This is a genomic window from Aeromonas sp. 61P, assembly GCF_051919545.1.
GTDB classification, from domain to species: domain Bacteria; phylum Pseudomonadota; class Gammaproteobacteria; order Enterobacterales; family Aeromonadaceae; genus Aeromonas; species Aeromonas veronii.
The window spans coordinates 1,574,964-1,631,563 of sequence record NZ_JBQBEL010000001.1 but is presented as its reverse complement, the minus strand read 5'-3'; the positions used below and the strand labels follow the sequence as shown (position 1 = coordinate 1,631,563).

Genomic DNA, 56,600 nt, shown 5'->3' with positions numbered 1-56,600 from the left:
ATCGGCCTGATTGTTTCAGAGGCCGTCATCATCCGCCCCGACGCGCAGGGCTACCCCAATACCCCAGGCCTCTTCACCCAGGCGCAGATCGATGGCTGGAAGAGAGTGACCAGCGCCGTGCACGCCAAGGGCGGCAAGATCTTCGCCCAGCTGTGGCACGTCGGCCGCCTCTCCCACCCCTTCTTCCATCAGGCTGAAGTGTTGGCCCCCTCTGCCGTGGCGCACGAGGGCACAGTGCCCCGCATGCGCGCGCTGACCTATCAGGTGCCGCGCGCCCTGACCGAGGCGGAAATCGCCCAGCTGGTACAGGATTACGCCCAGGCCGCTGCCAACGCCATCGAGGCGGGCTTTGACGGGGTAGAGATCCACGGTGCCAACGGCTACCTGATCGACCAGTTCCTGCACCACTCCACCAACCTGCGCACTGACAACTACGGTGGCTGCCCGGAAAATATGAGCCGCTTCGCGCTGGAAGTGGTCGATGCCATCAGCGCCCACATCGGTGGTGATCGGGTAGGTATTCGCCTCTCCCCGGGTGCCTATGTCCATCTGGCGGGCAGCCCGGAAGATCGCGCCGTGTTCGACTACCTGCTGGGCAAGCTCAACGACCGCCCGCTGGCCTATATCCACCTCGGCATCTTCGATGACAACCTCACCTTCGATTATCTGGGTGGCCGTGCCTCCGACTATCTGCGCGCCCACTACAAGGGCAATCTGGTCGGGGTGGGCAACTACGACGCCGAGCGCGCCGCTGCGGCCATCGAGGCCAACCGCTTCGATCTGGTGGCTATCGGTCGTCCACTTATCGCCAACCCGGACTACCTCACCAAGGTGAAGAAGGGCGAAGCGCTGGTGCCCTACGCCGACACCATGCTGGCCGAGCTGGTATAACCGCGAAGCCATCACCAGACGACAGGCAATAAAAAACGAGGGGAGCTGTTGCTCCCCTCGTGCTATCTGGCTGATGCGCTGATCAGTTGGTGCGGGCTTAATTGGTGCAGATGCTTAATTGGTACGAAATAGCGCCTCGATGGAGAGCCCCTGGCTCAGCAGGATCTCCCGCAGACGGCGCAGCCCCTCCACCTGGATCTGGCGCACCCGCTCGCGGGTCAGGCCAATCTCGGCCCCCACATCCTCGAGGGTAGCCGGCTCATAACCCAGCAGACCAAAACGACGGGCCAGCACTTCCCGCTGCTTGGGGTTGAGCTCCTCCAGCCAGTGGACAATGCTGCTGCGCATATCATCTTCCTGTGACTCCAGCTCAGGCCCCATGCCTCGCTCGTCGGAGAGCACATCCAGCAACGCCTTGTCGCGATCGCCGCCTATGGGAGTGTCCACCGAGGTGATCTTCTCGTTGAGCTTGAGCATGCGGTTCACGTCATCCACCGAACGATCCAGCGCGAAGGCGATATCCTCGGCGGTCGGTTCATGATCGAGACGGTGAGAGAGTTCGCGCGCGGTGCGCAGGTAAACGTTTAACTCTTTGACCACATGAATGGGCAGACGGATGGTGCGGGTCTGGTTCATGATGGCCCGCTCGATGGTCTGGCGGATCCACCAGGTGGCATAGGTAGAGAAACGGAAGCCGCGCTCGGGGTCAAACTTCTCGACCGCGCGGATAAGACCGAGGTTGCCCTCTTCGATAAGATCCAGCAGCACCAGGCCGCGGTTGTTGTAACGACGGGCGATTTTCACCACCAGTCGCAGGTTGGACTCGATCATGCGCTTGCGGGCGGCTTTGTCACCGCGCAAGGCACGACGGGCGTAGTAGACTTCCTCTTCGGCAGTGAGAAGCGGGGAGAAACCTATCTCCCCCAGATAGAGTTGCGTGGCATCCATCACCTTGTTCAGCTCAGGTGCCAGCAACTCATCGGAGATAATATCTTCCGCCTCGGCGGCTACCTCCTGCAACTCTTCTACTTCATGAGATTCGGGTTCAGCGTCAAACTCTAACTCTGCATCCTGCATTACCAGTTGTTCTTGGCTCATGGTGTGTCTCCCTGACGTTACCAGAGTAAGACGGTCTCTCTGGGGTTAACGCTTTGGCAAATAGCTCATCGGATTGATCGACTTGCCTCTGTACCGGATCTCGAAATGCAATCGCACATCCGGCGCGTCCGTGCTACCCATGTTGGCAATGACCGAGCCCCCCTTGACGCTGTCCCCTTCCTTCACCCGCAACTCGTCGTTGTGTGCGTAAGCGGAGAGATAGTCATCATCATGCTTGAGGATAATCAGCTTGCCGTACCCCCTTAAAGCACTGCCAGCGTATACCACTTTACCGCTGCTGGCGGCGTAGACGGGTTGCCCCTTCTGGCCGGCTATGTCGATCCCCTTGTTACCCTGTTCTGCAACAGAGAACCCCTCGACAATCCGGCCTTTTGCGGGCCAGTGCCAAGCAAGTCTCGACTGGGAGTTGTTTGTTTTTTGTTCTTTGACCTGAGCGTATTCCTTCGGTGCTGCCGGAGCAACGGATTTCTGAGAGATGAACGGCGTGGTCGGACCAGATCCACTCGGCTCGGCCAACGGACGCGGACCGCTGCTGGGACGGCTCACGGCCACCGGCGTCACGGTTGCCGGACGAGTCGCAGCCACCATCTGGGTCGAACCGCCGCCTGCGGTCTGGACATTGAGCACCTGACCCGGTTGCAGCGCATAGGGGGCGCTCAGGTTGTTGCTCTGGGCCAGCGCCTGCGGCGTCATGCCGAACTGGCGGCCAATGCTGCTCAGGGTATCGCCGCGGCGCACCTCATAGGTACCGGCACTGCGGCTGCTGCCAACACTGGCGCTGGAACCATCGAGCCGCAGTCGCTGCCCCGGATAGATGTTGTAGGGCGGGCTGATGTTGTTGAGGCTGGCCAGCGACGGCACGTCGTTGCCGGAGTTGAAGGCGATGGAGTAGAGGGTATCGCCCCGCTTCACCACATAGCTGCCGCCCTGAATGGGGGCGCTGACCTGGGCACCGCTTTGGCGAGCCGGAATGGTCGAGACAAACTGCCCCTCATCAACACCATCTACCGGAGCTGCATTTTTACTGGAGGAGCAGGCAAGCAGCAGCCATGACAACACCACGACACTGCTTCCTTGCCAAATACGCGAACGCATAATGGATCCTTAACGACTAAACCAGAAATAGGCCACCACGGCCAGACCAATACAGAGCCAACCGAGCACATCTACGTAGTGCATCAGTTTGCGTTCCATCTTCTCGCCACCCCAGCGCATCAGGCCCGCAACCAGGAAAAAGCGCATGCCACGACCGATGAGGGAGGTGATGATGAAGGGCAGCAGAGCCATTTGCAACAACCCTGCCGTCACGGTAAACACCTTGTAGGGGATAGGGGTGAAGCTGGCAATGAAAATGACCCAGATCCCCCACTGCTCAAACCAGTTGCGAGCAATCTCGATCTTGTCCTGATAGCCCACAGACTCCACCAGTGGCAGCACGACCGGATCCCACAGGGCATAGCCAAGGGCATAGCCAAACAGGGCGCCCAACACAGAGAAGAGGGTAGCCAGCGTGGCGTAGTGCCACGCCTTGTGGGGCTTGGCGAGCGCCATCGGCGCCAGCATCACATCCACCGGGATCGGCCAGAACACCGACTCGATGAAAGCGGTGATGGAGAGATACCAGGGGGCATGCTTGTGGCGAGCCCACTGCATCACCAGTACGTACAAACGGGAAAACAACTTCACTCAACATCTCCGTCAATCAGGGGAACAAAACGTACCGGCTCCAGAATACGGCTGGTCAGCTGGGATCCGGATCGTTCGATCAGCTGCAGGGTCTGCTGGCTGTCACCCACGGGCAACACCAGTCGACCCCCTTCGGCCAGCTGATCGGTCAGTGCCGTCGGGATCTCGCTCGCCGCGGCCGTCACCAGAATGGCGTCATAAGGCCCCTTGTTGGGCCACCCCAGCCAGCCGTTGCCGTGCTTGGCCGAGACATTGTGCAGATCGAGCTGGCGCAGTCGGCGTCTGGCCTGGAACTGCAGCGACTTGATCCGCTCCACGGTATACACATGCTCCACCAGATGGGCGAGGATCGCCGTCTGGTAGCCCGAGCCAGTGCCAATCTCCAACACATGGGCCGGATTGTTTTGCATCAGCAACTCGGTCATTCGCGCCACCATATAGGGCTGCGAAATGGTCTGGCCGTGGCCAATGGGCAGGGCGGTGTTGTCCCACGCCTTGTGCGCCATGGCCTCGTCCACGAACAACTGGCGCGGCACTTTCGCGATGGTCGCCAGCACGCGAAAATCGCGAATATCCTGCGCAATGAGCTGATTTAACAGGCGCTGTACTATCACACCACCCTCATCCCTGCAGATCTAACCAGGCCCCCAGACCGGCGAGACTGTCATAGGCAGTCATATCGATGGTCAGGGGGGTAATCGAGACATAGCCCTGCTCGATGGCAGCAAAATCGGTGCCTTCACCGGCATCCTGCTGGCTACCGGGGGGGCCGATCCAGTAGATGGGCTGGCCACGGGGATCCTCGGTGCAGATCACCGACTCCGCCCGGTGGCGGTTGCCAAGGCGGGTGGTCTTGATCCCCTTGATCTGCTGGAGGGGCAAGTCCGGCACGTTGACGTTGAGGATCTGATCGGCAGGCAGGGGGTGTTTCATCAGCCCCTTCACCAGCAGGGCCGCATAGTGGGCCGCCGTGGCGAAGTGGGTCTTGCCTACCAGCGAGATGGCGATGGAGGGGTAGCCAAGATGGCGCCCCTCGGTGGCCGCGGCGACCGTGCCCGAGTAGATGACATCATCTCCCAGGTTGGCACCGTGGTTGATGCCGGCCACCACCATGTCGGGTTCAGGACGCACCAGCTCGTTGACCGCCAGATGCACGCAGTCGGTCGGCGTGCCCTTCACCGCATAGCTCTCGCCCCCATTAAAGCCGTTTTCTGCAATGCGGGTAACCCGCAGCGGTACTTCCAGCGTCAGGGAGTGACTCGCGCCGCTGCGGTTGCGATCCGGTGCCACCACAATGACCTCGCCGCAGGCACGCAGCGCCTCGCTGAGGGCACGAATGCCCTCGGCATGCACACCATCATCATTACTGACCAGAATTCGCATCGGTCTGATTCCTGAAACCGTGATCGGCCTCTTCGGCCTGCATTAACTCGCGCACCACGCTGGTGGCAAACGCGCCCGCCGGCAGGAAGAAGGAGAGGGTCAGCGCCTCGCCGTCCAGCTGCCAGCTCATCTGCTCCGGCTTGAGCAGCAGGGGGCGCCTGTCCTGATCCAGCCCGGCTTTCTCCAGCCCGTCACACCAATCGCTGTAAGGAGCCAGCACAGCCTGTTCGAACTCGGCAGCGGCGCCCTGACTGGCCAGGCGGCCACGGCCCCACTGGGGCGCGGTCAGCTGCACGTCGCCGGAGGCAAGACGCGCTTCCAGCTCGGGGGTCACGCTCTCTTCGCTGAAGATGGAGTGGCTACCCTTGAGCATCACGCAATCACCGGCCAGCAGCTGATGAGCTAGCCCCTGCTCGATACGGGCACTGACGATGGCGTTGAACAGCATGCTGCGGGCGGCAGAGAGGTAGAGGGAGCGCTTGTTGCGATCCTTGATCCGCTTGCCGGCAAACATCGTCTTGGCCGCTTCCAGGTTGTTGCCATCGCGGCCAAAACGCTGCTCACCATAGTAATTGGGCACGCCCTGAGTGGCGATGGCCTGCAGGCGCGCCTCCAGCCCGTCGGCTTGTTCCAGAGCGGTGAGACGCAGGGTGAAATGGTTGCCCTTGAGGTAACCGACCCGCAATTTGCGGTTGTGACGCCTGGCTTGCAGGATCTGGATGCTGTCGCTCTCGATAACCGACAAGTCCGGCTCGGCCTTGCCTGGCAGGTGAATGCCGAACCACTGCTCGGTCACCGCGTGGCGATCCTTCAGGCCCGCCCAGGTCACCGCATTGCGGTTGACCCCGGCCGCATCGGCCAGCAGACCCGCCACCCAGGCGGTGTTCTCGCCGGTTTTGCGCACCCGGACGAAGACATGCTCCCCCTCGCCACAGGGCTCGAAGCCGAGATCTTCATTCACCACGAAATCGGCGGCCTCGGCCTTGAGGATACCGCGGGCGGTGGGCGCCCCGTGCAGATAGGCAAGTTGTTCCAGCATTATTGTTTCACCAGTAGGACGACGGCTTCGGTGGCGATCCCTTCCTTGCGCCCCGTAAACCCAAGCTGTTCGGTGGTGGTCGCCTTGACGTTCACCCGGTTCAAATCACATTGCAGATCGGCGGCCAGCACGGCGCACATGGCGTCGATATGGGGCGCCATTTTGGGGGCCTGGGCGATGATGGTCACATCCAGATTGCCGATGGCATACCCCGCCTTCTGTACCCGGGCAAAGACATCCCGCAGCAGAATGCGACTGTCGATCCCCTTGAACTCGGCAGCGGTATCGGGGAAGTGGCGACCGATGTCACCGGCACCGATAGCCCCCAGCAGGGCATCGCTTACCGCGTGCAGCACCACATCGCCATCGGAGTGGGCAACCAGCCCCTGCTCGTAGGGAACCGGCACGCCACCCAGCATGCAGGGACCAACACCACCAAATTTATGAACATCAAAACCATGACCAATGCGCATCATCAGCGGCAACCTCCCAACATGCTGAAACCAACCCCATCAATTTTGTGTACGTCCACACCATGTCCAATCAGGATCATGCTAACTCCTTGTTCGGGCCTGTTTGTTCGAGACGCTCTGCTCTGAACGGTCTGTTCTGACTGAGGGGCTTATGCCTGCTGGCTTAAAAACAGCCCCGCCAGCGACAAGTCTTCCGGCCGGGTCACTTTGATATTGTCGGCGCGCCCCTCCACCATCCGCACCGTGAATCCGGCCCGCTCCATGGCGGAGGCCTCGTCGGTGATGGTGGCGCCCAGCAGCAACCCCTCTTCCAACGCCCGTTTCAGGGCACGGGTCGGGAACATCTGCGGCGTCAGGGCATGCCAGAGCTGCTCGCGCTCGACGGTAGCGATGATATTGCCCTCCCCATCGGAGCGTTTCATGGTATCGCGCACCCGACTGCCGAGAATGGCGCCGCCACAGCTCATGGCCGCGACAATCAGCGCATCGAGATCGCCGTGAGTCAGACAGGGACGGGCCGCATCGTGCACCAGCACCCACTCCCCTTGCGCCACATGGAGGCCATTGAGGACGGAAAAGGCGCGCTCGGCGCCTCCCTCTACCCGCACAATGCGCGGGTCGGCCGCCACGGACAGGGCCTCGAACCAGCGGTCATGGGGCGCCAGCGCCACGATCACCTGGGCGATGGCCGGGTGGGAGAGCAGCCGCTCCAGGGTATGTTCGAGAATGGTTTTACCCGCCAGTTGCAGGTACTGCTTGGGGCAATCGGCCCCCATCCGGCTGCCGATACCGGCGGCAGGGACGATCGCCGTCAGGCCGGATACCCGGCTGGCATCAGTCATCGTAGGGCTCATCGTCCGGCGCTGTCTCTTTGTCTTTCTCTTTGGGGATGATCCGGTAGAAGGTCTCCCCCTGCTTGATGTAACCCAGATCGTTGCGCGACAACTCCTCGATGGCCTCGAGGCCAGAGGTGAGATCATCTATCTCGCGGTAAATGAGGTCGTTACGATCCTTGAGAGTCTGGTTGTCCCGCTGTTGCTGCGAGATGGCCTCCGACAGGTTCTGATAATCGGATAGCCCGTTCTTCCCCAGCCAGAGGTCATATTGCAGTCCCCCCAGCAGGAGGATCAGGATCAGGGTGAATAGCCGCATGCACTAGGTCTCCTTCAGGCGGCCTAGTGTCCCATATTCGGTGCCAAGACAAAAGAAAGCGAGCACTCGGGAGCCACCGGCCGAACATAAAAAAGTGCCCAAGAGTGAATCAGATAGCACAAAGCCCCGCCAAACCGGTGCAAGGATGGCCAACCAGGGCGCTCCTTGTCCGGGGGCGGGGCTCTCAAGCAGAAAGCGGTAAGGGGGATCAGTTCACCGCGACCGGCTCTCCCGCGCTCTCGGCCGGAGTGTTGTACTCCTCCTCGGCATCGCGGAAACGCTCCAGCATCGCTTTTGAGGGCGCTTCGCCAAGCAGACTACCCACCACAATGGCCAGCAGTGCGAACAGGAAGCCCGGGATGATCTCATACAGCCCCAGCCAGCCGAACTGCTTCCAGACGATGACGGTGATGGCACCGACCAGCATGCCGGCCAGCGCGCCGTTGCGGGTCATTCGCGGCCAGAGCACCGAGAGCAGCACCACGGGACCAAAGGCAGCACCGAAACCGGCCCAGGCGTAGCTCACCAGCCCCAGCACCCGGTTTTCCGGATTCATGGCGACGGCGATGGCAATCACCGCGATCAGCAGCACCATCAGGCGACCCACCCACACCAGCTCACGCTGGGAGGCGTTCTTGCGCAGGAAGGGCTTGTAGAGATCCTCGGTGATGGCGCTGGAGCAGACCAGTAATTGACAACTTAGAGTGCTCATCACCGCCGCCAGAATAGCGGAGAGCAGCACACCGGCGATCCAGGGGTTGAACAGGATTTTGGAAAGCTCGATAAAGACCCGTTCCGGGTTGCCGGTCACCCCAGCCGCCACTTCCGGGAAGCGGGCGAAGTAGGCCAGACCGAAGAAGCCGATGGCCACCGCACCAGCGAGGCAGAACACCATCCAGGTCATGCTGATACGGCGGGCATTGGCCATGGAGTGGTGGGAATCCGCCGCCATAAAGCGGGCCAGAATGTGGGGCTGACCGAAGTAACCAAGGCCCCAGGCCATCAACGAGACAATGGCGATCACATCCAGATTCTTGAACATGTCGAGGTTGGTAGCGCTCTTGGCGGCCACCTCGATCATGGCGCTGTCTATCCCGCCGACGGCGATGATGACGAAGACCGGGGTCAGGATCAGGGCGAAGATCATCAGGGTCGCCTGCACCGTATCGGTCCAGCTCACCGCGAGGAAGCCGCCGAAGAAGGTGTAGGTAATGGTGGCGGCGGCACCGACCCAGAGGGCGGTGTTGTAATCCATGCCGAAGGTGCTCTCGAACAGACGGGCACCGGCCACCACGCCGGAGGCGCAATAGATGGTGAAGAAGAGCAGGATCACCAGCGCAGAGAGAATGCGCAGCACCTTGCTGTGATCTTCAAAACGATAGGTGAAGTAGTCCGGCAGGGTCAGGGCATTGCGGTTCTTCTCGGTATGTACCCGCAGGCGGCCCGCTACCCAGCGCCAGTTGAGGTAGGCACCGATCACCAGACCGATGGCGATCCAGCTCTCGGAGATGCCGCTGACGAAGACGGCGCCGGGCAGGCCCATCAGCAGCCAGCCGCTCATGTCGGAGGCGCCAGCAGAGAGAGCTGTGACCCAGCTCCCCATCCGGCGGCCGCCCAGAATGTAGTCATCAAAGTTGCGGGTGGCGCGATAGGCGACGAAGCCGATCAACACCATTCCGAGGATATACACCAGGAAGGTGATTAACATGGGTGTGCTAGCTGTCATGCAAAACTCCGTTTTGTGTCATTTTCTGCCCGCTCTGGTGACGGGCTCATCCCTAAAAAACCGGCCTAGCTTAATCAGCCGTTCGCGCCAGCTCAACCACTTTTAACAAACACAAAACACAATAAAAACCTTTGCGCATCAAATCATCTGCCGCATCAAGAGGATGGCGCCAGATTTCCTGCCGTGGCCGTGACGGTCATCTCGCAGCGCCAGCCGCTACTGAGCGTTATGTTTTCACATTTTGTTACTATCCATTTTTTACAAGCCAGCGCCCCGCTCCTACACTCCCCGCCCTGTCTCATTACACCAGTCAGAGGTCGGCACCATGTCATCTCATCTGTCACACCTGCGCACCCTCGCCCGCCGCCTTCATCCGGTGGAGGAGTCGGGTCATCTCATCCGACGGGCCAAGTATGTGGGGCGTCTCTGGCTCAATCCCGGCGCCCGCGCCCTCTATCGCCAGCAGCAGGAGCAACCGCTGCTGGCGCAGGCGATCAGCCGCTTCCCCGATATTCTGGAAAAGCCGATCCACCCCTATCGCCACAAGGGGCTCAGCAAGCGCCTGCGAGCCGGACTTATCAGTGGCCACTACCAGCAGCTGGCACGTCAGCTGCCCAAGGCGCAACAACTGGCAATCTACAGCGGGCGCGGCCTGCTGCTGGCCCAGTGGCAGAGCGACAAGCTGACGGCACCGCTGACCCTGCAACTGGATTACCAAACCCACATGGGCAAAGAGGGGGAGATGAGCCTGACCCTCAAGCTGGGTGACGCGGCGATCTATTACATGGCCCTCAATCTGCGCCCCGCGCCGAACCCGACCCTCGAGATCTGCTCGCTGCAGGGCGGCAAGGGGCAGAGCGAGGAGATCAAGCTGGTCACCAAGGCGTGCGGCGGGCTGCGCCCCATGTCCCTGCTGGTCTATATGGCCGCCGAGCTGGCCCGGGGACTGGCGTGCAAGAGCCTGCTCGGGATCCGCACCCAAAGCCACGTCTATCAGAGCAGCAAGCGCACCGCCGATCGGGTCAAGTTCGATCTCGACGGCTTGTGGCAGGAGCATCAGGGTTGCGTGCAGGATGAACTCTGGATGAGCCTGCCGCTGGAGGTGCCCCGCAAGACGCTGGAGGAGATCCCCTCCCGCAAGCGGGCCAGCTACAAGGCGCGCTATCAGCTGCTCGATCAGCTTGGCAGCGAGCTGCAGGCAAATCTGCTGCGAAGCTGAGTCAACCTAGCAGAAACAAAAAGGGCGAACAGCATGCTGTTCGCCCTTTGTCATGACGGGGATTACCGTTAGCGGTTGATCGCCATCGGCATGCCGTTGCGCTGCTCCAGCGCCTGCTTCACCAGTTGGGAGTCGCTGTCGGCGTGGGCAATGAAGCGGGTCACCGCCGGGGTCATCGGCAGCGGTGCCGGCAGCTTGGAGTTGAACTCCTCTTCGCTGCGCGACAGCGGCTGATGCACTTCCAGATAGCGGACACCATTGGGCTCGAGAGAGGCCTTGATCGGCTGGTTGACGAACTGGACGCGAGTACCGACCGGTACCTGCTTGAACAGGTAGGCGATGTCGTCGTTGCGCAGACGCACACAGCCGTGGCTCACCCGCAGGCCGATGCCGAAGTTGGCGTTGGTGCCGTGAATGGCGTACATCTTGCCGATGTAGAGGGCGAACAGACCCATGGGGTTGTCCGGGCCGGCCGGCCATACCGCAGGCAGGCTTTCGCCACGGGCGGCATATTCGGCATGCATCTTGGCGGTTGGGGTCCAGGTCGGGCCCGCTTTCTTGCGCTGCACGCTGGTTACCCAGTTTTCCGGAGTGTCGGTGCCGAGCTGGCCGATGCCGATGGGCAGCACTTCCACCACTTTTTTACCCTTGGGGTAGTAGTAGAGGCGCATCTCGGCCACGTTCAGCACGATCCCTTCACGGGGTGCATCCGGCAGGATCAGTTGCTGGGGGATCACCAGCTTCTCGCCGGTCTGTACCAGCAGGGGATCCGCATCGGGGTTGGCTTCGGTCATGTTGGTGAGCCCCAGCTGGAATTTGGCCGCAATGGCCTCCAGCGGCTGGCCGTTCTCTTCGGCCGGAACCACATATTCCAGATTCTCCCCTACCAGACGGCTGTTGGCCGCAGGCAGAGCATATTCAACAGCGAAAACCGGCGCAGCGGTCAGCAGCAGGCTGTAGCAGAGTGTTGCCACACTATTGCGAAGGAGCTTCATAACTTTCCCATGATGATGACTTGAAGTGACGTCTCTGGGCTGGCAGCTGATCAAGAGGGGATCAGGGGCGCGAAGAGAAGGCCGCCATTTTTCTCCTCTGCACGGCAAATTTCAACTGACAAGTGGCGACGGGTCGATGATTAATATGCGGTTTTTTCCACGTCCTCGACCCGTCCGGTTTCCCTGTTTATCCCCGTTGCCAGGCACGCATATCGTAACCTGTGGGAGATTGATGCAACCGCAGATGAAATTGCTCAATGATGGCGAAGATATGGTCGAAAATATCGGCCTGGATCCCTTCGTAATCGGCCCATGCGGTAGTCGCGGTGAAGCAGTAAATTTCCAGCGGCAAACCGTCTGACGTGGGCGCCAGCTGGCGCACCATCAGGGTCATGTCCTTGCGAATGCCGGGGTGGGCGCGCAGGTAGGCATCCAGATAGGCGCGCAGGGTGCCGAGGTTGGTGAGGTGACGACCGTTGATGGGACAACTCAATGCATCGCTCAGCTGCTGGTTGTAGGCACTCAGCTCCTGCTCCTTGCGGCTCAGATAGGGTGCCAGCAGCTGCGCCTGCTTGAGCTGCAACTGCTCCTCGGCCGTCAGAAAACGCACGCTGGTCATGTCGATATTGACGCTGCGCTTGATGCGACGGCCGCCCGACTCGGTCATCCCCTGCCAGTTCTTGAAAGAGTCGGAGATCAGGGCATAGGTGGGAATGGTGGTGATGGTCTTGTCCCAGTTCGATACCTTGACCGTAGTAAGCCCGATGTCGGTCACCTCGCCATCGGCGCCGTACTTGTCCATCTGCAGCCAGTCACCGACGCTCAGCATCCGGTTGGCGGAGAGCTGGATCCCCGCCACCAGCCCGAGGATAGGGTCCTTGAATACCAGCATCAGCACTGCGGTCATGGCACCCAGACCGCTGAACAGGAACAGCGGCGACTTGCCGAGCAGCAGGGCGATCATCAGGATGCCCACCAGAATGCTGCCTACCAGCTTGGCCCCCTGGAAGATGCCGCGCAGGGGCAAATCCCGACCAAGGCGGGTGTAACGGCTCACCGACAACAGGCAGTCGAGCAGGGCGAAGAAAGCCAGCAGCAGGAACAGCAAAATCCAGAGCTGGGCCACCATCTCGATAAGTTTCAGGCTATCCGATTGGCGGGGTAGCCAGATCTCCGCCTGACCGAGCAGCACGGCCCCTTGCAGCACGAAGGCGAGCCGGTTGAAGAGGCGCTGTTGCAGCTGGGGCGGCAGCCATACCTGCTTGGCCTTGCCGAGGATCCCCACCAGCCGGACCAGCAGTACCCGGTGCAGCGCCATGTGCAGCAGCAACGAGGTGATGACGATAAAGCCCAGCGCGATCACCAGCGCCATCAGGCTGGTCACTTCCACCCCAAGGCCCGACAACCAGTTAAAAAACGCCTCTTTCATTGCTCTCTCCCGAACCGGGCAGCCCGCTGGCTGCAAAAACAGTGGTGGTCAGGGTACCGCTCCCCTACCCCATGTCAAATCGGCGTACGCCAGAAATGACAACGCCCGGCACAGGCCGGGCGTTGTTTAAAAGCGAGGCTGACTGACTAGCAGACCAGGCTCAGGGCATCGCGAGCGATGACCAGCTCTTCGTTGGTAGGGATCACCATGGCGCAACGGCTGTCGGCGGTGGTGATGCGACCTTCGCCACCCAGTACCGCGGCGTTGTTGGCCTCTTTGTCCACCTTGAAGCCGAACAGGGCCAGACGGTTCAGCACCATCTCGCGCACCATGGCGGCGTTCTCACCGATACCACCGGTAAAGACCACGGCGTCCAGACGACCGTCCATCGCAGCGGCATAGGCGCCGACATACTTGGCCACACGGTAGGTGAAGACATCCAGCGCACGCTTGGCACCGGCGTCGGTAGCGTAGTTGGTGGTGACGTAGCGGCAGTCGCTGCTCGCTTCGGTCATCCCCAGCAGACCGGACTCACGGGTCAGGGTGTGGTTGATCTGCTCCACGCTGTAACCGAGCTGGTCGTGCATGAAGAAGACCACGGCCGGATCGATATCACCGGAGCGGGTACCCATCGCCAGACCTTCCAGCGGAGTCAGACCCATGGAGGTGTCAACGGATTCGCCGTTCTTGATGGCGCAGACAGAGGCACCGTTACCCAGGTGGCAGTTGATGATGTTCAGTTCATTCAACGGCTTGCCCAGCTCTTTCGCGGCTTCTTCCGCGATGTAGCGGTGAGAAGTACCGTGGGCACCGTAACGACGGATGCCGTGTTCGCGGTAGAGCTTGTGCGGCAGCGCATAGAGGTAGGCCTCTTGCGGCAGAGTCTGGTGGAAGGCGGTGTCGAAGACGGCCACGTTCTTCTCGGACAGCTGCGGGAACACTTTCAGCGCGGCGCGAATACCGATGAGGTGCGCCGGGTTGTGCAGCGGGGCGAACGGAATGGCGGCTTCGATACCGGCGATCACGCCGTCATCGATACGCACGGAGCGGGAGAACTGCTCGCCACCGTGTACGATTCGGTGACCGATGGCCACCAGTTGCTCGGCAAGAGTCGGATCCTGCGGCAGGATGTGACCCACGATATGGTCGAGGGCCTCCTGGTGAGCGGCACCCGCTCCCAGCATGGCTTCGCCCTTGACCCCGTGGAGTTTCCATTTGATACGTGCATCATCCAGATTGAAGCATTCGGCCAGGCCGGACAGCATGTCCTCACCTGTTTCGGCGTCCATTACGGCAAATTTCAGGGAAGAGCTACCGCAGTTAAGGATCAATACCAACTTGCTCATTTTCTACATCTTCCTGTGCTTCGGCTTTATGCCGACAGTGTCGTGTCATCCAAAAGAGGATGGGATTCCCCTGCCGGGGGCTTATGGTCGCAGGAGGGTGCGTCCAATTTTTCAATTCTTGCTCTTGAAAGAGTCATCGCAACTTGTGGTGCGTATCACTGGTTTCAATGCTTGCGAGTCTCAACGCATCAGCTGCGCAGGGCTCACCTCAATGGGATTGCTCAGGCGATAGCCAGCAGGTCCTTGTGTACCTTGACCACCAGCTTCTTCACCTTGGCGGGCTGATTGAAGGTACAGAGCGGGCGGTGCAGCTCGCCCGGCCAGAAGATGGCGAAATCGCCCGGTTGCAGCGCCAGGTAGCTGGTCTGCTCGTCATCGACAAACCAGAGGTCGGGATGGGGATGGTCGGCGCCGTCGCTCACGTAGTCGTGGGGGCCCACTCCTATCCACTCTTCACCGCGCAGCAGCAACTGGATATCGAGATACTGCTCATGGAATTCGCCACGGCGATCCGCGGCTGGCTCGGTCAGATCCTCGCTCACCAGACAGAACAGGTTGAGGCCATCGATCTCGGTCTTGCCGAGCGGAGCATCACCCCAGTGCGCCACGCTCTTCACCACCTCGGCCATGATGCGGGCCAGCGGGGCGGGCAGCGGCGTCCGCTGCAGGGTGTTCAGGCTACCGGTGATCATGGCGTCTGTTTCCTGTTAGGTATATCTGGGCGGCATCTTTGTCAGCCAATGAAAAAGGACCTGTGACAGGTCCTTCAATAATGCCGTCTGCAATCCGTGCAAACCGGTTTAGAGCTTTTGCTCATGTTCAGCTATATGGGCACTGTTACACACTCGTCAGCACCTTGCCAAGAGACATAATCCCATTTTCATAGTGATCGTACCAGCTGAAACCATATTATTCACCACCCTTTCCCCCTCGACTTTGACCAGACGCAAAAACGGGCGCATCAGCGCCCGTTTTTTTCGCAAAACCGTTTAACAACCGGTTTCATTCAAGCCTTTTTGGCGTTTTCTACCGGTTTGGCGTACATGGCACGCCAGATCGCCTTGTGCTCTTCCGGCACCTCTGACTGACGAGTCAGGAAGGCCGCCTGTTCGATGGTATTGGCCTTGCCGGAGACATCGGCCGCCAGATAGTTGCTGGGGAAGAGGTGGTAACTGCTCCAGATCGCCTTGTCGATCAGCGCGGCCAGTTCGTCCGGATCGCTGAAGCCCTCGGTGATCGGCGCGCCGAAGGAGACGTGTACCCGCCCCTTCATGCCGACGATACCGGCGACGATACTCTCGATATCCTCGAACTCGCCCTTCTCATAGCTGCCGTTGACCGACTTCTCGTAGAGCTCGCGCGCCTTCGCCTTGTCGGTCGGGTCCAGCTCGTAGCTGATGCTGACCGGCACGATATTGAGGCTGCGCATGTAGTCGACGAAGTCGATCTTCTGCTTCTTGCCGTCGACGTAGAACATCTTGAGGATGGCGGGATCTGTCTTGTCATCGCCATTCTTGGCGCGTCCTTCCTTCTGGGCAATCCAGATGGAGTGACCTTCGTGAACCGAATTGCCGATATAGGCAGACAGCTCGCCGAGCGCCTTCATCATCTCCCGCGGCCCCTTGGCGGAGCGTTTGACGATAAAGCTCTTGTTGAGCTTCATCAGCTCGGTGGCGCAGGGTTTGCGCAGCAGGTTGTCACCGATGGCGATGCGCACGGTATCGAAACCGTGGGTGTGCAGCCCCCAGTTGACGAACGCCGGATCCATGGCGATGTCTCTGTGGTTGGAGACAAACAGATAGCCCTGCTCTTTCTTCAGATGCTCGATCCCGGAGAAGGTCACCCCCTTGGTGGAGGTGGCGATCATGCGGGACATATACCGGGTGACCCCCATCTGAACCTGATGCACAGTGGTCACTTTTGACCATTTGCGGCGCAGGAACAGGCGAATCATCGGGCGGATGGCCCAACCCAGCCAGCTCATCAGGGAACCGAAACGATACTTGGCGATGGCGCCGATAAATTCATCATCCTGGATCAGCCGTTCGATGGCTGCTGGCACTTCTTCATCGCGGTAGGGGCGAATATCCGCGAATCTATCTACTTCAGTCACAATGTCAGCCTTGCATGCTAGGAAACCGCAGCCAACCCGCGTTGGCCGGGGAAAATTCAGGGCGCAATTTTACACGCTTTTATGGCAAGGGGTATGAGACAAGCATGAATAGTGAGATCTGACCAGTTTATTAATCGGATGCCAGTGCCAGCGCGACCGCCGCTTCGGCATTGATGGCAGTGGTGTCGTAGAGCGGCACGGCGGCTCTGGCATCCCCCACCAGCAGGGCAATCTCGGTGCAGCCGAGGATCACCGCCTCGGCACCCGCGGCTGCCAGCCCCTCGATAATCGCCAGATACTCGGCCCGCGACGATGCACGGATCTCCCCCAGACAGAGCTCGTCATAGATGATCCTGTGTACCCGCTCCCGCCCGGCCTCATCGGGTACCAGCACCGCCAACCCGAAGCGATCCTGCAAGCGCCCCTTGTAAAAATCCTGCTCCATGGTGAAGCGGGTGCCGAGCAGGCCGACCCGGGTTATCCCGTCCGCCTGCAATTTGGCCGCGGTAGCATCGGCGATATGGAGCAGCGGGATATCGATGGCTGCCTCAATCTCGGGCGCCACCTTGTGCATGGTGTTGGTGCCGATCAGCAAGAAATCGGCGCCGCCATCCTGCAACTTGCGCGCCTCCGCCGCCAGCAGGCGGGCGGTAGCGGGCCAGTCACCGGCATGCTGCAACCGCTCGATACCGGCAAAGTCGACGCTGTTGAGCAGCACCCGCGCCGAGTGCAAACCGCCGAGCTGTGCCCGCACCCCGCGGTTGAGCGCCTGATAGTAACTGACAGTGGACTCCCAGCTCATGCCACCCAACAGACCGATACATTTCATAGGAACTCCTTTCATCCCAAGGGAGGGCTGAACCACACTACCTTGCAGGCAAAGTCACGGGGCGAGATAAAAAAGGCCCCGCAGGGCCAACAAGACAGCCGGTCAAGGCCCGGGTCAACCCCGGGCTAAATCCAGATCATCCCGACACAGGCGGCCGTCGCCAGCCCCATGCCCAGATTGAAACGCCGCCAGCCCCGGGCAGTGCGAATGATTTGCCGCACCTGGGCACCAAAAAGCACCCAAAACGCCCCGGTATAAAGGCCGGTAATAAAGAAGATCACCAGTACCCAGAGCGCGGAGGGCCAGTACGCCTCCCCCGCCAGAGTGAAACCGCTGATGGCGGAGAGCGCCATCATCCACGCCTTGGGGTTGAGCAGTTGCAGCATGGCCCCCTGATGGGCGGGAATGAGCGGCCTGTTGCCCTCGGCCGGGCCGCTGGCGGTCGCCACCTTCCACGCCAGCCAGAGCAGATAGGCCGAGCCGATAAGCTTGAGGCCGTCGTGCAGCAGCGGCACCTTCTCGAACACCACGCCAAGCCCCAGCGCGGTAGCGAGGATCATCAGATTGATCCCCCCCACCACCCCTACCAGCAGGGGAATCGTGCGGCGAAACCCCTGCGCCGCCCCAGCGCTGGTGAGCAACATATTGTTGGGCCCCGGCGTGCCGCAGGTAACCAGAGCAAACCCCGCGAGGGGCAGTAACCAGTTCAGATCCATCTCAACCTCTTGTCGATGCAACGCCCCCGTTATGGGGAAAGCCTTCTAATATGCAGAGCCAACCCCGTGGCGACAAGTCAGAAATGCCTCTTTCACGACCACCTCCCCCTCCAGCGCAACACGGCTCAATACCAGAGCATCACCACACAGAGCGCCGTCAGCAGACCGAGAGAACCGTTGAGTCGCCGCCAGCCCCGATCCGAGCTGATCCAGTTGCTCAGCTCATGGCCGAACAGTACCCAGACAAAGCAGACCGGCAGGGCCACCAGCACAAACATGACCATCACCGCCAGCTGACTCGACCAGTAACTGGCGCCGGGCAGGCTGAACAGACTGATGGCGGAGATCCCCATCATCCACGCCTTGGGATTGAGGAACTGAAAGCCCAGCCCCTCCAGCATGGTTAGCGGACGGGCGCGCCGGGCCGGATCCCCCGGCGCCCCGGCCACCGCGATACGCCACGCCAGCCAGAGCAGATAGAGGCTACCGAAGATCTGCAAACCGAGCCGCAGCAAGGGCCAGCGCTCGAACAGCGGATAGAGCCCCAGCGCCAGCACCAGTTGCAGCACCGGCTGCCCCAATCCGACCCCGAGCAGATGTGGCAGGGTGCGACGCACCCCGAAGTTGGCGCCGGAGGCCGTCAGCATCAGGTTGTTGGGCCCCGGCGTACCGCAGGTGAGTACGGCAAAACCGAACAGGGTGACATACCACTCCATCGTCATATTGTGACTCCTTGTTTGTCACATTGTATCGATACAATGTGTGCTATTTGGTTGTTATCAGGTTGAAATTCACGCTATATTGACAACAAGTTTTGATCAATGGATTTATTGTCACCATGACAATCTGGACACCCGACCTTGCAGCCTTCGATGGCCCCCTCTACCTCAAGCTGGTCAAAGCGATCGAACAGGGGATCGCGAATGGCGAGCTGCCACCGCAGACCCGATTGCCTACCCACCGCTCCCTGGCGGATCGTCTGGGTGTCACCGTCGGCACCGTCACCCGCGCCTACAGCGAGGCGGAGCGGCGCGGCCTGCTGGCCGCCCGGGTGGGCCACGGCACCTGGGTCAAGGGAGCGAACACAGATCCCGCCAATGAGTGGGTGATCCGCCAGGAGGAGGGGCACCGCATCGAGCTGTGGCAGAACCTGCCGGTACAGCTGGATCGGGCGGCCATCATTCGCCCCATGTTGGGGGAAGTGGCGGACGGGGATCTCAACGCCCTGCTCGGCTACGACAAGGAGGCGGGACGACCGGATCAGCGCCAGCAGTTCGTCAACTGGCTGGCGGAGCAAGGGGTGGCCTGCAGTGAGGATCGCCTGCTGTTCAGCCACGGCGCCCAGCACGGCATCATGCTGGCGCTGCTGGCGACCGGCTGCGTGGGGGAGACCATCCTGTGCGAGGGGCTGAGCTACCCCGGTATGCTGGGTAACGCTCGCCAACTGAAGAATCAGGTGGTGGGACTGGCGATGGATGAGGAGGGGCTGCTGCCCGAGGCGCTGGACGCCGCCTGCCGTACCCGCCGGGCCAAGCTGCTCTACCTCACGCCAACCCTGCAAAACCCCACCACCGCCATCATGAGTCTGGCGCGGCGGGAGGCCATCGTCGCCATCGCCCGTCGCCACGATCTGCTGATCATCGAGGATGACGTCAACGGCCTGCTGCCCCAGCAACCTGTGATCCCTCTGGTCAATCTGGCGCCGGAGCGGGTCATCTATCTGGGTAGTCTGGCCAAGATCGCCTGCGGCGGTCTGCGGGTGGGCTTCGTGCTGACGCCCCCCGCCCTGCGCAGCGCCTTCGCCCAGACCATGCGGCTGTCGAGCTGGATGGTGAGCCCGCTGCTGATCGAGCTCGCCTGCAAAATGGTCAGTCAGCGCCAGATCATGCCGCTGGTCGAGCAGCAGCGGGAGATCCTCAAGCGCCGTGGCGAACTGCTGCGCCACCTGCTGCCCGCCGCCCGCTGGCAGCCGGGCAGCATGCACGCCTGGCTGCCGCTGCCGGAGCCCTGGCGCAGCCAGCAGTTTGCTGCCGCCGCCGACGCCCTTGACGTTGGCGTGGCGAGCGGGGAACACTTCGCCGCCGGTCAGTTTGCCGCTCCGCAAGGGGTGCGCCTGAGCCTGAGCCAACCCGCCACCGACGCCCGGGTCGGCGAAGGGCTGGCCCGTCTGGCCCAACTGCTGCAGGGGACGCCCCCCAGCAATCCCCTGCTATAGTCAGGGCCAGCCGACCTGACCTTCACGCTTCATCGTCATAGCCAAGGAGATGCCGTGCCCCCCATCAGAGCCGCCCTGTTGCTTGCCACCCTGTTGCTGGGTGGCTGCGCCTCGTCAACGACCCACCAGCAGCTAGGGGCCGCGCTCAATGGACTGGAAGGGGAGTTGCAACGACTGGAAGAGGAGCTGGCGGCGATGAACGGCTTGCACTATCAAAAGGCGATCGATGCCCCGCTCAGTTTGCGCCGTGCGCTCGGGGCGCCGCTGCCCACCCCAGAGGGGCTGGTGCCGGTGGCCAGCAAGCTGGAGGATGGGCCACTCCTTCGCTATCAATACCGACTGCCAGCGGGGATGGCGAGCCTACCTCAGGACAACCTCTGCCAGCGCTACGAGTTCGAGCTGCGCCATCTGGGCCGCCTCGGCAAACTGGAATTAAGCTGGCTGGGGGAACAGGGCAAGGGGTCGCGGCTGCTCCGCCAGAGCGACTGCCCCTTCGGGACACAGATCCGCCCTCGGCAATAGCAGGTCGCGGGCCTGAGCGATTACATAACCGATTGAAATAACAGCCCATAGTGCGCCCTCCAGCACCCTGCTGGCTACTGTCAGCTTTTCACTCAGCGAGTGCTGTGCCTATGTTCCTCTTGGGTCTACCATAATCAACCTAATGGTTTGCTCACAGGAAGTACCTGCATGACGATACTGCTGCTCGAAGAGGATCCCCTGCTCCGTAGCGCCATCACCCGGGAACTGACCGAACAGGGGGTACCCGCCGACCGGATCCACTACCACAGCCATCCAAACCACGAGCGCAGCGGCCTGCTGGCCCTGCTGCAACAGCACGCCTTCGACGCCATCATCTGTCAGCAGGACAAGCAGCAGGATCTTGACGGAGCCCGGCTGCTGCACGAAGCGCACTATCTCGGCCTGCTGCAACCCGGTTGCGTATTGCTGCTGCTCGATGCCGATCAGAGCGAGCAGGAGTTTCTCCCCTCGGATCTCTACTTCTCCCTCTATCTACCCCTCCCCTTCATGACCCAGCAGCTCACCGCAGTGCTCGGCCAGCTGGTGAAGTTAAGCAACCTGACCCGCACGCTGGCCGCCCCCATTCTGCTGCGGGAGTGGCAACTGGCTACCGCCCTCTGTGAAGACCTGCTGTTTCAACGGGTGAATCGCTCGCTGACCCCCTGGCTGGATCGGCTCAAGGGCTACCTGCTGCTGCAATCGACCGAGCGGATCACCGCCGCCCAGCACTATGCCCTCTGTGCCAACGAGTATCAGGCGAGCTGGCCAAGGGCCGGGCTCTTCTACGCCATGCTGGGGCTCGGCAAATTACAAAGCGCCCAGACCGACTTGCAGCGCCATCAGGCCAGCGTCTCGATGGCCACCCGGCTGGAGCTGCAACTCGCCAGCCAGCTGCATCAGCATTACTGGCTGGCGGCCTGGGAGACCATGGGAGAGCTGCTGCAGATCCGTCCCCATCAGCCGCGCTGGCATCAGCTGGCGATGTTGCTCGGGCTGGTGCTGCAGGATGAGGAGAAGGTGCTGGAGCAGGCCAACAGCCTGACCCTGCGCCACTTCAGCGAGCAGCGCGTCCGGCTCGCCATCGACAGCTTCATGCTCAATGCCAGTCTGGCGGTGCTGTGGCACGCCCCCTCCGGCAACCGGATCCGCTCCCTGCAACAGGAGTGGGAGCACCTCAAACGCACCGTCCACCTGCAACTCCACGAATATGAGCTGCTGCAGGCGTTGATGCTGGGGCTGGATTACCGATTTGACGAGGCGCTGATCCTGATTGCCCACCACCAGCCGGATGAGGGGAGCGACAACCACCTCACCCTGCTGCTCGGCTTTGCGGTCAGCCAGTTCTGCGGTTTGCCCCACCACGCCCAGCGCTACCTGACCCAGCTGACCCAATACCGCGTCAGGGTGGCGCCCCACCCGCTCACCCGCCAGCTGTTCCACCATCTGGTGGCCGAGCTGGGCCAACGCCTGACGGCGAGAGAGCAGCGGCTGAGCGAACTGCGCCAGCTGCGCCACAAGGCGATGCAGGCCAGCCAGTATCAGACAGCCCTGCAAGCGGGCTTGCAGCTGCTGGAGGAGTTCCCCGCCCTGCCGGGCGATGCCTGGCAACTGCTGGAGCTGCTGCAACACTGCTGGCCTGCGGGTATGGCCGCTCCTAGGGTGGCGCTGCTGGTCGATACCCTGGAGCGGCGCCTCAAGCACAGCCCCGCGTTTCTCGATCAGCATGCCCGGCAGTACCAGCGCACCCTGCAGGAGATCCGCACTCATCTTCAGCCGCACCTCTCCGGCAGCGGCCCCTCCTGTCTTGTCGCAGGGCAGCCCGAGCCATGATGATGCAAGCAGCGTGCAAACCGGCATTGTCGGCAAAGCCAATATAGAGAGAGGGGAGCCTTGGCTCCCCTCTCTCTATATTGGTTCTCTGTCAGCTGATGACGATGAGTGTTGGGCTCAAACCAGCGCGTCACTCTCCAGCGCCGCCTTGAGAAAATCTTTCCAGCTGATGATGCCGACCAGGGCGCCATTCTCCAGCACCGGCAGGCAGGAGACCCCCTTCTCCAGCATCAGCTTGACGCCGTCGCGCACGGTGAGATGGGGTGCGATGGTGACGAGCTGACGACTCATGATCTGGTGGGCCCGCTTGTTGAGGGTTTCGGTATCGCGACTCATCTCGGCTTCGGAGTCGAGATAGGGGCTGATGGCGCGGAACAGATCCCGATCCGAAATGACCCCCACCAGATCCCCCTCCTCCAGTACCAGCAGGTGGCGAAAGTGTGCCTGCTCGAAGATATCCCTGATGACTCGGAGTCGATCATCCATTGAAACGGTGGCGACCCGGGTCGTCATAATATCCCTGATATGCATGCTAACCTCCCGTAACCAAACTGGTTTCTCTGTTATGGCATGTTTTTGCAGCGCCAGCCAGTGGCCAGCCCTTCGCTACAGTGCAAATCAGCGTCATTTCACGTAAGATCCGCGCCAGTTTTTCTCCTCCATTTTGAGCAAGCAGATCCCACCCATGATAGTTGCCAGTCAAATCGAACTGATCCGCGGCGGCCGCAAGCTGCTGGACAACGCCTCCGCCACCATTCACCCCGGCCACAAAGTGGGTCTGGTGGGCAAAAACGGCTGTGGCAAGTCCACCTTTTTTGCACTGGTACGGGGCGAGCTGGCCATCGACAGCGGCACCTTCAGCCTGCCCGCTGGCTGGCAGATCGCAGGCGTCGCGCAGGAGACCCCGGCGCTCGACTGCTCCGCCCTCGAGTATGTGATCGATGGCGACAAGGAGTTCCGCTCGCTGGAGGCCCAGCTGGTGCAAGCCGAGCAGGATGACAATGGGCTGCTGGTGGCCGAGCTGCACGGTCGCCTCGATACCATCGGCGCCTACAGCATTCGCGCCCGCGCCGCCGAACTGCTGCACGGCCTCGGTTTCAGCGACGAGCAGCTGAGCTCGCCGGTACGCAGTTTCTCCGGTGGCTGGCGCATGCGTCTGAACCTCGCCCAGGCGCTGCTCTGCCGCTCCGATCTGCTGCTGCTCGATGAACCGACCAACCACCTGGATCTCGATGCCGTCATCTGGCTGGAGAAGTGGCTCAAGGGTTATCAAGGCACGCTGGTGCTCATCTCTCACGATCGCGATTTCCTCGATTCGGTCATCAGCCGCATCATCCATATCGAGAACGGCAAGCTCAACGAATACACCGGCGGCTACTCCGACTTCGAACTGCAGCGCGCCGAACAGCTGGCCCAGCAGCAGTCCATGTACGAGAAGCAGCAGCGGGAGATGTCCCACATGCAGGCGTATGTGGACCGCTTCCGCTACAAGGCCTCCAAGGCCCGTCAGGCCCAGAGCCGCCTGAAAGCGATGGAGCGGATGGAGAAGATCCTGCCCGCTCACGCCGACTCCGAGTTCAGCTTCGAGTTTCGCGAGCCGTCGGCCCTGCCGACCCCGCTCATTGCCATGGAAAACCTCAGTGCCGGTTACGGCGACAAGGTGATCTTGGAGAAGATCAAACTCAATCTGGTACCGGGTTCGCGCATCGGTCTGCTCGGTCGCAACGGCGCCGGTAAGTCCACCTTTATCAAGATGCTGTCGGGCTCCAACCCGCCGCTCTCCGGCAAGCTCGAAGTGAGCGCCGGGGTGAGCATCGGCTACTTCGCTCAGCATCAGCTGGAGACCCTGCGTCTCGACGACTCCCCGCTCGATCATCTGGCCCGCCTCGCGCCGGACAAGACCGAGCAGGAGCTGCGCAACTATCTGGGCAGCTTCGGTTTTCACGGTGACAAGGCGCTCGACAAAGTAGCCCCCTTCTCTGGCGGCGAAAAAGCGCGGCTGGTGCTGGCGCTGATCACCTGGCAAAAGCCCAACCTCTTGCTGCTCGATGAACCGACCAACCACCTGGATCTGGAGATGCGCCACGCCCTCACCATGGCGCTGCAAGGCTTCGAAGGGGCCATGGTGGTGGTCTCCCACGACCGTCACCTGCTGCGCACCACCACTGATGACTTCTATCTGGTGCACGGTGGCCGGGTCGAGCCGTTCGACGGCGATCTGGACGACTACCACAAGTGGCTCGGCGAGCAGGAGAAAGAGGCCAACGCCAAACCGGCCGATGGCCCCGTCTCTGCCAACTCGGCGGTAGCGCGCAAGGATCAGAAACGGCGCGAGGCGGAGTTTCGGCAAGCGACCCGTCCCCTGCGCCAGAAGCTGGAAAAGCTCGAAACGAGCATGGAGAAGCTGCAAGGCAAGCTTGGCGACATCGAGAGCCAACTGGCCGACCCCGCCATCTACGAAGAGAGCGCTAAAACCAAGCTCTCCGAGCTGCTCAAATCCCAGGGCCCCCTCAAGGAGCAGCTGGAAGAAGTTGAGCTGGAGTGGATGAGCCTCTCCGAAGAGCTGGAAACCATGGAGCAAGCCTTCTTTGCGTGACGAACAGCTGATGGCCAGCGAGCGGGTCGCGGTCCACGAATTGCCGACACCGATCGGCTTCTGGCACTGGAGCGGCAAGGTCTATGGTGAGCGCAGCCAGGATTGGCTCACCGTGCAGGAGCAGGGGGGCAACGTCAATCTGGCGCTGCTGCTGCACCGGCTCGATCAACTCGGCATCGTGGTCGATCTCACCGACCTGCAACCGGCGCTGGTGCAGACCGAGGCGGTGCTGACCCCGTGGCGCGCCCTGCGCCAGAGCGCCAAGACGCGACTCGACGAGCAGCAGTATCAGTCGATGCTGGCCCACGAGCTGGAGCTGGAGCGGCTGCAACAGGGCGTCCTGTTGCAGACCCTGCGCAGCCTCTCCCTGTTTCGCGGCAACAGCCGCAATTTGTTGAACTATCTATCGTTACTGGGTGCCCAGCAGGGCCCCCTCAGAGATCTAATATGCTGAGCTACCGCCACGCCTTTCACGCCGGCAACCATGCCGACGTGCTGAAACACGCCGTTCAGGCCCTGATCATCGAGTCCCTCAAGAAGAAGGAGAAACCCTTCATCGTGCTGGACACCCATGCCGGTGGCGGTCTCTACGACCTGCGCGGCGACTGGTCGCAGAAGAAGGCCGAGTATGCCGACGGCATCGGCCGCCTGTGGGACGAGCGGGCCCAGTGGTCTGCCATGGCCCCCTATCTCGGGGTCATCGACGAGATGAACAGCGATGGCCAGCTGCACTACTACCCCGGCTCGCCGGAGCTCTCCCGTCGCCTCACCCGCGAGCAGGACAAGCTGGCGCTGATGGAGCTGCACAACAACGAAGTGGACGATCTGCGCGCCAACATGGGTTACGACCCTCGCGTCGCCGTCCACCACCGTGACGGCTTCGAGGGGCTGATCGCCCTGCTGCCGCCGACCCCGCGTCGCGGGCTGGTGCTGATCGATCCGCCCTATGAGCTCAAAGAAGATTACTTCGCCGTGGTCGATACCCTGAAAAAGGCGCAAAAACGCTGGGCGACCGGAATCTACGCCCTCTGGTATCCGATCCTCGGGCAGGAGGCGGACAAATCCCGCGACATGCTGCGCGCCATCAAGCGCGAAAACTTCGGCAACGTGCTGGTGGCCGAGCTGGAAGTGGCCGGGCAGACTGCCGACTGGGGCATGAACGGCTCAGGCATGCTGATCATCAGCCCGCCCTGGATGCTGGACGAGCAGATTGAAGCGTTCCTGAAACCGCTGTGCGCCAAGCTGGCGCAGGGTGCAGGCGCCCAGTACAAGGTGGAGTGGCTCAACAAGGCCGAGGATTAATACCCCGCCCCTACGGCGCTCACCGAGTTCAAAAGCAAAAGCCCCATCACGGGGCTTTTTCTATTGGTGCGGCCGGTGTGTGCGGCAGCCTGAACCTGCGCGCCCTATGAACGGGCGGGCAGATCCTGTTTCAGCGCAACCAGCAACAGGGCCAGCAGGCCAAAGGGCGGAAACAGGCAGAGTAGGGAGCAGATAACAGTGACCAGCGCCGGATGCTCGCTCTTGCGGCGCGCCAGTCGCCAGGCGATAACGCCGACGATGACCATCAACAACGCAATGAACTGGCCAAGCAGGGTGGCATTGATATTCATGAAAGATCCTTTTTCATGGGCAAGTGTGAAGAAGCTGTACTTTATCGCCTTGGTTGCGATTGGCAACCGCTGAAGCGCACCGGCCACTCGCCCGTTGATAGGTTCTCTCTATCCTGGCAATAGATGAGAATAGTTTTCATTTAATCTCATTTCGGCGGATACTCTCATCATCAACAGAGGGAGCCGCCATCATGAAAAAGACCATCAGCTTTGCCATCCTGCACTTCGGTGTCGCCTTTACCGTGGCCTACCTGCTGACCGGTGAGCTGCTGACCGCCAGCCTGATCGCCCTGATCGAGCCCGCCGTCAACACGGTCGCCTTCTACTTTCATGACCTTGGCTGGCACAAGCTCAAGCCAAATCACAGCCTGCAGGCCAAGACCAGCAGCTTCGCGGTGGTCCACTTCTCGGTGGCCTTCGGGGTTGCCTTCCTGCTGAGCGGCGAGCTGCTCACCGGCGGCGTGATGGCGATGATCGAACCGGCCATCAACACCGTGGTGTTCTTCTTCCACGAGCGGCTGTGGCGCGCCCGCAGTCAGCAACTGGCGCTGGCCTGATCAACCGGGCAAGCCGCCTCCCCCTCTATCGCGGCCACAAAAAACCCGACATTCCGGCCAGGAGTGTCGGGTTTTTCCGTTTGGCTGCCATTCAGCAGTGCAAGTGGGCTCGGCTCCCCTGCTGCATTGCCCTGTAGAGTGTGCTGTAGTAGGCAGATATGCCCTCCTCATTGCTGGAATCTATCGATGAACAAGACCTTGCTTGCCACCCTGCTGTTTGCCCCTCCGCTCGCCAGTGCCGCAACCCCCTCCTTTGACTGCACCAAAGCCTCCGGGTCGGTCGAAACCCTGATCTGCAAGGATGCCGGACTGGCCGCCCTTGATAATGAACTGGCGGCCCTCTACCCCAAGGCGATTGCTGCGCTCTCTCCCGAACAGCTCAAGACAGAGCGCGCCATGCAGCGCGGCTGGATCAAGGGTCGCAACGACTGCTGGAAGGGGCTGGATCTGCGCCAGTGTGTGGAGGATAACTACCTGCTGCGGATCACCGAGCTGCAGATCAGCGGCGGCCAGCTGATGGTGCCGGCACCGGTCAACTACAAGTGCGGCAAGAACGTCACTCTCTCCACCTACTTCTATAACGATGCCAAGCTGCCCGCCGCGGTGATCAACCTGAGCGAGGGCGACAAGCAGCAACAAGTGCTCGCCTATGAAGCCCCCAGCGCCAGCGGCGCCCGTTATGAAGGGCAAAACCTCACCTTCTTCACCAAAGGGGATGAAGCCACGCTGGAGCGTTACGGCCAGCCAACCCTCACCTGCATGGAAAATCCGACCAAGGGCTGAGGCTCATGGGGGCGGCTCGTCTTGCCGCCCCCACCTTGACTAGATGGCGATATCCAGCGGTTTTCCTTCCCGCACAATCCGCAACTTGAGCGACCCCGGCTTGCCGGTGCTGAGCAGTTCACGCACCTTGTCGATCTCGAGGGGGCGATAAGCCACCCCGTTGACCTGCTCCAGAATGTCGCCGTTGGCCAGACCATAGGGGGCAAGATCCCGTTCGTCGCTGTAGTAGACCTGCAGATGCTCGCCATCAAAACGCACCCCGATATTGCGCAGGACTGGCGGCACTTTGCGCGCCAGGCTGTCGGCGTCGTAGCAGAACATCATCCGCCCGGGCATGATCGCAAAGCGATTGAAGCGGTTAACAAAATCCAGCCCCAGACCATACTGCTCATTGCTGTTTTCCGACACGCGCAGTTCACCGAGCTGGCGCTCATCAAAGTGCAGGCCGGTGAGGATATGGTCACGCCCCTCCACCATACCGCTGGCGTCCACCCCTTTGCGTGGCGTGGCATCTTCGCCAGAGCTCGCCTTCTGACTGGCCATAAAGTCGATAAAGGCATGATCGGCATAGCTCTGATCGGCCCCGGTATCCAGATACATGCGCACGCTGCTCTCGCCGTGGGTCAGATAGACTGCCGGGGAGCGGTTGTAGCTATCTTCATAGCCGATGCAACGCTCGAACGTGGCAGCCGACGGTGCCGTCAGCGAAGCAGTGAGTTGATGCTTGTCGCGATCAAACACCCAGTTGAAACGGCGGATGGTGTCGATCCCGAGGATGCCATCGATACGGCTGCCAAGAGACTGGGAGAAGAGATCGAAATCAATAGTTGCCCACAGATCGCTGTCATCAATGGTGACCGACCCTAGCGAGAAGGGTTGCGGCTCAACAAAGCCAAGCTGCTCGCTGCCCAGTTGGCTCGAAACGCTGCTTACACTGGCAAAATCAGCCTGATAGGCCCTGGGCAATTCGCTTAAGGTCAGCGCCTTGAAGCGGCTGGCCAGACGACGATCGATAAAGGTGATACTGGCCCCGGTATCGAGCAAAAACTGGTACTGCTCACCTGCGATGGTAACGGGGATCAGGGGGGTGCTTTCGTAATGCACTGTCAGCACCGGGCCGGGTGCATTACGCTTGGTGGATGAATCCGGGGCTGTGCAGCCTTGGACGACGAACAGGGCCAACATGACCAGCGCCACTTTGAACTGCGACTTCATAACTCTCCTTCCCGATAGCAGATGCCCCCGCAACGCCACCACATAATGCTATCTTGTTGATTTATAGATAAATAAGCTATTTCAGCGGGGAGCGCGGACAATAACAAAGAGTTTTATGCTGGTTCAAGCCAGATATAACCATGAATATTCTATGGCGATAGCTCAAGAATGGTTGTTCACGCTATCTCGGCGCGTCATCAATCGTGGGTGACATTTGATTAATTTATTGATCTTGCACAGAAAATCTCAATATTGAGCTTTCTCTCCACAGCGCCATGGTTAATATTGCCATTTGGCAACAATTGCCTCGTCGGAGTCTCCCATGAGCCATGCCAACCCCATCCCGTTGGTGAAACGCAGCAGACTGGAGGCTGAAATTCAGGGGCGGTAGCCATGCCGGATGGAATGGATAAGCGAGAGTTGCCTTCGACCCACTCAAAATGGTGACGACCTCATTTTTATTTCTGACCTGCTCAAGCAAGCGTGCTTTGGCGGCGCTTTCTATCCGCAACCCATGTACTGTTTTTTCATACAGTGGTCACCGTGGAGCATAAAGAGGAAGTCAAGCGAATACTCCCAGCATGAGAAGCAAACGGGTAACATTATGAGTTAATAATGATTTTCACTTGGTGGCGATGAAAATGTTACGGAGTTATATGGAATTCTCTGCTAACGGATTAGTACCGCCTTCCATCTAATCACTGTTATGGATTCTGAGCGCTAAATGGTTACCAATAAAGGATTGAAAGACTTGAATTATATAGAAAGATTAATAAATGCGGTCGACTACACGCGCAGCTTAGGATTGAAGATTGAAAAATCTCCGATCCCGCTAGGTGAAAAGATTGAACGTTCAACCATGCAAGATATTTTTCAACTATGTGGTGATGCATTATACCACTATGGTTATCAAAATTCAGAAGATTTAGCTGGGCAATGTGCGCCTGTACATTTAATGCTAATGTCTCATCTTAAAAGCGACATGAACATTGAAAGCTTTATCACGATAGGTGATAGATATTGGGATGATTACGTCTATTGTGAGATGTCTAAAGATTCTATAGAACGTAAACTTGAGAAGCCGAGTATTGATGGAGACATTAAGGCTCATGTTTGGCTGACCCTTACAGATGGTACGATTTTAGACTGTACTGCAGAGGCACATGCCGATCTCCTTTTCAAGCGAGGCCTACATCCTGCCCACAAATGCATAATGCTCGTTGATCCAACTCAGGAAAAAAGTGCTAAGTCGGGATATCATAGGCCTTATCTGATAGGAACTGATTTTTTAGAAAAGACAGGGATGTATCGGATTGTACATCCATAACAAAGCATTGCAGCGGACAAGCCGCTGAATGCGGCGTTATCCCTCAATTTAAACCCGAGTAAATTTATGACAGAAAGCCCGTTAAATGCTGCGTTGAGAATTTTTGAAACAGCAGAAGCAAACCTAGTAAAGCTTGAAAAAATCTGGATAGAAATGGAATCAATAATTCCTAGCGGAGTGGCGTTTCTAGACGATTCTGGCTATGAGAATAATTGCAGAGATTTCGAAAATGTTTTGTCCTGTCTCCCCAAAATCGATGGTTGGAAACCAAAAATTTACTTGATGAACTTGAATGAGATAGGACAGAACAGACTTGATGCAATGGAAGTTGGCGAAATAGAGTGCCAAATTTCGGTTGAGAATCAGATATACGAACCAGCCAAGTTAATTCGCGAATATAGGCATAAGTTCGATCGTAAGAGGCGTGAGTTAGTGCGAGATGCACTTCAATCGGCTATTGATAGCATAGATGAAGACTTAGAGATCTCGCAATTGAGCTCGAAGGTAAATCTGAAGTCAATGAAGCCGTTACCCGCTCTAGCTTTGATGATTTAAAGTCTCATATTGCTGAAATTGATACGTTACTGGGCAGTGAGCCTCGCCCTAGTAGATGGACAGACCTGCACCGACACTTACATTTCGGGTTACTCGGAGATCTTCAAGATATCATTAATCATGACTGGCCGAGCGTAAAAAGTGGCATTAGAAAGTCACTGTACGGAGAGAAAGAGCCCATACCTGTCGAAATAGACGATCTTGGCAGTTTAGTATCTAGCAAGCCTACAGGCCCCATTGTTGTACAGCTTAAATGGGAAAAGCTCTCTCCAGATGATTTTGAGAGAGTAATATTTGCTCTGATCTCTTCTGAAAAAGGCTATGAAAACCCCGAGTGGCTGATGAAAACTAACGCTCCTGATAGAGGAAGAGATTTATCCGTATTAAGAGTTCATAACGACCCTCTTAGCGGTGTGTTCCGGCATCGAACAATTATTCAATGTAAGCACTGGTTGTCAAAAAGTGTTTCTGTATCTGATATAGCAGAGCTTAAAGAACAAATGAAACTTTGGGAGCCTCCAAAAGTTGATATTCACGTAATCGCTACTTCGGGAAGATTTACTTCTGATGCTGTAGCTTTAGTCGAAAGACATAATCAGTCTGATAGTGGCTTAAGAATAGAAATGTGGCCAGAAAGCCATTTGGAACGTTTGTTATCTCGTCGTCCATCGTTAATTGCAGAATTTGGGCTTCGATGAGAGACAAGGGAATTGGGACCCCCACCATTTTGAGTGCCGCGTAGCGAGCCCACTTAGCCACCGACGGGCACGGTATTGTTGTGGCCTCCTCTGATTTGCTGAGACGAAGCTACAGCCCGTAAGTTCGATTAGCGAAGCGTAATCGGACGTTCGCGGTCACAATATGTCGTGATAGCCCCCGTTGCCTTTAGGTACCGACTTTCAGATGGCCTCTTTATTCACCTGTGGCTTTGCTGGCGTAACACATCCAAAGGAGATTTATGAAGCCAGACTTAACCAGCACACGGATTGTGCTGCGCACCATTGACCCGCAGGATGCTGCCGATCTGTTCGAGATTTATGGCAATCCATTGACCATGGAGTTTGCCTCTGATCCCTGCTTTACCTCACCCGCCATGGTGGCGCAGATGATGGCAAGCGTGGTGCGGCTGGAACAAACCGGTGAGTCGCTGGAGTGGGCGATTGTCGAGCGGGAGGGCAACAAGGTGATCGGCACCTGCGGCCTGCACAGTTTTAGCGAGGCGGGTCGCTGCTGTGAGGTCGGTTGCCTGCTCAATGCGGCCTATTGGCGCAGAGGGTTTATGTCGGAAGCGCTGGGATTGCTGTTCGCCCATGCCAGCACATTGGGGGTCACCTGCCTCACCGCAGATATCGATGCAGATAACGTCCGCTCTATCGCCCTGTTTGAAAAGCTGGGCTTCAAGGCGTATGCAGGGCGCTATCAGCGCATGCTCCCCTTTATCTGACCCGAAACCAGAGCCACAACGTCCTCGCCTCTCAGGTCGTTGTGGCAAGGAGCAGGCATAAAAAAACCGGAACCCAAGGGTTCCGGTTTTTTTCATTCCAGCCGAGGCTGGCAAACCAGCAAATTAAGCCTGGTTTTTAACTTCTTTCAGACCACGGAAAGGAGCTTTGGCACCCAGAGCTTCTTCGATACGGATCAGCTGGTTGTACTTGGCAACACGGTCAGAACGGCTCATGGAACCGGTCTTGATCTGGCCAGCAGCGGTACCAACAGCCAGGTCGGCGATGGTCGCGTCTTCGGTCTCACCGGAGCGGTGGGAGATGACAGCAGTGTAGCCAGCGTCTTTGGCCATCTTGATGGCTGCCAGAGTTTCGGTCAGGGAACCGATCTGGTTGAACTTGATCAGGATGGAGTTGGCGATGCCGTTGTCGATACCGCGCTTCAGGATCTTGGTGTTGGTTACGAACAGGTCGTCACCCACGATCTGGATTTTCTTGCCCAGTTCAGCAGTCTGGTAGGCGAAACCTTCCCAGTCAGATTCGTCCAGGCCATCTTCGATGGAGACGATCGGGAACTTGGTGGTCAGGTCAGCCAGGAAGTCGGAGAAACCGTTGGAGGTGAAGACACGACCTTCGCCTTTCAGGTTGTACTCTTTCTTCTCTGCGTCGTAGAACTCGGAAGCAGCGCAGTCCATAGCCAGGGTGATGTCGGTGCCCAGTTTGTAACCGGCAGCGGCAACCGCTTCAGCGATAACTTCCAGCGCTTCGGCGTTGGATTTCAGGTTCGGAGCGAAACCACCTTCGTCACCAACTGCAGTGTTGTAGCCCTTGGACTTCAGCACTTTGGCCAGGTTGTGGAACACTTCTGCGCCCATGCGAACGGCTTCTTTCAGGGTCTTGGCGCCAACCGGCTGGATCATGAACTCCTGGATGTCGACGTTGTTGTCGGCGTGCTCACCACCGTTGATGATGTTCATCATCGGCAGCGGCATGGAGTAAACACCCGGGGTGCCGTTCAGCTCGGCGATGTGGGCGTACAGCGGCATGCCTTTGGCAGCAGCGGCAGCTTTGGCGTTAGCCAGGGAAACAGCCAGGATGGCGTTGGCGCCGAACTTGGATTTGTTCTCGGTACCGTCGAGGTCGATCATGATCTGGTCGACAGTGGCCTGGTCCTTGGCATCTTTACCCAGCAGAGCTTGAGCGATCGGGCCGTTTACGGCTTCGATGGCTTTCAGCACGCCTTTACCCAGGAAACGGCTCTTGTCGCCGTCACGCAGTTCCAGCGCTTCGCGGGAACCGGTGGACGCGCCAGACGGAGCGGCTGCCATACCAACAAAACCACCTTCCAGGTGAACTTCGGCCTCAACGGTCGGGTTACCACGGGAGTCGATGATTTCACGACCGATCACTTTAACGATCTTGGACATGTGTATTTCCTCAGGTTTCGTAAAAAAACAACAAAAATATGCCAAAAAAAGCGGCTGTGGCACAGTGCCCCAACCGCATTTATTTTCAATTACTTCAAATTACGCTTCTGATACTCGCCTGCCGCCTTCACAAAACCGGCGAACAGAGCGTGGCCATCACGAGGAGTAGAGGTGAACTCCGGGTGGAACTGCGCAGCCACGAACCAGGGGTGATCCGGGATCTCGATGATTTCCACCAACTTCTTGTCGGCGGAGAGACCGGTCACTTTCAGACCTGCCGCTTCAATCTGCGGCAGCAGCTTGTTGTTTACTTCGTAACGGTGACGGTGACGCTCGTAAATGGTCGGGCTGCCGTACATCTGACGCACTTTGGAATCTTCGACCAGGTGGCAGAGCTGGGAACCCAGACGCATGGTACCGCCCAAATCAGACTTCTCGGTACGGGTCTCGACATTACCTTCTTCATCCACCCACTCGGTGATGAGGCCGACGACCGGATACGCGCAATCTTTCTTGAACTCGGAGGAGTGAGCCCCTTCCATGCCCGCTACGTTGCGAGCGAATTCGATCATGGCAACCTGCATGCCGAGGCAGATACCCAGGTAGGGGATCTTGTTCTCGCGGGCATACTGGGCAGCCAGAATTTTGCCTTCCACACCGCGCTCACCGAAGCCACCCGGCACCAGGATCGCGTCCAGACCTTCCAGCAGCTCGGCGCCACGGGTCTCGATGTCCTGAGAGTCGATGTACTTGATGTTGACGGAGTGACGGGTCTTGAGACCACCGTGCTTGAGCGCCTCGTTGACGGACTTGTAAGCGTCCGGCAGGGAGACGTACTTGCCGACCATACCGATGGTCACTTCACCAGTCGGGTTGGCCTCTTCATAGATAACCTGTTCCCACTCGGACAAGTCAGCTTCTTTGCACTCCAGACCGAAGCGCTCGGTGAAGTAGGAGTCCAGGTTCTGGGATTTCAGCAGTGCCGGGATCTTGTAGATGGAGTCGACGTCTTTCATGGAGATGACGGCGCGCTCGGGCACGTTACAGAACAGGGCAATTTTGGCGCGTTCGTTGGCCGGAATGGCACGGTCAGAGCGGCAGATCAGCACATCCGGCTGGATACCGATGGAGAGCAGCTCTTTGACGGAGTGCTGGGTCGGCTTGGTCTTCACTTCACCGGCAGCGGCCAGGTAAGGAACCAACGTCAGGTGCATGAACATGGCGTTGTTGCGGCCCACTTCGGCAGCCAGCTGACGAATGGCTTCGAGGAACGGCAGGGACTCGATGTCACCTACGGTACCGCCCACTTCGACGATGGCAACCTGATGGCCTTCGGCACCGGCAATCACCCGCTCTTTGATGGCGTTGGTGATGTGCGGGATAACCTGAATGGTGGCGCCCAGATAGTCACCACGACGCTCTTTACGCAGTACGTCGGCATAGATACGGCCGGTGGTAAAGTTGTTGCGACGGGTCATCTTGGTGCGGATGAAACGCTCGTAGTGGCCCAAATCCAGATCGGTTTCGGCCCCGTCCTCGGTTACGAACACTTCACCATGCTGGGTCGGGCTCATGGTGCCCGGATCCACGTTGATGTACGGGTCCAGTTTCATGATGGTCACATCCAGACCACGGGCTTCCAGAATGGCTGCCAGAGAAGCTGCGGCAATGCCTTTGCCGAGGGATGAAACAACGCCACCAGTAACAAAAATATATTTGGTCGTCATGCTGAACCTGAAAGAAGTTTAGGGAATTTTAAGGGGTGCTTCGGGGATGAAGCAGGACGGGGAAACAGTATACCAAAAACCCCTCTCCCAAACAATGAGCAAAAATCTATCAGGCTCACCGCCCCCCCATCTTGCGCCAAATCAACTTTGCTCGGTTTCCTTCGCCTTATCCCAAGCTGCATCGAGCTTTTCGAGGGTGCAATCGGTCATTTTCAAGCCTTCTGCGGCGATTATCTGCTCAACCTGACGAAAGCGACGTTCGAACTTGGCGTTGGCGCCGCGCAGCACCTGCTCCGGATCCTTGCCCAGATGACGCACCAGATTGACGGTGGCAAACAGCAGGTCGCCGAGCTCGTCGCTCACCCGCGCCTCATCCACATCGGCCATCAATGCCTCTTCCATCACCTCGTCGATCTCTTCGTGGATCTTGTCCACCACAGGCCCCAGCGTCTTCCAGTCAAAGCCGACGGTAGCACAGCGTTTCTGAATTTTGGCGGCGCGAGTCAGGGCAGGCAGCGCCTGCGGGATGTCGTCCAGCACGCTCTCTTTGTCGAGGGCCGCCCGCTCCTTGGCTTTTTCCGCCTCCCAGTTCGCTTTTACCGCCTGCTCGTTGGAGAGATCTGCATCGGAAAAAACGTGGGGATGACGGCGAATGAGCTTTTCACTCACCGTATCGACGATATCGGCGAAGTCGAACAAGCCGCGCTCTTTACCCAGCTGGGCATAGAACACCACCTGAAACAGCAGGTCACCCAACTCCCCTTTCAGCCCCTGCCAATCTTCGGTCTCGATGGCATCGGCCACCTCGTAGGCCTCTTCCAGGGTGTGCGGCACTATGGTCTGGAAGTCCTGTTTCAGATCCCAGGGGCAGCCATTTTGCGGATCGCGCAGGCGAGCCATGATATCGAGCAGTTGGGGCAGATCGTAACGTTGGGACATGGGATATTCGCTTGTTGATTCGTACCGCAGGGGCAAAACAGTGACCGACCTGGCGGTCGGTCACAAGTTGGTTCTTGATGACAATCAGAGGCGCTTGGCGCTAATTACGTCATTGAGCTGACTGAGCTTGGCCAACGCCCGGTTGAAGGCGTTGATGTTGTAAATCTCCAGCTCCATGTCGATCTCGGCGGTCTGCTCGCGCACGTTGGAGCGTGAGCGCACCCCCATCACATTGATCTTCTCGTTGGCCAGCACTGTGGTGATATCGCGCAGCAGGCCGGAGCGATCATTGGAGATGATCCGGATAGTGAGGCCGTAGCCGCCAGAGTAGTTCTCTCCCCACACCGCATCGATCAGCCGCTCGGGGTTGCGACGTGACAACTCTTTCAACTGCTCGCAATCTTCCCGGTGGATGGATACACCGCGCCCCATGGTGATAAAGCCCTGAATGGAGTCCCCCGGAATCGGCTGGCAGCAGCGGGCAATATGGGTCATCAGGTTGCCGACCCCTTCCACCACGATGTGATCCTTGGGCTTGTGGCGCATCGGCGCATTGGCCTTCTGCTCCAGCTTCTCCAACAGGCGGCGATCTTCCTCTTCCGCCGTCGGCTTGTTGTAGCAGGTGTCGAGATAGTTGAGCACCTGGTTGATGCGGATATCGCCGCTGCCGATACCGGCCAGCAGATCGTCGGTGCTCTCCAGATTGAAGCGGCGCAGCATGTTGCCCTTGTCGATCTTGGACATGCTGAGGTTGTGGCGATCCAGCTCCTTCTCGAACAGCTCGCGACCGGCCACGATATTCTTGTCCCGATCCAGTTTTCTGAACCAGGTCGCCACCTTGGCCCGCGCCCGGCTGGAGCGCAGGAAGCCGGCGTTGGGGTTCATCCGTCGCGGCTCGGGTTCGGCTCTTTCTGGGTGATAACCTCCACCTGATCGCCGGTCTGCAGCGCATAGGTAAACGGCACGATGCGGCCGTCAATCTTGGCGCCGATGCAGCGGTGACCGATCATGCTGTGGACGTGATAGGCAAAATCGAGCGGGGTGGCGCCAGCTGGCAGGTCGATGACATCCCCTTTCGGGGTGAAGACGTAGACCCTGTCCTCGAACACCTGACTGCGCAGATCTTCCAGCAGGGAGCCGCTCTCGGAGAGATCCTCCTGCCAGGCGAGCAGCTTGCGCAGCCACTCGATCTTGTCTTCGAAGGTGTTGGCCTTGCCGCCAGCCTGTGCCCCTTCCTTGTAGCGCCAGTGCGCCGCGACGCCGAGCTCGGCATCCTGATGCATCTGGTCGGTACGGATCTGAATCTCGACCGTCTTGCCCTCCGGCCCCACCACTACGGTGTGGATCGACTGATAGCCGTTGGGTTTGGGGTTGGCGACATAGTCGTCAAACTCGCGGGGAATGTGGTGGAACTGGGTATGCACGATACCGAGCGCCGCATAGCAATCCTGCAGCCGCTTGGTCACTACCCGCACCGCGCGCACATCGAACAACTCGTTGAATTCGAGGTGCTTCTTCTGCATCTTGCGCCAGATGCTGTAGATATGTTTCGGGCGACCGTACACCTCGGCGTCAACTCCCGCCTCTTTCAACCCATTACGCAGGGATTGCACAAACTCGCGGATGTAGCGCTCGCGGTCAAGCCGCTTCTCGTCGAGCTGCTTGGCGATCTGCTTGTAGGTATCCGGGTGCAGGTAACGGAAGGCGAGATCTTCCAGCTCCCACTTGAGCTGGCCGATGCCCAGACGGTTGGCGAGCGGCGCATAAATGTTGGTGATCTCCTGGGCCATCAGCACCCGGGTCTCTTCATCTGCCGTCTTCGCTTCCCGCAGGCAGGCGATCCGCTCCGCCAGCTTGATCACCACTGCGCGCACATCCTCGACCATGGCGAGCAACATGCGACGCACGTTGTCGACCTGCTCCGGCGAGGTTTCGCTGCGATGGAGAGTCTGCAGGGAGCGGATGGCCTCCATCTCCAGCACCCCTTCCACCAGCTTGGCGATCTTGGAGCCAAAGTCCTCGTCCATCCGCTCCTGGCTGATGAGACCGGCTTCGACGAAGGGGTAGATGATGGCGGCTTTGAGGGTACCGATATCCATGCTGAGCATCTGCAGGATGCCCACCATTTCGATGCCGCGCACCAGCAGCTTGCTGGTCAGCGCCTCGTCACCGAGCGTCAGACAATACTGGTAGACGGTTCGCAGCTGATCCTTTTCACTGTCACTCAAGGAGAGAGAGCTGACCCACTCTTCCAGGGTGAAGTTGTCTTTCAAATGAATATCGCGAACCGCAACCATGGTATCAATCCTTTAAATTATCGGGCCGAAAGCTGTCACTTTCCCCCCTCATGAGATTGCCTCAAATGGGGATATCCAGCGCACTTTTCAAGGCATATTGTCCAGAAAGACAATAGAGCGCGCCAACCGGCCCTGCCGAACGACGAGGTTCTAGATTACCCCAATCACATCAGCTCAAACAGCCGCAGACACGCCAGATTACATATCCGCATCGCCGTACCGATGAGCAGGATTACTTCATATACACACCTGCTCAAATAGTAACGAACATGCCGGATGACCTATCCGGCATCGCCGAACTGATGAGTCATTTACTCCCGTTCAAACAGCGCCATGGACTCCAGATGACCGGTGTGAGGGAACATGTCGAGCATGCCGAGGCGCACCAGACGATAACCCCCTTTCACCAGCACCTGACTGTCCCGCGCCAGGGTGACCGGGTTACAGGAGACGTAGACCACCCGCTTGGGTGAAAGTTTCACGACGTGTCCCATCACTTCCAACGCGCCGGGGCGAGCCGGATCCAGCAGCACCAGATCAAACCCTTCCCGCGCCCAGGACATGCCGACGATGTCATCGCTCAGGTCGGCTTGTAGAAACGGGCATTGGTGATGCCGTTGCGACGTGCGTTCTCTTCGGCCCGCTGCACCATGGCCAGTTCACCTTCGACACCCACCACTTCGCGAGCCTGACGGGCTAGCGGCAGGGTGAAGTTGCCGATGCCGCAGAAGAGATCGAGCACCTTGTCATCCTTGCTCGCCCCGAGCCATGTCTGCGCCTGCTCAACCATGCTCTGGTTGATGGGGCCGTTGACCTGAATGAAATCACCGGGAGCAAATGCAAGAGACAGGCCATCCAGCGAGTAGGATGGGGAAAATTGTTGCTGCAGCGCTTCGATACGATCATCGGCAGCTTGCAGATAGAGGTCGATCCCCTGCGTTTTTGCAAACGCCACCAGCAGGGCGCGATCCGCCTCATTGGGGCGGCCGGTGTGACGCAGCAGCATCATGATCCCCTGCTCGGCCTGGATTAGCTCCGCATGGCCCAGCTCACGCTGGCTCTTGAGGCGATTGAGGCATTCACGCAGCGGGGCAATCAACGCAGAGAGCGACTCAGCCAGCACAGGGCAACCGTCGATCTCCACCAGATCGTTGCTGTTACGGCGGCGGAAACCGACCCGGGTGCAGCGACCATTCTTGTCAAATTTGATGGCCAGACGACAAACCCGGCGGTAGGCGCGATCTTCACCGGTCAGTACCGGCTCCAGCACCGGCGCCTTGATGTTGCCCAACCGCTCGAACAGGCTGACCAGTCCCGCCGCCTTGGCGGCTTGCTGATCGGCAACCGGCATGTGCTGGGCACTGCAACCGCCGCACTCGCGATAGTGGCTGCAAAAGGGAGCGATACGATTGGCCGCCGGGGTCACCACCTGTTGCAAGGCGGCGTGACCATACTGCTTTTTCTCTTCGGTGATGCGTGCCTTGACGGTCTCGCCGGGCAGTGCCCCTTCGACGAAGACCGCCTTGCCCTGATGGCGACCGATACCGACGCAGTGGTGATCGAGGGTGTCTATCGTAAATTCAATGCGTTGGAGCTGGGTGGACTTCTTTTGGGGCTTGAAAAACTGGGCCATAAAACTTGGTGCCTATAGGTGGCTATGTCATGATTGTGGAATCTGCTGCCGGGTATTGTCCCACAAGAATAATAGTATGACCAAATACGGCCACAGAGCCCGTGTATTGCCATCAACCCTATCACCAACCCTGTTCACTGGTGGCCTGTTCGTATGACCAAATATGGCCTGAGAGCACGCGTTCTCGCCTTCACCATCCTGCCGACCCTGATCATCGGTGGCCTGATGGCCGGTTACTTCACCTTCCACCGCTACCAGCAGCTGGAAAACAACCTCATTGATCAGGGGATCAACATCATCGAACCGCTGGCGATCGCCAGTGAATACGGGATGACCCAGCACAGTCGCGAATCCCTCAAGCGGCTGATTGGCCTGACCCATCGCAAGAACTCCCCCTTCATCAAATCCATCGCAGTCTTCACCCAGGACAACCAGCTGTTCGTCACCTCGAACTACCACCGGGATTTCACCCGGCTCAGGCTGCCCGATGGCGAGCCCATTCCGGATCTGACCAGCGTGACGTTTCAGGGGGACGACATCATTTTGCGCACCCCGATCCAGGCTGAAACCAGTCTGGATGGCTTCCCGCTGCCCAGCGATGTGGAGCCGCCGATGATCGGCTACATCTCGATGCAGATGGCGACCGATAGGGCCATGCTGCTGCAGTACCGCGACACCTTCTTTGCGGTGATCATGGTGCTCATCGGGGTCGCCTTCAGTACCCTGTTTGGCTTCCGGCTGGTCAAGAGCGTGACCCAGCCCATCACCAACATGGTGCAGGCGGTGCACAAGATCAGGGAGGGGCGGCTCGATACCCGAGTCAGCGGCCAGCTAACCGGCGAGCTGGATATGTTGAAAAACGGCATCAACGCCATGGCCAAGGCGCTCTCCGAATATCACGAAGAGATGCAGCAGAATATCGATCAGGCCACCTCTGACTTGCGCGAAACGCTGGAGCAGATCGAGATCCAGAACGTCGAACTCGACATGGCCAAGAAGCGGGCGCAGGAGGCGGCGCGGGTCAAGTCGGAGTTTCTGGCCAACATGTCCCACGAATTGCGTACCCCGCTCAACGGGGTCATCGGCTTTACCCGCCAGCTGCTGAAAACCAGCCTGACTCCGAGCCAGACCGACTATATGCAGACCATCGAGAAGTCGGCGCGCAACCTGCTTGGCATCATCAACGACATCCTCGACTTCTCTAAGCTGGAAGCGGGCAAGCTGCAGCTGGAGCATATCCCGTTCAGCCTGCGCGATACCCTCAACGAGACCATGCACCTGCTCGGCCCCAGCGCCCACGACAAACAGCTGGAGCTCTCCCTGCGGGTGGATGCCGATGTGCCGGACTACCTCACCGGCGACCCCATGCGTCTGCAACAGGTGCTGACCAATCTCACCGGCAACGCCATCAAGTTCACCGAGCAGGGCAACGTGGATGTCCATATCGAGCAGACCGGCAGTGGCAACCACAAGGTGAGGCTCAACGTCCAGATCCGCGATACCGGCATCGGCATCTCCCAAGAGCAGCAACATCAGCTGTTCCAGGCCTTCAATCAGGCCGACTCCTCCATCTCCCGCCGTTATGGCGGCACGGGCCTGGGCCTCGTCATCACCCAGAAGCTGGTGCAGCAGATGGGCGGCCAGATCCGCTTCGAATCGGAGCTCGGCAAAGGCTCCATCTTCTCGTTCAGTCTGGATGTGGAGGTCTCGCCCCTGCCCCAGACCGATCAACTGCCGCTGGATCGGATCCGTGGCAAACGACTCTGGCTGCTGGAGCCGGATCCCTTCGCGCAAGCCTCCCTGCTCGCCCTGCTGGCGGAGTGGCACCTCGATGTGCACCCACTGACCAGCGATGATCCCTGGCCCGAGATGAGCGAGCAGGAGATGGTGATCATCGGCAGCAGCACCCTGCATACACCGCAGCAGGTGCTCGGCCGTCTCGACAGACTGAACGGCCAGCAGCAGAACACCATAGTGCTGCTTAGCAGCCACGAGCCAGCGCTCTATGAAGCTATGCTGGCCCATGGCGCCCAGCACTGTCTCTCCAAACCGGTCAACCACCGCAAGCTGCTGCACGCCCTGCTTTCGCCGGAATCGAGCCGCCAGAAGCTGCCCGCCCAGCCTGCGCCGCGCCAGTTGCAGCCAATCAAGGTGCTGGCGGTGGATGACAACGCCGCCAACCTCAAGCTGATCGCCGCCATGCTCAAAGAGATGGTGAGTCAGGTGGTGGTGTGCAAAAACGGCAAGGAGGCAGTCAAACAGGCACAGAGCCAACCGTTCGACATCATCTTCATGGATATCCAGATGCCGATCATGGATGGCATCAGCGCCACCCAGGCGATCCGCAACCAGTCCCTCAACACCACCACCCCGATCGTGGCGGTGACCGCCCACGCCATTCCCGGCGAACGGGAGCGGCTGATCCGGCAGGGGATGGACGACTATCTGGCCAAGCCCATCGACGAGAGCATGCTGGCCCAGCTCATCACCGACTTTGCACATCGCCGCCACCAGAATAATGGTGCCCAACAGATCGACTGGGCACTGGCGGTGCGGCAAGCGGCGGGGAAAGAGCATCTCGCCAGAGAGATGCTGACCATGCTGCTGGCCAGTTTCGACGAAGTGGAACCTGTGCTGGATAGCGCGCTGGCGGGCGAAATTGAAGATAGCGAAGTGCTGGCCCAGCTCCATCGCCTCAACGGTGGCTGTGCCTATTCCGGGGTGCCGGGGCTGCAACGGCTGCTCTCCCAGCTGGAGCAACAGCTGCGTGACGGCGTGCCGGTCAGCGAGCTGGAACCCGAGCTGCTGGAGCTGCAAGATGCGCTGGAACTGGTGCGCCAGGAGGCGCCCCGCTATCTCGGCAAGGCTTGATGAGCTTGACCTGAACTGTATCGGCCCTCGCTTTTTCTGACGCGAGGGCCGCCAGATGGTAAAGTTGCGCCGTTTACACAGGAGTCAGCATGACCAACAACGATATTCTGCGCCGTCTGCGCTACGCCCTCACCATCAGCAACGACCAGATGGTCGAGATGTTTGCCAAGGGCAACCTGACGGTCACTCACGCCCAGCTGCACAGCTGGTTGATGAAAGAGGCGGCGGAAGGTGAAGAGCAAGAGGCAGGCTATGTCGCCTGTCCCGACTCGGCTCTGAGCCAGTTCCTCGACGGTTTCATCATCGCCCGCCGCGGCGTGCGGGAAGATGCACCGCCCCAGGTGATCCCGAACCGGATCAACAACAACATGATCCTGCGCAAGCTGCGCATCGGTCTCAACTTCAAGGAAGAGGATATGCTCGGCACCCTCAAGCTCGCCGACTTCAACCTCTCCAAGTCCGAGCTCAGTGCCCTGTTCCGCTCCAAGGATCACAAGCACTATCAGGATTGCGGGGATCAGATCCTGCGCAACTTCCTGATCGGTCTCACGGCCAAATACCGCGGCTAACCAGCCGCGCGACTGACCAGACAGGGCCTTCGACATGTGCCAGCGACTCACTCCTCCCACGCTCAGCAGCCTGGCTGCAGCAGGGGGATGGCGCTGGCGCTGTTTTCTTCCCCTCTTCTTTCTGCCACTGGTTCTGCTGCTGGGTGGTTGTACTCCGTCCGAGTACCGGCTCTCTACCCGCTATCAGAGCGCCAACCAGAACGAGCGGATCGCCTTTCTGATCCTCCACTACACCGATGAAGATGATGCCAATTCCCTGCGCCTGCTGACCGAGCCGGAGCACAAGGTGAGCGCCCACTACCTGATCCCCCGCGACAGCCACGAGACACCGCTCACCGTCTATCAGCTGGTGCCGGACAGCGCGCGCGCCTGGCATGCCGGACGCAGCCGTTGGCACCAATATGCCGGGCTCAATGCCAGCTCCCTTGGCATCGAGATCGTCAACCTCGGCTATCCAGCAGAAGATGAGCCGCTGGCCCCCGATGCGCGGCGCTGGCAACCCTATACCCCACAGCAGATTGCCGCCGTCGGCGCACTCAGCCGGGAGCTGGTCGCCCGCTACCAGATTCCACCGACCCAGGTGCTGGGCCACAGCGATGTCGCCCCCGAGCGCAAGCAGGATCCCGGCCCCCACTTCCCCTGGCGCCAGCTCTATCTGACGTACGGAGTCGGCGCCTGGCCAGATGAAGGTCGGGTGGCCGAGCTACTGGCCAGCCCCTTGCCCGATTGGGATGCGGCCATGTGGCAGCAGCAGCTGGCCCGCTATGGCTATGGCCTGCCCCGGAGCGGCCAGTGGGATGAGCAGAGCCGCGCCGTCATGGGCGCCTTTCAGCTCCACTTTCGCGCCAGCAAGGTCGATAGCAAACCGGACCGCGAGTGCCAGGCCATCCTGATGGCGCTGCTCGAAAAATACTTCCCCTAATCCTCATCCATTGCCCCGTTGTTGCGTACTGTTTGATAGCCATTAGCTATCAAACAGTTAGGCACAAGCAATTGTCCCTGCATTTTGCAAGGCGTTACTCTGACTGCGTTCCGAAAGAGAATTTCAAACCGATTTCCAAATCTGGAGGTGAATGATGAAAAGCCCGATTGGTCTTGATACTGCTCAATCACAAGCCCTGGCAGCCGAGTTGAATAAATTGCTGGCCAGCTACCAGATCCTCTACATGAACGTGCGCGGCTTCCACTGGAATATCCGTGGCAACCAGTTCTTCGAACTGCACCTGAAATTTGAAGAGATTTACAACGACCTGCTGCTGAAAGTCGATGCGCTGGCCGAGCGGATCCTGACCCTGGATGGCGTGCCGATGCACAGCTTCAGCGACTATCTGAAAGTCTCTGCCATCCCCGAGCAAAAAGGGCTGCACGATGGCCGCGCCTGTGTCGAATCCCTGCTGGATAGCTTCCGCGAACTGCTGGTCGCCCAGCGCCGTATTCTGGGTCAGGCCGCCGAAGCCGGTGATGAGGGAACTGCCTCCATCCTCTCCGACTATGTGCAGCAGCAGGAAAAACTGGTCTGGATGCTGCGCGCTTATCTGGCCTGATAGTGAACCAAGCCGACTACAGCGTACGTATGCTGGCTTGAGTAAGTACCGGGCCGAAAGCTCCTGACCAGACCACGGCCCAATCCGTCTGATTGTTATGTTCTGTTGCAAACCTGAGTTGTCTCTCCTTTTATCCACCCGCTTGCCGCCCTGTTTGGGCGGCTTTTTTTATTTTTGATCTGCATCAAGGGAATCTTAATTGGCAAATTGAATACCTATTAAGTTTGTCGCGAGAGGAATAGAATCGCCACAAAACAGACAACTGAAATGTCCAATTAGGAGAGGCATGATGTTTTGTGTGCAATGTGAACAGACAATTCGTACCCCGGCAGGCAACGGCTGCGCCTACGCACAAGGTATGTGCGGCAAGACGGCGGAAACCTCGGATCTGCAGGATGTGCTGATCTATACCCTGCAGGGGCTCAGCGCCTGGGCGCTGGCCGCCCGCGAGCAGGGCATCATCGATCGCGAGATCGATGCTTTCGTGCCCAAGGCCTTCTTCGCCACCCTCACCAACGTCAACTTCGACTCGAATCGCATCGTGGCCTACGTCAATCAGGCCCTCGCCTATCGCCAGCAGTTGACCGATCGTCTGACCGCCATGGCGGTGCAGGTCAACGACTTGCCACAGTCCGCTTACTTCGAACCCGGTGCCGAGCTGCTGGAACAACTTGCCCATGCCGCACCAGCCGCACCCAATCGGGGCAAGAGCGAAGTGAACGAAGACATCATGGGGCTGCGTCTGCTCTGTCTTTACGGCCTCAAGGGCGCCGCCGCCTATATGGAGCACGCCCGGGTGCTGGATCAGCAGAGTGACGAGGTGGCCGCCGAATTCCACCGCATCATGAGCTGGCTCAGCACAGACCCGAGCGAAATGGGTCGGCTGTTCAGCTGCGCCATGGAGATCGGTCAGCTCAACTTCAAAATCATGGAGATGCTGGATCTGGGTGAAACCAGCGCCTTCGGCCATCCGAGCCGACCCGGGTCAGGGTCACCCCCATCCCCGGCAAGTGCATTCTGGTCTCCGGCCACGACATGATGGATCTCAAGCTCATTCTGGAGCAGACCAAGGGCACCGGCATTCATGTCTACACCCACGGCGAGATGCTGCCCGCGCTGGCCTACCCCTTCTTCAAACAGTACCCCCATCTGGTGGGCAACTACGGCTCCGCCTGGCAGAACCAGCAGAAGGAGTTTGCCAACTTCCCGGGCGCCGTGGTGATGACCTCCAACTGCATCATCGACCCGAACGTGGGCAACTACTCGGATCGCATCTTCACCCGCTCCATCGTCGGCTGGCCGGGCGTCACTCATCTGGAGGGGGATGATTTCTCCGCAGTGATCGCCAAGGCACTGGCACTCGATGGCTTCAAACACACCGAACTCGAGCACTTCATCACCATCGGCTTTGCCCGCAACGCCCTGATGCAGGCTGCGCCCGCGGTGATTGAAAAGGTAAAAGCCGGGGAGATCAGCCACTTCTTCCTGGTGGGTGGCTGTGACGGCGACAAGGCCGAGCGCGCCTACTTCACCGAGTTTGCCAAGGCGGCGCCGCGCGACAGCCTGCTGCTCACGCTGGGCTGCGGCAAATACAAGTTCAACAAGCTCGACTTTGGCGACATCGGCGGCATTCCGCGTCTGCTGGACGTGGGTCAGTGCAACGATGCCTACTCCGCCATCCAGTTGGCGCTGGCACTCTCCGAGGCGTTCGAGTGCGGGCTCAACGATCTGCCGCTGACGCTGGTGCTCTCCTGGTTCGAGCAAAAAGCCATCGTCATTCTGCTCACCCTGCTCTCCCTCGGGGTGAAAGACATTCGTACCGGCCCGACCGCCCCCGCCTTCCTCACCCCGGCCCTGCTCAAGGTGCTGGAGGAGCAGTTTGGCCTGAAAGGAACCACCACGGCCGAAGCGGACTTGGCAGAAATACTGGCGGCCTGATCGGCACCTCATGTTGTAAGCGTTTGGCGAGCCACCCGGCTCGCCTTTTTTCTGGATCCGGCTTTTTCATCAGACGTTTTTCAAACCGTTTCAAACCTAAGGAGCCTTGTGATGACCTCTCTCACGCTCACCTGCATTGGCCGCCAACAGAACACCCATGACGTAGTGAGCTGGCAACTGGTGCCGCTTTCCGGCAGCCTCCCTCCCGTACTGGCAGGCCAGTGCATCACCCTGCATACCGAGATAGACGGCCAGCCGGAGTGCCGCGCCTATACCCTCTCCTCCAGCCCGCAGGATGCATGCTGGCAGGTCACCATCAAGGATGTGGGACGGGTCTCTCGCCATCTGCACCAGACCTTGCAGGTGGGAGACAAGATCCGGGTGGATGGTCCGTTCGGCGATTTCAACCTGACCAACCTCCCTTGCGAACGGCCACTGCTGCTCAGTGCCGGTTCCGGCATTACCCCCATGTGGGCCATGTTGCGAGACGAGCTAACCAAACGGCCGGATGCCTATATCCGCTTTATCCATAGCGCCCGCTCGCCAGCAGATGTGATCTTCGCAGATGACTTGGCTGCATTGGCCGAAGCGCATCCCGGTGTACGCCATGCCCTGATACTGGAAGAGGCGCCAACGGCTCATCCCTGGGTGGGCCGACTCACCCCCGCTATGCTGGCCGAACTGGCCCCGGATCTGCGCGAACGCCACGTCTATCTCTGCGGCCCGGCCCCCTATATGGCGGCGGTCAGCGCCATGCTGGCAGAGCTGGGATTGCCGCCGGAGCAACTGCATCAGGAGTCCTTTGGCCTTCCTCCCGCAGAGCCCGCCACCACCAGCGACCACTTCTGGCTGACCCTGAAAAAGAGCGGCAAGAAAGTGAAAATCCTGCCGGGTCAGACCCTGCTGGCGGCACTGGAAGCAGCGGGCGAAACCATGATGGCTGCTTGTCGCGCCGGGGTATGTGGCAGCTGTCGTTGCACCACCACAGGTGACATCGAGCGCCAGAGCGTGATGACCTTGAGTGCGCAGGATCTGGAGAGCGGCGTGGCTCTGGCCTGCTCCTGCACCGCGAAAGGGGATATCAGTCTCGATTATTGAGGCGTGGTGAAGGCTTTTGTGAGGTGCGGTGAAGGCGTCATCGGTATCCCAACCTTTTCCCAAGTAGACTGGGGCGCTAGACTCTGCCCCAGTTTCACCAGAACACGGGATAAAAAATGACAATACTGGTCACAGGGGGCGCTGGCTATATCGGCTCCCACACCCTGGTTGAGCTGCTCGGCGCGGGGAAGCAGGTCGTGGTACTCGACAACCTATCCAACTCCTCACCGGAGTCACTCAAGCGGGTCGAGCAGATCACCGGCAAGCCGGTCACCTTCGTCGAAGGGGATGTGCTGGACAGAGCCTGCCTGCAGCAGCTGTTCGCCAACCACCAGATCGAATCGGTCATCCACTTCGCCGGTCTCAAGGCGGTCGGGGAGTCGAGCCAGATCCCGCTCACCTACTACCAGAACAACATCAGCGGCACTCTGGTTCTGTGCGAAGAGATGGCCAAGGCCGGGGTTTTCCGGCTGGTATTCAGCTCCTCGGCCACCGTCTATGGCGATCCCGCCTCGGTGCCGCTGCGGGAAGATTTCCCCACCAGCGCCACCAACCCCTATGGTCGCTCCAAGCTGATGGTGGAGGAGATCCTGCGCGATCTCGCCAAATCCGATCCCCGCTGGGCCATCGTACTGCTGCGTTACTTCAACCCGGTCGGCGCCCACGAGAGCGGCCTGATTGGTGAAGATCCCAACGGCATCCCCAACAACCTGCTGCCCTATATCAGCCAGGTGGGTGTCGGCAAGCTCAAGGAGCTGGGGGTATTTGGCAACGACTACCCGACCCCGGATGGCACCGGCGTGCGCGACTACATCCATGTGGTGGATCTGGCCATCGGCCACCTGAAAGCACTGGCACGCATCAAGAGCGACACCGGCGTCTTCACCTACAACCTGGGCACAGGTCAGGGCTACTCGGTACTGGAGATGGTCAAGGCGTTTGAAGCGGCCAGCGGCCGGCCCATTCCCTACCAGATCAAACCCCGTCGCCCGGGCGACATCGCCGAGTGCTGGGCAGAGCCGACGCTGGCCCGTGCCGAGCTGGGTTGGCAGGCAGAGCGCGGTCTGGAGCAGATGATGGTCGATACCTGGCGCTGGCAAAGCAACAACCCGAACGGCTATCAAGGCTGATCTCTCGCGGGTGGATAACAAAACGCCCCGAGATTTTCATGTCGGGGCGTTTTATTTTGGCTATGTCCCAATTACGTGTTGAATGGGGCGCCCCAGCGCCTCATGCAAACATGCTTTGATATTTACGCCTTTTCCGTAACGCTCCAGCATCCTGCGCCAACCCAGGTAGTTCTTCAGGTAGTGCGTCGCCACGCCATGGAACCGCTCCATCCACTCTTTCAACCGATGGTGATATCCGTTCACATGCTGGATGTGATACGCACCGACTACCCGTTCGCCTTGACGATTGCGCACCACCTGATGGGTTATACCCTGTTCCTTGCTGAAACAGGCATACACACCCGCCCCATCGCTACACAGCACCGCATCCGGTGACACCAACGGCTTCAACACCGCGATGACCGTCTCGGCATCTATTTTCTCCAACTGGAAATCCGCATGGTGGCCTGCACGGTCTTGTACCACCATCACCGGGATGTAATCTGGCCCGGTTCCACGAGTTCGACCTTTACCACCGCGATGACGTGGTGGACGCAGCAGTCCCCGCTGCCCCTTGAACGATTCAAGGAAAAAGGTCTCATCAACCTCAACGATGCCCTCTTCCCGGGTGGCCTGATGGGTTGCCATCGCGCGCAAGAAGCGGTGACGCCAGAGGAACGCGGTGTTTTTGCTGACCCCACAGCGCCGCGCGGCCTGGCGGAGAGTCAGTCCTTCGATGAGGGCTTGCGCGTAGTCTTCCCAGCACTGTGCTTTACGCAATCTGGCCAAGGGCGTCTTGGTCAGAACGGTGCTGGTGCGCAGACACAGTTTGCAACGGTAGCGGCGCAGTCCCCGACTCCATCCCCAAGGCGCCAGCTGGGTGACATCAGCCTGACAATGGGGGCAGCCACTGCATGCCGGTAACTGAGTATTGAGCGAGGTAATGGTGTGGGGTGCAGTGAGCTCCTGCTGCGCAACACGGCGCTGGCGCAGGGTCAACTGGGGAAAAAGGGACAACAGGTGTTGAAAGGCTGGGGTATCCATGATGGTAGACCTCAAGGTGATGGCCTACTTCAAGATTAGCCTTTCAACACGTAATTGGGACAGAGCCTTTATTTTGCGACGTTCAATCAGTGGGTCTGACAGCGCAGCAGCGGCACACGGGCCAATCGGGTGGCGATGCGGTCTATCAGCCGATCCGCCAGCGGGGTCAGCAGCAACCAGGGCAGGCAGAGGGTCGCCAGCCCCAGCGCGCCGACATAGACATCGGTAAACCAATGGGCGCCAGCCAGAATGCGCGGCGCGGAAAAGATCGGCACCATCAGCAATGCGGTGACTCCCGCCCAGCGCGGCAGATAGCGCAGGGCAAAACCGGCGAAGATCATCAGGAACAGAGCGTGATCGCCGGGGAAGCTGTCACCGGAAGAGTCCTTGGTCGGAATACCGCTGATCTGGGTCAGCCGAAGCGCATCGGCCACCATCAGGGTCGGGCTGGGTCGCTCCACCGGCAACCTGTGACCAAGCTGGTTGATCACCAGTGCGCTCAGCAACATCACTATGCCCATTGCCACCAGCTGGCGACGACCCGCCAGATCCCGTGCAAAGAAACATCGGGCCAGGATCAACCCCATACAGGCCAACACCGCCAGATCGAACAGCCGGTTATTGGTGATGGCCACCAGATCGGCCCACAGAGCCGACTGGCCGAGCCAGCCGTTAACGGTATGAAAAATCGCGAGGTCCCACTGATCCCAGGGACCATGAGCGGGCAGCGCAGCCCAACTGATGGCCACCAGACCACCGACCAGATAGCAAAGCAGGAACTTGCCCATGGGGACTCTCCTTTGGAAAAGGGCGATATCGTAAAACTGTAGCGTGCGTCACAAAACCGAAGAATTGTAAGAAAGTGCGACACAATATCAAGCCTCAAATAAAGCCTTCCAGCCCATTCCAATCTCGCATATCCCAACAGCGCCAAGATTTCTGCCTCCAGTGCTGCATCTGTGGGCCTCTCACCATGAGTGCGGCTTGTGCCACCACCGCAACACCCCCTAGAATGCGCACTTCCCTTTACTGCGAAAGGAAGCGGTATGCATATTCACATTCTCGGGATCTGCGGCACCTTTATGGGTGGTCTGGCGGTGTTGGCAAAACAGCTTGGTTACCGGGTGACCGGTTCGGATGCCAATGTCTATCCCCCCATGAGTACCCAGCTCGAGCAACAGGGCATCGAACTGACCGAAGGCTATGACCCCTCCCAACTCGATCCGACGCCTGATCTGGTGGTGATCGGCAACGCCATGAGCCGCGGCAACCCCTGTGTTGAATATGTGCTGGACCGCAATTTGCCCTACATCTCCGGCCCCCAGTGGCTGCTGGAGCATGTGCTGCAGGATCGCTGGGTGCTGGCCGTTGCCGGTACCCACGGCAAAACCACCACCGCCAGCATGCTGGCTTGGGTGCTGGAGTACGCCAAGCTGGAGCCCGGTTTCCTGATCGGCGGCGTGCCGGGCAACTTCCCGGTCTCGGCCCGTCTCGGCTCCGCCCCCTTCTTTGTCATCGAAGCGGACGAGTATGACTGCGCCTTCTTCGACAAACGCTCCAAGTTCGTCCACTACCACCCGCGCACCCTGGTGATGAACAATCTGGAGTTCGACCACGCGGACATCTTCCCGGATCTCGCCGCGATCCAGCGCCAGTTCCACCACCTGATGCGCACCGTGCCGAGCAACGGCCGGGTGCTGTTCCCACAAGCCGATGACAACCTCACCGCCGTGCGCAAGATGGGCTGCTGGAGCGAGGTAGAGCTGGTGGGTCAGGACGACGCCAAGTGGCAGGCGGTCAAGCTGGCCGATGACGGCTCCGCCTTCGAGGTGTGGCTGGATGGTGAAAAACAGGGCGAGGTGCACTGGGAGTGCATTGGCGAACACAACGTCAACAACGGCCTGATGGCTATCGCGGCCGCCCGCCATGCTGGCGTGATGGTGGAGCACGGCATCGCTGCCCTCTGCCAGTTCAAATCCCCCAAGCGGCGGATGGAGCTCAAGGGCGAAGTGGCTGGCATCAGCGTCTATGACGACTTTGCCCACCACCCCACCGCCATCGAGACCACCCTCGGCGGCCTGCGCGCCAAGGTGGGTGAGGCCCGTATTCTGGCGGTGCTGGAGCCACGCTCCAACACCATGAAGCTGGGGGTTCACAAGGAGGAGCTGGCTGGCTGCTTCGATGGTGCCGACGAGGTGTTCTTCTTCCAGCCCCCCAACATCGGCTGGGATCTCGGCGAGGTGACCGCCCATATGACCCGACCGGCCAAGGTATTCAACGATCTGGAGACCTTGATCAACCGGTTGGTGGCCGAGAGCCGCGATGGCGACCATATTCTGATCATGAGCAACGGCGGCTTCGGTGGCATTCATGACAAGCTGATCACCCGCCTCAAGGATTACCACGGCGAACTATGAACAAAGCGATCACCCTGGCGCTGACCGGCGCCTCCGGCGCCCCCTACGCCCTGCGCCTGCTCCAGTGTCTGGTGCAGGCGGATTATCGGGTCTACCTGCTCGCCTCATCGGCGGCACGAGTGGTACTCAAGACCGAGCAGCAGCAGGATTGGCCCGGCTCGCCGAGAGAGCTCTCTGTTTATCTTTGTCGCCAATATGGCGCCAAGGAGGGGCAGATTGTCGCCTGCGGCAAGGAGGAGTGGTTCTCGCCGGTGGCCTCCGGTTCGGCCGCGCCCAAACAGATGGTGGTCTGCCCCTGCTCCATGGGCACCGTCTCGGCCATTGCCAACGGCACCTCTGACAACCTGCTGGAACGGGCGGCGGATGTGGTGATCAAGGAGCGCGGCCAGCTGATCCTGGTGCCCCGCGAAACCCCCTTCTCGGCGATCCATCTGGAGAACATGCTGAAACTGGCACGGCTCGGGGTGACCATCATGCCCGCTGCCCCCGGTTTCTATCATGAGCCGAAAAGCATCGCCGATCTGGTGGACTTTATGGTCGCCCGCATCCTAGATCATCTGGGTGTCGAGCATGAGTTGACCCACCGCTGGGGCTATGGCCACCACTGAGCTGACCGCCATATCCGGCCATAAAAAAACGGCGCCACTCAATGAGTGACGCCGTTTTTTCGTTAAGCCGTGTTAGCGAGCCTGAATTGGCGCCGTCACGTACTTGAACAGGAAATCAGTCACCTCTTGGCGCACCGGGCGCTGAGGTTGATTGATCATCTGCATCATCACATAGCCAAAACCGGTCAGAGAGCGGGCCAGATCCTGTGCTGACAGCACGCTGGTGATCTCCCCTACATCCATGGCGGTTTGCAGCTCGCTGGCGATCAGCTCAAGGCAGTGATCGAGCAGCCGGGTATAGCGGGGCCATACCTCTTCCCGAACCGATGAGCTCCACTCCAGCCAGATACCGGCATAATCCGGTTGATCGTAGGCGGCATCGACAGAGAGGCGTACATGACGCTGGATCTTGTCGAAAATGGAGCCCTGGTCACCGTATGCCTGCGACAGCATCTGGTTCACAAAGCGTTCGATCTCGGCCAGCACCTCATCTACCAACTCCTCGCGGGTGTTGAAATAGTTGAAGACGGTAGCCACAGAGACCTTGGCCTGTTCGGCTATCTCGGCGTGACCTGCACGGCCAATGCCGCGACGGGAGAACACCTCGATGGCACATTCCATCAATTGGGAGCGACGAGCTTCCGGCGACAGCCGGGTACGACGTCTTATTTCTGCGCGTGGTTCCATAGTTTTTATCATCTAATAGTTATTGATTATGGTGTTTATAGTATTTTAACTAATCATGCCTGAGTGCCTGCTAACTCTATCAATTAAAATAAGCCGATAAAAGCACCACGTATCTCTAGCACCCTTCAACATGAGTGGTAGAATCATCGGTTTTGATATTCATGAACGGCCAAATCCCCTTTGGCCTTATGGGAGTAAGTGATGAAACACACCGTCGAGGTGATGATCTCCGAGGCTGAAGTAGCCGCCCGGATCGCCAAATTGGGTGAAGAGATCACCGCCCGCTATCAGGGTTCTGACGAAGTCGTGATGATTGCGCTGCTGCGCGGTTCCTGCATCTTCCTGGCCGACCTCTGCCGCCAGTGCCAGCTGCCCATCACCCTGGACTTCATGACCGCCTCCAGCTACGGCTCCGGCATGCACAGCACCCGTGACGTCCGCATCCTCAAAGACCTGGACGACGACATCAAGGGCAAGGATGTGGTGATCGTAGAAGACATCATCGACACCGGTTACACCCTCAACAAGGTGCGCGAGATCCTCTCCCTGCGCGAGCCGAAATCCCTGGCCATCTGCACTCTGCTGGATAAACCCTCCCGCCGCGAAGTGCAGGTGCCGGTCGACTGGATTGGCTTCGCCATTCCGGACGAATTCGTGGTCGGTTGTGGCATCGACTACGCCCAGAAGTACCGCAACCTGCCGTTTATCGGCAAAGTGGTACCCCAGGAGTAAGCCAGGTTCAGGAATATCACGGGTGAAGCGGCCTTGCGCCCTTTACTCTGTGCAGGCGGCCTTGGCCGCCTTTTCTGTATCGAGCCGGATTCAACCATCACAGAGGTTGCAATGAACGCACTGGAAATCAGCGGCCTGAAAAAGACCTATCAGGGGGGCGTTGAAGCCCTTAAAGGCATCGATCTTACCGTCAGGCAGGGGGATTTCTTCGCCCTGCTCGGCCCGAACGGCGCGGGCAAATCCACCACCATCGGCGTCATCAGCTCGCTGGTGAACAAGAGCGCCGGCAAGGTGAAGGTATTTGGCTACGACATCGACAGCGATCTCGAACAGGCCAAGGCCCAGCTCGGGCTGGTGCCGCAGGAGTTCAACTTCAGCCAGTTCGAGAAGGTGATCCAGATCGTCACCCATCAGGCCGGTTTCTACGGCGTGCCCAAGGCGGAAGCCAAGATCCGCGCCGAAAAGTACCTGCGCCAGCTCGATCTGTGGGAGAAGCGTGACATGCCTGCCCGCACCCTCTCCGGCGGCATGAAGCGCCGCCTGATGATCGCCCGCGCCCTGATGCACGAGCCCAAGCTGCTGATCCTCGATGAACCGACCGCCGGGGTCGATATCGAGATCCGACGCTCCATGTGGACCTTCCTCAAGGATCTCAACGAACAGGGCGTCACCATCATCCTTACTACCCACTATCTGGAAGAAGCGGAGATGCTCTGCCGCAACATCGGCATCATCGACAAGGGTCGTCTGATCGAGAACACCAGCATGAAGAATCTGCTGGGCAAGCTGGGTCGCGAGACCTTCCTGCTCGACCTTGCGCCAGGTTCTGCCGTACCCGGGTGCCAGAGTTCAACGGCCGCATGCCGGATGAGCGCACCCTTGAGGTGGATCTCGACAAGAGCCAGTCACTCAACAGCCTGTTCGAGCAGCTGTCGAACCAGCAGGTGCAGGTCGTGAGCATGCGCAACAAGGCCAACCGGCTGGAAGAGCTGTTCGTCAATCTGGTCGAAGAGGGGAGAAAAGCATGAATCTGGCCATCTATTACATCGCCTTCAAGAGCATTCTGGCCAAAGAGGTGAGCCGCTTCACCCGGATCTGGATCCAGACCCTGGTGCCACCGGCCATCACCATGAGCCTCTACTTCGTCATCTTCGGCAACCTGATCGGTTCGCGCATCGGTGACATGGGC

51 protein-coding genes and 4 pseudogenes (2 of these 55 cut by a window edge) are annotated in these 56,600 nt (G+C 59.4%); 26 read left to right on the top strand and 29 right to left on the bottom strand.

The window, feature by feature from the left end:
- Positions 1 to 891, top strand: the 3' portion of a protein-coding gene (locus ACTG2O_RS07975; RefSeq protein ID WP_439975573.1) for an alkene reductase. 147 nt of this gene lie to the left of the window's left edge; 891 of the gene's 1,038 nt are visible here — the last part of the coding sequence; its start codon lies beyond the left edge, outside the window; it ends in the stop codon at positions 889 to 891.
- A 114-nt stretch (positions 892 to 1,005) separates the two neighbouring features.
- On the opposite strand, the gene rpoS is transcribed toward ACTG2O_RS07975, so the two are convergent.
- The 10 genes from rpoS to putP all read right to left on the bottom strand — a co-directional run bounded on the left by rpoS (position 1,006) and on the right by putP (position 9,469).
- On the bottom strand, positions 1,006 to 1,989 hold the full coding sequence (gene rpoS / locus ACTG2O_RS07970) for an RNA polymerase sigma factor RpoS (RefSeq protein ID WP_005362773.1): 984 nt from the start codon (positions 1,987 to 1,989) through the stop codon (positions 1,006 to 1,008).
- Positions 1,990 to 2,034: 45 nt separating this feature from the next.
- Positions 2,035 to 3,105 (bottom strand): LysM peptidoglycan-binding domain-containing protein, encoded by a 1,071-nt coding sequence (locus ACTG2O_RS07965; RefSeq protein WP_439975572.1) that lies wholly within the window; start codon positions 3,103 to 3,105, stop codon positions 2,035 to 2,037.
- A 9-nt stretch (positions 3,106 to 3,114) separates the two neighbouring features.
- The gene (locus tag ACTG2O_RS07960; protein WP_021229508.1) at positions 3,115 to 3,696 is read right to left on the bottom strand and encodes a YqaA family protein; all 582 of its coding nucleotides are present in this window, start codon (positions 3,694 to 3,696) and stop codon (positions 3,115 to 3,117) included.
- Positions 3,693 to 4,310 carry a protein-L-isoaspartate(D-aspartate) O-methyltransferase gene (locus ACTG2O_RS07955; protein ID WP_005335507.1) on the bottom strand — a complete coding sequence of 206 codons (618 nt, stop codon included), beginning with the start codon at positions 4,308 to 4,310 and terminating at the stop codon, positions 3,693 to 3,695. The genes ACTG2O_RS07960 and ACTG2O_RS07955 overlap by 4 nt, the downstream gene beginning before the upstream one ends.
- A gap of 7 nt (positions 4,311 to 4,317) precedes the next feature.
- Positions 4,318 to 5,079: a 5'/3'-nucleotidase SurE gene (gene surE, locus ACTG2O_RS07950; protein ID WP_439975571.1), complete on the bottom strand. Its 762-nt coding sequence runs from the start codon at positions 5,077 to 5,079 to the stop codon at positions 4,318 to 4,320.
- Positions 5,060 to 6,118: a tRNA pseudouridine(13) synthase TruD gene (gene truD / locus ACTG2O_RS07945; protein WP_439975570.1), complete on the bottom strand. Its 1,059-nt coding sequence runs from the start codon at positions 6,116 to 6,118 to the stop codon at positions 5,060 to 5,062. The genes surE and truD overlap by 20 nt, the downstream gene beginning before the upstream one ends.
- Positions 6,118 to 6,594: a 2-C-methyl-D-erythritol 2,4-cyclodiphosphate synthase gene (ispF, locus tag ACTG2O_RS07940; RefSeq protein WP_005335518.1), complete on the bottom strand. Its 477-nt coding sequence runs from the start codon at positions 6,592 to 6,594 to the stop codon at positions 6,118 to 6,120. The genes truD and ispF overlap by 1 nt, the downstream gene beginning before the upstream one ends.
- A 146-nt stretch (positions 6,595 to 6,740) precedes the next feature.
- On the bottom strand, positions 6,741 to 7,433 hold the full coding sequence (ispD, locus tag ACTG2O_RS07935; protein WP_421325597.1) for a 2-C-methyl-D-erythritol 4-phosphate cytidylyltransferase: 693 nt from the start codon (positions 7,431 to 7,433) through the stop codon (positions 6,741 to 6,743).
- Positions 7,426 to 7,743, bottom strand: a complete 318-nt coding sequence (ftsB, locus tag ACTG2O_RS07930; protein WP_005335520.1) for a cell division protein FtsB — start codon at positions 7,741 to 7,743, stop codon at positions 7,426 to 7,428. The genes ispD and ftsB overlap by 8 nt, the downstream gene beginning before the upstream one ends.
- 208 nt (positions 7,744 to 7,951) lie before the next feature.
- Positions 7,952 to 9,469: a sodium/proline symporter PutP gene (gene putP, locus ACTG2O_RS07925; RefSeq protein WP_139739835.1), complete on the bottom strand. Its 1,518-nt coding sequence runs from the start codon at positions 9,467 to 9,469 to the stop codon at positions 7,952 to 7,954.
- Between the two features lie 325 nt (positions 9,470 to 9,794).
- Between putP and ACTG2O_RS07920 the strand changes: the two genes are divergently transcribed.
- Entirely contained in the window at positions 9,795 to 10,688 is an 894-nt protein-coding gene (locus tag ACTG2O_RS07920) for a VirK/YbjX family protein (RefSeq protein WP_439975569.1), read from the top strand.
- A 68-nt stretch (positions 10,689 to 10,756) separates the two neighbouring features.
- Here the strand turns inward: ACTG2O_RS07920 and ACTG2O_RS07915 are convergent, their stop codons facing one another.
- The 8 genes from ACTG2O_RS07915 to ACTG2O_RS07880 all read right to left on the bottom strand — a co-directional run bounded on the left by ACTG2O_RS07915 (position 10,757) and on the right by ACTG2O_RS07880 (position 18,838).
- Positions 10,757 to 11,683: a L,D-transpeptidase family protein gene (locus ACTG2O_RS07915; protein ID WP_005354531.1), complete on the bottom strand. Its 927-nt coding sequence runs from the start codon at positions 11,681 to 11,683 to the stop codon at positions 10,757 to 10,759.
- Positions 11,684 to 11,870: 187 nt separating this feature from the next.
- Positions 11,871 to 13,112 carry a mechanosensitive ion channel family protein gene (locus ACTG2O_RS07910; RefSeq protein WP_005335524.1) on the bottom strand — a complete coding sequence of 414 codons (1,242 nt, stop codon included), beginning with the start codon at positions 13,110 to 13,112 and terminating at the stop codon, positions 11,871 to 11,873.
- Between the two features lie 146 nt (positions 13,113 to 13,258).
- Entirely contained in the window at positions 13,259 to 14,458 is a 1,200-nt protein-coding gene (locus tag ACTG2O_RS07905) for an acetate kinase (protein ID WP_005354534.1), read from the bottom strand.
- 221 nt (positions 14,459 to 14,679) lie between these two features.
- Complete coding sequence (locus tag ACTG2O_RS07900) at positions 14,680 to 15,150, bottom strand: YhcH/YjgK/YiaL family protein (protein ID WP_047439443.1); 471 nt, start codon at positions 15,148 to 15,150, stop codon at positions 14,680 to 14,682.
- A 314-nt stretch (positions 15,151 to 15,464) separates the two neighbouring features.
- The gene (locus ACTG2O_RS07895; RefSeq protein WP_005362790.1) at positions 15,465 to 16,571 is read right to left on the bottom strand and encodes a 1-acyl-sn-glycerol-3-phosphate acyltransferase; all 1,107 of its coding nucleotides are present in this window, start codon (positions 16,569 to 16,571) and stop codon (positions 15,465 to 15,467) included.
- 130 nt (positions 16,572 to 16,701) lie between these two features.
- Positions 16,702 to 17,400, bottom strand: coding sequence for an aspartate/glutamate racemase family protein (locus ACTG2O_RS07890; RefSeq protein WP_439975568.1), 699 nt, complete (start codon positions 17,398 to 17,400; stop codon positions 16,702 to 16,704).
- Between the two features lie 125 nt (positions 17,401 to 17,525).
- A complete protein-coding gene (locus ACTG2O_RS07885) occupies positions 17,526 to 18,116 on the bottom strand; it encodes a LysE family translocator (RefSeq protein ID WP_005335534.1) in 591 nt (196 codons plus the stop codon).
- Between the two features lie 125 nt (positions 18,117 to 18,241).
- Positions 18,242 to 18,838: a LysE family translocator gene (locus ACTG2O_RS07880; RefSeq protein WP_439975567.1), complete on the bottom strand. Its 597-nt coding sequence runs from the start codon at positions 18,836 to 18,838 to the stop codon at positions 18,242 to 18,244.
- Positions 18,839 to 18,954: 116 nt separating this feature from the next.
- Between ACTG2O_RS07880 and ACTG2O_RS07875 the strand changes: the two genes are divergently transcribed.
- The 3 genes from ACTG2O_RS07875 (at position 18,955) to ACTG2O_RS07865 (ending at position 22,683) form a co-directional block, all read left to right on the top strand.
- On the top strand, positions 18,955 to 20,331 hold the full coding sequence (locus ACTG2O_RS07875) for an aminotransferase-like domain-containing protein (RefSeq protein ID WP_201993039.1): 1,377 nt from the start codon (positions 18,955 to 18,957) through the stop codon (positions 20,329 to 20,331).
- 54 nt (positions 20,332 to 20,385) lie between these two features.
- On the top strand, positions 20,386 to 20,853 hold the full coding sequence (locus ACTG2O_RS07870) for a hypothetical protein (RefSeq protein ID WP_439975566.1): 468 nt from the start codon (positions 20,386 to 20,388) through the stop codon (positions 20,851 to 20,853).
- Between the two features lie 168 nt (positions 20,854 to 21,021).
- On the top strand, positions 21,022 to 22,683 hold the full coding sequence (locus tag ACTG2O_RS07865; protein ID WP_439975565.1) for a hypothetical protein: 1,662 nt from the start codon (positions 21,022 to 21,024) through the stop codon (positions 22,681 to 22,683).
- Between the two features lie 117 nt (positions 22,684 to 22,800).
- Here ACTG2O_RS07865 and ACTG2O_RS07860 read toward each other — a convergent pair whose 3' ends face one another.
- On the bottom strand, positions 22,801 to 23,214 hold the full coding sequence (locus ACTG2O_RS07860; RefSeq protein ID WP_019445326.1) for a CBS domain-containing protein: 414 nt from the start codon (positions 23,212 to 23,214) through the stop codon (positions 22,801 to 22,803).
- 154 nt (positions 23,215 to 23,368) lie between these two features.
- Here ACTG2O_RS07860 and ACTG2O_RS07855 point away from each other — a divergent pair, with 154 nt between their 5' ends.
- From ACTG2O_RS07855 to ACTG2O_RS07845, 3 genes are read left to right on the top strand one after another with little or no spacing between them, the layout of a single operon-like run.
- Positions 23,369 to 25,279 carry an ABC transporter ATP-binding protein gene (locus tag ACTG2O_RS07855; RefSeq protein WP_019445327.1) on the top strand — a complete coding sequence of 637 codons (1,911 nt, stop codon included), beginning with the start codon at positions 23,369 to 23,371 and terminating at the stop codon, positions 25,277 to 25,279.
- On the top strand, positions 25,272 to 25,733 hold the full coding sequence (locus ACTG2O_RS07850) for a DUF2390 domain-containing protein (RefSeq protein ID WP_005343337.1): 462 nt from the start codon (positions 25,272 to 25,274) through the stop codon (positions 25,731 to 25,733). The genes ACTG2O_RS07855 and ACTG2O_RS07850 overlap by 8 nt, the downstream gene beginning before the upstream one ends.
- Positions 25,727 to 26,581, top strand: a complete 855-nt coding sequence (locus tag ACTG2O_RS07845) for a 23S rRNA (adenine(2030)-N(6))-methyltransferase RlmJ (protein ID WP_019445328.1) — start codon at positions 25,727 to 25,729, stop codon at positions 26,579 to 26,581. The genes ACTG2O_RS07850 and ACTG2O_RS07845 overlap by 7 nt, the downstream gene beginning before the upstream one ends.
- A gap of 104 nt (positions 26,582 to 26,685) precedes the next feature.
- On the opposite strand, the gene ACTG2O_RS07840 is transcribed toward ACTG2O_RS07845, so the two are convergent.
- Positions 26,686 to 26,892, bottom strand: coding sequence for a hypothetical protein (locus tag ACTG2O_RS07840; RefSeq protein ID WP_019445329.1), 207 nt, complete (start codon positions 26,890 to 26,892; stop codon positions 26,686 to 26,688).
- Between the two features lie 191 nt (positions 26,893 to 27,083).
- Here ACTG2O_RS07840 and ACTG2O_RS07835 point away from each other — a divergent pair, with 191 nt between their 5' ends.
- Together ACTG2O_RS07835 and ACTG2O_RS07830 are read left to right on the top strand one after the other, a co-directional pair.
- A complete protein-coding gene (locus ACTG2O_RS07835) occupies positions 27,084 to 27,449 on the top strand; it encodes a DUF2061 domain-containing protein (protein ID WP_042084552.1) in 366 nt (121 codons plus the stop codon).
- A gap of 186 nt (positions 27,450 to 27,635) precedes the next feature.
- Complete coding sequence (locus ACTG2O_RS07830; protein WP_019445331.1) at positions 27,636 to 28,232, top strand: MliC family protein; 597 nt, start codon at positions 27,636 to 27,638, stop codon at positions 28,230 to 28,232.
- Between the two features lie 39 nt (positions 28,233 to 28,271).
- Here ACTG2O_RS07830 and ACTG2O_RS07825 read toward each other — a convergent pair whose 3' ends face one another.
- Positions 28,272 to 29,447 carry a retropepsin-like aspartic protease gene (locus ACTG2O_RS07825; protein WP_019445332.1) on the bottom strand — a complete coding sequence of 392 codons (1,176 nt, stop codon included), beginning with the start codon at positions 29,445 to 29,447 and terminating at the stop codon, positions 28,272 to 28,274.
- 724 nt (positions 29,448 to 30,171) lie between these two features.
- On the opposite strand from ACTG2O_RS07825, the gene ACTG2O_RS07820 reads away from it, so the two are divergent.
- The 4 genes from ACTG2O_RS07820 (at position 30,172) to ACTG2O_RS07805 (ending at position 32,773) form a co-directional block, all read left to right on the top strand.
- Positions 30,172 to 30,774 (top strand): hypothetical protein, encoded by a 603-nt coding sequence (locus ACTG2O_RS07820; RefSeq protein ID WP_439975564.1) that lies wholly within the window; start codon positions 30,172 to 30,174, stop codon positions 30,772 to 30,774.
- Positions 30,775 to 30,840: 66 nt separating this feature from the next.
- Entirely contained in the window at positions 30,841 to 31,329 is a 489-nt protein-coding gene (locus tag ACTG2O_RS07815) for a hypothetical protein (RefSeq protein WP_439975563.1), read from the top strand.
- The gene (locus ACTG2O_RS07810) at positions 31,266 to 32,027 is read left to right on the top strand and encodes a restriction endonuclease (protein ID WP_439976650.1); all 762 of its coding nucleotides are present in this window, start codon (positions 31,266 to 31,268) and stop codon (positions 32,025 to 32,027) included. Before ACTG2O_RS07815 ends, ACTG2O_RS07810 begins: the two co-directional genes overlap by 64 nt.
- Before the next feature lie 260 nt (positions 32,028 to 32,287).
- The gene (locus ACTG2O_RS07805; protein ID WP_439975562.1) at positions 32,288 to 32,773 is read left to right on the top strand and encodes a GNAT family N-acetyltransferase; all 486 of its coding nucleotides are present in this window, start codon (positions 32,288 to 32,290) and stop codon (positions 32,771 to 32,773) included.
- A gap of 123 nt (positions 32,774 to 32,896) precedes the next feature.
- On the opposite strand, the gene eno is transcribed toward ACTG2O_RS07805, so the two are convergent.
- The 5 genes and pseudogenes from eno to rlmD all read right to left on the bottom strand — a co-directional run bounded on the left by eno (position 32,897) and on the right by rlmD (position 40,794).
- Positions 32,897 to 34,198 (bottom strand): phosphopyruvate hydratase, encoded by a 1,302-nt coding sequence (eno, locus tag ACTG2O_RS07800; RefSeq protein ID WP_005335583.1) that lies wholly within the window; start codon positions 34,196 to 34,198, stop codon positions 32,897 to 32,899.
- Positions 34,199 to 34,287: 89 nt separating this feature from the next.
- Positions 34,288 to 35,925, bottom strand: coding sequence for a glutamine hydrolyzing CTP synthase (pyrG, locus tag ACTG2O_RS07795; RefSeq protein WP_005335584.1), 1,638 nt, complete (start codon positions 35,923 to 35,925; stop codon positions 34,288 to 34,290).
- 141 nt (positions 35,926 to 36,066) lie between these two features.
- Entirely contained in the window at positions 36,067 to 36,864 is a 798-nt protein-coding gene (gene mazG / locus ACTG2O_RS07790) for a nucleoside triphosphate pyrophosphohydrolase (RefSeq protein ID WP_043821669.1), read from the bottom strand.
- Positions 36,865 to 36,948: 84 nt separating this feature from the next.
- Positions 36,949 to 39,161: pseudogene (gene relA, locus ACTG2O_RS07785) on the bottom strand (GTP diphosphokinase).
- A 311-nt stretch (positions 39,162 to 39,472) separates the two neighbouring features.
- Positions 39,473 to 40,794: pseudogene (gene rlmD, locus ACTG2O_RS07780) on the bottom strand (23S rRNA (uracil(1939)-C(5))-methyltransferase RlmD).
- 153 nt (positions 40,795 to 40,947) lie between these two features.
- Here rlmD and barA point away from each other — a divergent pair.
- The 7 genes and pseudogenes from barA to galE all read left to right on the top strand — a co-directional run bounded on the left by barA (position 40,948) and on the right by galE (position 49,944).
- Positions 40,948 to 43,665 carry a two-component sensor histidine kinase BarA gene (gene barA, locus ACTG2O_RS07775; protein ID WP_042052370.1) on the top strand — a complete coding sequence of 906 codons (2,718 nt, stop codon included), beginning with the start codon at positions 40,948 to 40,950 and terminating at the stop codon, positions 43,663 to 43,665.
- Between the two features lie 89 nt (positions 43,666 to 43,754).
- A complete protein-coding gene (locus ACTG2O_RS07770; RefSeq protein WP_005343323.1) occupies positions 43,755 to 44,234 on the top strand; it encodes a DUF1456 family protein in 480 nt (159 codons plus the stop codon).
- Between the two features lie 34 nt (positions 44,235 to 44,268).
- On the top strand, positions 44,269 to 45,156 hold the full coding sequence (locus tag ACTG2O_RS07765) for an N-acetylmuramoyl-L-alanine amidase (RefSeq protein ID WP_439975561.1): 888 nt from the start codon (positions 44,269 to 44,271) through the stop codon (positions 45,154 to 45,156).
- Positions 45,157 to 45,310: 154 nt separating this feature from the next.
- On the top strand, positions 45,311 to 45,778 hold the full coding sequence (locus ACTG2O_RS07760; RefSeq protein WP_005362843.1) for a Dps family protein: 468 nt from the start codon (positions 45,311 to 45,313) through the stop codon (positions 45,776 to 45,778).
- Between the two features lie 289 nt (positions 45,779 to 46,067).
- A pseudogene (gene hcp / locus ACTG2O_RS07755) lies at positions 46,068 to 47,716 on the top strand (hydroxylamine reductase).
- Positions 47,717 to 47,827: 111 nt separating this feature from the next.
- The gene (locus ACTG2O_RS07750) at positions 47,828 to 48,814 is read left to right on the top strand and encodes a hybrid-cluster NAD(P)-dependent oxidoreductase (protein WP_216956297.1); all 987 of its coding nucleotides are present in this window, start codon (positions 47,828 to 47,830) and stop codon (positions 48,812 to 48,814) included.
- 116 nt (positions 48,815 to 48,930) lie between these two features.
- The gene (gene galE, locus ACTG2O_RS07745; RefSeq protein WP_139443338.1) at positions 48,931 to 49,944 is read left to right on the top strand and encodes a UDP-glucose 4-epimerase GalE; all 1,014 of its coding nucleotides are present in this window, start codon (positions 48,931 to 48,933) and stop codon (positions 49,942 to 49,944) included.
- 60 nt (positions 49,945 to 50,004) lie between these two features.
- Here galE and ACTG2O_RS07740 read toward each other — a convergent pair whose 3' ends face one another.
- Together ACTG2O_RS07740 and ACTG2O_RS07735 are read right to left on the bottom strand one after the other, a co-directional pair.
- Positions 50,005 to 50,967, bottom strand: coding sequence for an IS1595 family transposase (locus tag ACTG2O_RS07740; RefSeq protein ID WP_439975560.1), 963 nt, complete (start codon positions 50,965 to 50,967; stop codon positions 50,005 to 50,007).
- Positions 50,968 to 51,053: 86 nt separating this feature from the next.
- Positions 51,054 to 51,755 carry a phosphatase PAP2 family protein gene (locus tag ACTG2O_RS07735; protein WP_439975559.1) on the bottom strand — a complete coding sequence of 234 codons (702 nt, stop codon included), beginning with the start codon at positions 51,753 to 51,755 and terminating at the stop codon, positions 51,054 to 51,056.
- Between the two features lie 258 nt (positions 51,756 to 52,013).
- Here ACTG2O_RS07735 and mpl point away from each other — a divergent pair, with 258 nt between their 5' ends.
- Positions 52,014 to 53,384: a UDP-N-acetylmuramate:L-alanyl-gamma-D-glutamyl-meso-diaminopimelate ligase gene (mpl, locus tag ACTG2O_RS07730; RefSeq protein WP_439975558.1), complete on the top strand. Its 1,371-nt coding sequence runs from the start codon at positions 52,014 to 52,016 to the stop codon at positions 53,382 to 53,384.
- Positions 53,381 to 53,992 (top strand): flavin prenyltransferase UbiX, encoded by a 612-nt coding sequence (locus tag ACTG2O_RS07725; protein ID WP_439975557.1) that lies wholly within the window; start codon positions 53,381 to 53,383, stop codon positions 53,990 to 53,992. Before mpl ends, ACTG2O_RS07725 begins: the two co-directional genes overlap by 4 nt.
- A 72-nt stretch (positions 53,993 to 54,064) precedes the next feature.
- On the opposite strand, the gene ACTG2O_RS07720 is transcribed toward ACTG2O_RS07725, so the two are convergent.
- Positions 54,065 to 54,679 (bottom strand): TetR/AcrR family transcriptional regulator, encoded by a 615-nt coding sequence (locus tag ACTG2O_RS07720; RefSeq protein WP_159144328.1) that lies wholly within the window; start codon positions 54,677 to 54,679, stop codon positions 54,065 to 54,067.
- 201 nt (positions 54,680 to 54,880) lie between these two features.
- On the opposite strand from ACTG2O_RS07720, the gene hpt reads away from it, so the two are divergent.
- The 3 genes and pseudogenes from hpt to ACTG2O_RS07705 form a co-directional block, all read left to right on the top strand.
- Complete coding sequence (gene hpt / locus ACTG2O_RS07715) at positions 54,881 to 55,411, top strand: hypoxanthine phosphoribosyltransferase (RefSeq protein ID WP_005335618.1); 531 nt, start codon at positions 54,881 to 54,883, stop codon at positions 55,409 to 55,411.
- A 111-nt stretch (positions 55,412 to 55,522) separates the two neighbouring features.
- A pseudogene (locus tag ACTG2O_RS07710) lies at positions 55,523 to 56,439 on the top strand (ABC transporter ATP-binding protein).
- Positions 56,436 to 56,600: the 5' portion of an ABC transporter permease gene (locus tag ACTG2O_RS07705; RefSeq protein ID WP_005335622.1), read on the top strand. Its footprint extends 609 nt past the window's final position; only the first 165 of its 774 coding nucleotides appear in the window; the start codon lies at positions 56,436 to 56,438; the stop codon falls past the right edge of the window. The pseudogene ACTG2O_RS07710 and the gene ACTG2O_RS07705 overlap by 4 nt, the downstream one beginning before the upstream one ends.

Bases quoted from the DNA above. Each gene is read 5' to 3' on its own strand.
- rpoS (WP_005362773.1), bottom strand. From the start codon at position 1,989: ATGAGCCAAGAACAACTGGTAATGCAGGATGCAGAGTTAGAGTTTGAC.
- ACTG2O_RS07965 (WP_439975572.1), bottom strand. From the start codon at position 3,105: ATGCGTTCGCGTATTTGGCAAGGAAGCAGTGTCGTGGTGTTGTCATGG.
- surE (WP_439975571.1), bottom strand. From the start codon at position 5,079: ATGCGAATTCTGGTCAGTAATGATGATGGTGTGCATGCCGAGGGCATT.
- truD (WP_439975570.1), bottom strand. From the start codon at position 6,118: ATGCTGGAACAACTTGCCTATCTGCACGGGGCGCCCACCGCCCGCGGT.
- ispF (WP_005335518.1), bottom strand. From the start codon at position 6,594: ATGATGCGCATTGGTCATGGTTTTGATGTTCATAAATTTGGTGGTGTT.
- ispD (WP_421325597.1), bottom strand. From the start codon at position 7,433: ATGACTGATGCCAGCCGGGTATCCGGCCTGACGGCGATCGTCCCTGCC.
- ftsB (WP_005335520.1), bottom strand. From the start codon at position 7,743: ATGCGGCTATTCACCCTGATCCTGATCCTCCTGCTGGGGGGACTGCAA.
- putP (WP_139739835.1), bottom strand. From the start codon at position 9,469: ATGACAGCTAGCACACCCATGTTAATCACCTTCCTGGTGTATATCCTC.
- ACTG2O_RS07920 (WP_439975569.1), top strand. From the start codon at position 9,795: ATGTCATCTCATCTGTCACACCTGCGCACCCTCGCCCGCCGCCTTCAT.
- ACTG2O_RS07915 (WP_005354531.1), bottom strand. From the start codon at position 11,683: ATGAAGCTCCTTCGCAATAGTGTGGCAACACTCTGCTACAGCCTGCTG.
- ACTG2O_RS07910 (WP_005335524.1), bottom strand. From the start codon at position 13,112: ATGAAAGAGGCGTTTTTTAACTGGTTGTCGGGCCTTGGGGTGGAAGTG.
- ACTG2O_RS07905 (WP_005354534.1), bottom strand. From the start codon at position 14,458: ATGAGCAAGTTGGTATTGATCCTTAACTGCGGTAGCTCTTCCCTGAAA.
- ACTG2O_RS07900 (WP_047439443.1), bottom strand. From the start codon at position 15,150: ATGATCACCGGTAGCCTGAACACCCTGCAGCGGACGCCGCTGCCCGCC.
- ACTG2O_RS07890 (WP_439975568.1), bottom strand. From the start codon at position 17,400: ATGAAATGTATCGGTCTGTTGGGTGGCATGAGCTGGGAGTCCACTGTC.
- ACTG2O_RS07885 (WP_005335534.1), bottom strand. From the start codon at position 18,116: ATGGATCTGAACTGGTTACTGCCCCTCGCGGGGTTTGCTCTGGTTACC.
- ACTG2O_RS07880 (WP_439975567.1), bottom strand. From the start codon at position 18,838: ATGACGATGGAGTGGTATGTCACCCTGTTCGGTTTTGCCGTACTCACC.
- ACTG2O_RS07875 (WP_201993039.1), top strand. From the start codon at position 18,955: ATGACAATCTGGACACCCGACCTTGCAGCCTTCGATGGCCCCCTCTAC.
- ACTG2O_RS07865 (WP_439975565.1), top strand. From the start codon at position 21,022: ATGACGATACTGCTGCTCGAAGAGGATCCCCTGCTCCGTAGCGCCATC.
- ACTG2O_RS07860 (WP_019445326.1), bottom strand. From the start codon at position 23,214: ATGCATATCAGGGATATTATGACGACCCGGGTCGCCACCGTTTCAATG.
- ACTG2O_RS07855 (WP_019445327.1), top strand. From the start codon at position 23,369: ATGATAGTTGCCAGTCAAATCGAACTGATCCGCGGCGGCCGCAAGCTG.
- ACTG2O_RS07845 (WP_019445328.1), top strand. From the start codon at position 25,727: ATGCTGAGCTACCGCCACGCCTTTCACGCCGGCAACCATGCCGACGTG.
- ACTG2O_RS07840 (WP_019445329.1), bottom strand. From the start codon at position 26,892: ATGAATATCAATGCCACCCTGCTTGGCCAGTTCATTGCGTTGTTGATG.
- ACTG2O_RS07835 (WP_042084552.1), top strand. From the start codon at position 27,084: ATGAAAAAGACCATCAGCTTTGCCATCCTGCACTTCGGTGTCGCCTTT.
- ACTG2O_RS07830 (WP_019445331.1), top strand. From the start codon at position 27,636: ATGAACAAGACCTTGCTTGCCACCCTGCTGTTTGCCCCTCCGCTCGCC.
- ACTG2O_RS07825 (WP_019445332.1), bottom strand. From the start codon at position 29,447: ATGAAGTCGCAGTTCAAAGTGGCGCTGGTCATGTTGGCCCTGTTCGTC.
- ACTG2O_RS07820 (WP_439975564.1), top strand. From the start codon at position 30,172: ATGGTTACCAATAAAGGATTGAAAGACTTGAATTATATAGAAAGATTA.
- ACTG2O_RS07815 (WP_439975563.1), top strand. From the start codon at position 30,841: ATGACAGAAAGCCCGTTAAATGCTGCGTTGAGAATTTTTGAAACAGCA.
- ACTG2O_RS07805 (WP_439975562.1), top strand. From the start codon at position 32,288: ATGAAGCCAGACTTAACCAGCACACGGATTGTGCTGCGCACCATTGAC.
- eno (WP_005335583.1), bottom strand. From the start codon at position 34,198: ATGTCCAAGATCGTTAAAGTGATCGGTCGTGAAATCATCGACTCCCGT.
- pyrG (WP_005335584.1), bottom strand. From the start codon at position 35,925: ATGACGACCAAATATATTTTTGTTACTGGTGGCGTTGTTTCATCCCTC.
- mazG (WP_043821669.1), bottom strand. From the start codon at position 36,864: ATGTCCCAACGTTACGATCTGCCCCAACTGCTCGATATCATGGCTCGC.
- barA (WP_042052370.1), top strand. From the start codon at position 40,948: ATGACCAAATATGGCCTGAGAGCACGCGTTCTCGCCTTCACCATCCTG.
- ACTG2O_RS07770 (WP_005343323.1), top strand. From the start codon at position 43,755: ATGACCAACAACGATATTCTGCGCCGTCTGCGCTACGCCCTCACCATC.
- ACTG2O_RS07765 (WP_439975561.1), top strand. From the start codon at position 44,269: ATGTGCCAGCGACTCACTCCTCCCACGCTCAGCAGCCTGGCTGCAGCA.
- ACTG2O_RS07760 (WP_005362843.1), top strand. From the start codon at position 45,311: ATGAAAAGCCCGATTGGTCTTGATACTGCTCAATCACAAGCCCTGGCA.
- ACTG2O_RS07750 (WP_216956297.1), top strand. From the start codon at position 47,828: ATGACCTCTCTCACGCTCACCTGCATTGGCCGCCAACAGAACACCCAT.
- galE (WP_139443338.1), top strand. From the start codon at position 48,931: ATGACAATACTGGTCACAGGGGGCGCTGGCTATATCGGCTCCCACACC.
- ACTG2O_RS07740 (WP_439975560.1), bottom strand. From the start codon at position 50,967: ATGGATACCCCAGCCTTTCAACACCTGTTGTCCCTTTTTCCCCAGTTG.
- ACTG2O_RS07735 (WP_439975559.1), bottom strand. From the start codon at position 51,755: ATGGGCAAGTTCCTGCTTTGCTATCTGGTCGGTGGTCTGGTGGCCATC.
- mpl (WP_439975558.1), top strand. From the start codon at position 52,014: ATGCATATTCACATTCTCGGGATCTGCGGCACCTTTATGGGTGGTCTG.
- ACTG2O_RS07725 (WP_439975557.1), top strand. From the start codon at position 53,381: ATGAACAAAGCGATCACCCTGGCGCTGACCGGCGCCTCCGGCGCCCCC.
- ACTG2O_RS07720 (WP_159144328.1), bottom strand. From the start codon at position 54,679: ATGGAACCACGCGCAGAAATAAGACGTCGTACCCGGCTGTCGCCGGAA.
- hpt (WP_005335618.1), top strand. From the start codon at position 54,881: ATGAAACACACCGTCGAGGTGATGATCTCCGAGGCTGAAGTAGCCGCC.